At 56.0% G+C, this 56646-nt stretch carries 60 protein-coding genes and 1 tRNA gene (1 of these 61 only partly in view); 11 read left to right on the top strand and 50 right to left on the bottom strand.

Features of this window, described 5'->3' with window-relative positions:
- Positions 1-1954, top strand: partial view of a molybdopterin-dependent oxidoreductase gene (locus K0B93_RS00675; RefSeq protein ID WP_219865353.1) — the 3' portion only. 155 nt of this gene lie to the left of the window's left edge; only the last 1954 of its 2109 coding nucleotides appear in the window; the start codon falls outside the window, past its left edge; the stop codon is at positions 1952-1954.
- On the opposite strand, the gene K0B93_RS00670 is transcribed toward K0B93_RS00675, so the two are convergent.
- Positions 1951-4146 (bottom strand): OsmC domain/YcaO domain-containing protein, encoded by a 2196-nt coding sequence (locus K0B93_RS00670; RefSeq protein WP_219865352.1) that lies wholly within the window; start codon positions 4144-4146, stop codon positions 1951-1953. The genes K0B93_RS00675 and K0B93_RS00670 overlap by 4 nt on opposite strands.
- A gap of 178 nt (positions 4147-4324) precedes the next feature.
- Between K0B93_RS00670 and K0B93_RS00665 the strand changes: the two genes are divergently transcribed.
- Together K0B93_RS00665 and K0B93_RS00660 are read left to right on the top strand one after the other, a co-directional pair.
- The gene (locus K0B93_RS00665; protein WP_219865351.1) at positions 4325-5440 is read left to right on the top strand and encodes a MipA/OmpV family protein; all 1116 of its coding nucleotides are present in this window, start codon (positions 4325-4327) and stop codon (positions 5438-5440) included.
- 290 nt (positions 5441-5730) lie between these two features.
- Complete coding sequence (locus K0B93_RS00660; RefSeq protein ID WP_219865350.1) at positions 5731-6897, top strand: ADP-ribosylglycohydrolase family protein; 1167 nt, start codon at positions 5731-5733, stop codon at positions 6895-6897.
- Between the two features lie 34 nt (positions 6898-6931).
- On the opposite strand, the gene K0B93_RS00655 is transcribed toward K0B93_RS00660, so the two are convergent.
- The 41 genes from K0B93_RS00655 to K0B93_RS00455 all read right to left on the bottom strand — a co-directional run bounded on the left by K0B93_RS00655 (position 6932) and on the right by K0B93_RS00455 (position 37954).
- Positions 6932-8188 carry an MFS transporter gene (locus tag K0B93_RS00655; protein ID WP_219865349.1) on the bottom strand — a complete coding sequence of 419 codons (1257 nt, stop codon included), beginning with the start codon at positions 8186-8188 and terminating at the stop codon, positions 6932-6934.
- A gap of 119 nt (positions 8189-8307) precedes the next feature.
- A complete protein-coding gene (locus tag K0B93_RS00650; protein ID WP_219865348.1) occupies positions 8308-8730 on the bottom strand; it encodes a hypothetical protein in 423 nt (140 codons plus the stop codon).
- A gap of 42 nt (positions 8731-8772) precedes the next feature.
- On the bottom strand, positions 8773-9237 hold the full coding sequence (locus K0B93_RS00645) for a DUF4442 domain-containing protein (protein WP_219865347.1): 465 nt from the start codon (positions 9235-9237) through the stop codon (positions 8773-8775).
- 13 nt (positions 9238-9250) lie between these two features.
- Positions 9251-10225, bottom strand: a complete 975-nt coding sequence (locus K0B93_RS00640) for an NADP-dependent oxidoreductase (RefSeq protein WP_219865346.1) — start codon at positions 10223-10225, stop codon at positions 9251-9253.
- Positions 10226-10277: 52 nt separating this feature from the next.
- Positions 10278-10706, bottom strand: coding sequence for a MarR family winged helix-turn-helix transcriptional regulator (locus K0B93_RS00635; RefSeq protein WP_219865345.1), 429 nt, complete (start codon positions 10704-10706; stop codon positions 10278-10280).
- A gap of 106 nt (positions 10707-10812) precedes the next feature.
- Positions 10813-11181, bottom strand: coding sequence for a VOC family protein (locus K0B93_RS00630; RefSeq protein ID WP_219865344.1), 369 nt, complete (start codon positions 11179-11181; stop codon positions 10813-10815).
- Positions 11182-11215: 34 nt separating this feature from the next.
- Positions 11216-12346: an alcohol dehydrogenase family protein gene (locus tag K0B93_RS00625; RefSeq protein WP_228743143.1), complete on the bottom strand. Its 1131-nt coding sequence runs from the start codon at positions 12344-12346 to the stop codon at positions 11216-11218.
- A gap of 36 nt (positions 12347-12382) precedes the next feature.
- Entirely contained in the window at positions 12383-13126 is a 744-nt protein-coding gene (locus tag K0B93_RS00620) for an ABC transporter permease (RefSeq protein WP_219865343.1), read from the bottom strand.
- Positions 13126-14073, bottom strand: coding sequence for an ABC transporter ATP-binding protein (locus K0B93_RS00615; RefSeq protein WP_219865342.1), 948 nt, complete (start codon positions 14071-14073; stop codon positions 13126-13128). Before K0B93_RS00615 ends, K0B93_RS00620 begins: the two co-directional genes overlap by 1 nt.
- A 20-nt stretch (positions 14074-14093) precedes the next feature.
- Positions 14094-15281 (bottom strand): ABC transporter permease, encoded by a 1188-nt coding sequence (locus K0B93_RS00610; protein WP_228743141.1) that lies wholly within the window; start codon positions 15279-15281, stop codon positions 14094-14096.
- 3 nt (positions 15282-15284) lie between these two features.
- Positions 15285-16208: an ABC transporter substrate-binding protein gene (locus K0B93_RS00605; protein WP_219865341.1), complete on the bottom strand. Its 924-nt coding sequence runs from the start codon at positions 16206-16208 to the stop codon at positions 15285-15287.
- 170 nt (positions 16209-16378) lie between these two features.
- Complete coding sequence (locus tag K0B93_RS00600; RefSeq protein ID WP_219865340.1) at positions 16379-17656, bottom strand: hypothetical protein; 1278 nt, start codon at positions 17654-17656, stop codon at positions 16379-16381.
- Positions 17657-17699: 43 nt separating this feature from the next.
- Positions 17700-18791, bottom strand: a complete 1092-nt coding sequence (locus K0B93_RS00595) for a hypothetical protein (protein WP_219865339.1) — start codon at positions 18789-18791, stop codon at positions 17700-17702.
- 93 nt (positions 18792-18884) lie between these two features.
- The gene (locus tag K0B93_RS00590; RefSeq protein WP_219865338.1) at positions 18885-19427 is read right to left on the bottom strand and encodes a class I SAM-dependent methyltransferase; all 543 of its coding nucleotides are present in this window, start codon (positions 19425-19427) and stop codon (positions 18885-18887) included.
- A gap of 236 nt (positions 19428-19663) precedes the next feature.
- The gene (locus K0B93_RS00585; protein ID WP_228743137.1) at positions 19664-19990 is read right to left on the bottom strand and encodes a DUF2834 domain-containing protein; all 327 of its coding nucleotides are present in this window, start codon (positions 19988-19990) and stop codon (positions 19664-19666) included.
- A gap of 94 nt (positions 19991-20084) precedes the next feature.
- On the bottom strand, positions 20085-21008 hold the full coding sequence (locus tag K0B93_RS00580; protein ID WP_219865337.1) for a M14 family metallopeptidase: 924 nt from the start codon (positions 21006-21008) through the stop codon (positions 20085-20087).
- Positions 21009-21220: 212 nt separating this feature from the next.
- Entirely contained in the window at positions 21221-21610 is a 390-nt protein-coding gene (locus K0B93_RS00575) for a septal ring lytic transglycosylase RlpA family protein (protein ID WP_219865336.1), read from the bottom strand.
- 117 nt (positions 21611-21727) lie between these two features.
- Positions 21728-22609, bottom strand: coding sequence for a sulfurtransferase (locus K0B93_RS00570; RefSeq protein WP_219865335.1), 882 nt, complete (start codon positions 22607-22609; stop codon positions 21728-21730).
- A gap of 50 nt (positions 22610-22659) precedes the next feature.
- Positions 22660-23166 (bottom strand): GNAT family N-acetyltransferase, encoded by a 507-nt coding sequence (locus K0B93_RS00565; protein ID WP_219865334.1) that lies wholly within the window; start codon positions 23164-23166, stop codon positions 22660-22662.
- 44 nt (positions 23167-23210) lie between these two features.
- Positions 23211-23609 carry a GFA family protein gene (locus tag K0B93_RS00560; protein ID WP_219865333.1) on the bottom strand — a complete coding sequence of 133 codons (399 nt, stop codon included), beginning with the start codon at positions 23607-23609 and terminating at the stop codon, positions 23211-23213.
- An 87-nt stretch (positions 23610-23696) separates the two neighbouring features.
- Positions 23697-24071 (bottom strand): hypothetical protein, encoded by a 375-nt coding sequence (locus tag K0B93_RS00555; RefSeq protein WP_219865332.1) that lies wholly within the window; start codon positions 24069-24071, stop codon positions 23697-23699.
- Between the two features lie 741 nt (positions 24072-24812).
- Positions 24813-25439: an FMN-binding negative transcriptional regulator gene (locus K0B93_RS00550; protein ID WP_219865331.1), complete on the bottom strand. Its 627-nt coding sequence runs from the start codon at positions 25437-25439 to the stop codon at positions 24813-24815.
- A gap of 103 nt (positions 25440-25542) precedes the next feature.
- Positions 25543-25818, bottom strand: a complete 276-nt coding sequence (locus K0B93_RS00545) for a cupin domain-containing protein (protein ID WP_228743135.1) — start codon at positions 25816-25818, stop codon at positions 25543-25545.
- Between the two features lie 129 nt (positions 25819-25947).
- The gene (locus K0B93_RS00540; protein ID WP_219865329.1) at positions 25948-26214 is read right to left on the bottom strand and encodes a hypothetical protein; all 267 of its coding nucleotides are present in this window, start codon (positions 26212-26214) and stop codon (positions 25948-25950) included.
- A gap of 107 nt (positions 26215-26321) precedes the next feature.
- On the bottom strand, positions 26322-27269 hold the full coding sequence (locus K0B93_RS00535) for a zinc-dependent alcohol dehydrogenase (protein WP_219865328.1): 948 nt from the start codon (positions 27267-27269) through the stop codon (positions 26322-26324).
- An 84-nt stretch (positions 27270-27353) separates the two neighbouring features.
- Complete coding sequence (locus tag K0B93_RS00530; protein WP_219865327.1) at positions 27354-27770, bottom strand: VOC family protein; 417 nt, start codon at positions 27768-27770, stop codon at positions 27354-27356.
- A gap of 87 nt (positions 27771-27857) precedes the next feature.
- Entirely contained in the window at positions 27858-28241 is a 384-nt protein-coding gene (locus tag K0B93_RS00525) for a hypothetical protein (protein WP_219865326.1), read from the bottom strand.
- 157 nt (positions 28242-28398) lie between these two features.
- Positions 28399-29112 carry a ZIP family metal transporter gene (locus K0B93_RS00520; RefSeq protein WP_219865325.1) on the bottom strand — a complete coding sequence of 238 codons (714 nt, stop codon included), beginning with the start codon at positions 29110-29112 and terminating at the stop codon, positions 28399-28401.
- A gap of 103 nt (positions 29113-29215) precedes the next feature.
- On the bottom strand, positions 29216-29647 hold the full coding sequence (locus tag K0B93_RS00515; RefSeq protein WP_219865324.1) for a DUF4345 domain-containing protein: 432 nt from the start codon (positions 29645-29647) through the stop codon (positions 29216-29218).
- A 98-nt stretch (positions 29648-29745) separates the two neighbouring features.
- Positions 29746-30210 (bottom strand): hypothetical protein, encoded by a 465-nt coding sequence (locus K0B93_RS00510; protein ID WP_219865323.1) that lies wholly within the window; start codon positions 30208-30210, stop codon positions 29746-29748.
- Between the two features lie 87 nt (positions 30211-30297).
- The gene (locus tag K0B93_RS00505; RefSeq protein ID WP_219865322.1) at positions 30298-30714 is read right to left on the bottom strand and encodes a hypothetical protein; all 417 of its coding nucleotides are present in this window, start codon (positions 30712-30714) and stop codon (positions 30298-30300) included.
- 90 nt (positions 30715-30804) lie between these two features.
- Positions 30805-31524 (bottom strand): lysophospholipid acyltransferase family protein, encoded by a 720-nt coding sequence (locus K0B93_RS00500; RefSeq protein WP_219865321.1) that lies wholly within the window; start codon positions 31522-31524, stop codon positions 30805-30807.
- 86 nt (positions 31525-31610) lie between these two features.
- On the bottom strand, positions 31611-32027 hold the full coding sequence (locus K0B93_RS00495; RefSeq protein ID WP_219865320.1) for a GNAT family N-acetyltransferase: 417 nt from the start codon (positions 32025-32027) through the stop codon (positions 31611-31613).
- A 91-nt stretch (positions 32028-32118) separates the two neighbouring features.
- A complete protein-coding gene (locus K0B93_RS00490; protein ID WP_219865319.1) occupies positions 32119-32664 on the bottom strand; it encodes a hypothetical protein in 546 nt (181 codons plus the stop codon).
- Between the two features lie 626 nt (positions 32665-33290).
- Entirely contained in the window at positions 33291-33653 is a 363-nt protein-coding gene (locus tag K0B93_RS00485) for a hypothetical protein (protein WP_219477863.1), read from the bottom strand.
- Between the two features lie 972 nt (positions 33654-34625).
- On the bottom strand, positions 34626-34901 hold the full coding sequence (locus K0B93_RS00480) for a hypothetical protein (protein WP_219865318.1): 276 nt from the start codon (positions 34899-34901) through the stop codon (positions 34626-34628).
- Positions 34902-34987: 86 nt separating this feature from the next.
- Positions 34988-35368 (bottom strand): phosphopantetheine adenylyltransferase, encoded by a 381-nt coding sequence (locus K0B93_RS00475; RefSeq protein ID WP_219865317.1) that lies wholly within the window; start codon positions 35366-35368, stop codon positions 34988-34990.
- A 27-nt stretch (positions 35369-35395) separates the two neighbouring features.
- Entirely contained in the window at positions 35396-35920 is a 525-nt protein-coding gene (locus K0B93_RS00470; RefSeq protein ID WP_219865316.1) for a hypothetical protein, read from the bottom strand.
- A 93-nt stretch (positions 35921-36013) separates the two neighbouring features.
- Entirely contained in the window at positions 36014-36433 is a 420-nt protein-coding gene (locus tag K0B93_RS00465; protein ID WP_219865315.1) for a hypothetical protein, read from the bottom strand.
- Positions 36434-36526: 93 nt separating this feature from the next.
- Positions 36527-36910 carry a DUF7668 domain-containing protein gene (locus K0B93_RS00460; protein ID WP_228743133.1) on the bottom strand — a complete coding sequence of 128 codons (384 nt, stop codon included), beginning with the start codon at positions 36908-36910 and terminating at the stop codon, positions 36527-36529.
- 378 nt (positions 36911-37288) lie between these two features.
- On the bottom strand, positions 37289-37954 hold the full coding sequence (locus K0B93_RS00455; RefSeq protein WP_219865314.1) for a DUF4145 domain-containing protein: 666 nt from the start codon (positions 37952-37954) through the stop codon (positions 37289-37291).
- A gap of 368 nt (positions 37955-38322) precedes the next feature.
- Between K0B93_RS00455 and K0B93_RS00450 the strand changes: the two genes are divergently transcribed.
- On the top strand, positions 38323-38847 hold the full coding sequence (locus K0B93_RS00450) for a phage integrase N-terminal SAM-like domain-containing protein (protein ID WP_228743131.1): 525 nt from the start codon (positions 38323-38325) through the stop codon (positions 38845-38847).
- A gap of 149 nt (positions 38848-38996) precedes the next feature.
- On the opposite strand, the gene K0B93_RS00445 is transcribed toward K0B93_RS00450, so the two are convergent.
- Positions 38997-39344, bottom strand: coding sequence for a 4a-hydroxytetrahydrobiopterin dehydratase (locus K0B93_RS00445; protein ID WP_219865313.1), 348 nt, complete (start codon positions 39342-39344; stop codon positions 38997-38999).
- Between the two features lie 105 nt (positions 39345-39449).
- Complete coding sequence (locus K0B93_RS00440) at positions 39450-41075, bottom strand: winged helix-turn-helix domain-containing tetratricopeptide repeat protein (protein WP_219865312.1); 1626 nt, start codon at positions 41073-41075, stop codon at positions 39450-39452.
- 171 nt (positions 41076-41246) lie between these two features.
- Here K0B93_RS00440 and K0B93_RS00435 point away from each other — a divergent pair, with 171 nt between their 5' ends.
- From K0B93_RS00435 to K0B93_RS00415, 5 genes are all read left to right on the top strand, one after another.
- Positions 41247-42710, top strand: a complete 1464-nt coding sequence (locus K0B93_RS00435; protein ID WP_219865311.1) for a pyridoxal phosphate-dependent decarboxylase family protein — start codon at positions 41247-41249, stop codon at positions 42708-42710.
- 79 nt (positions 42711-42789) lie between these two features.
- Positions 42790-44277, top strand: a complete 1488-nt coding sequence (cysK, locus tag K0B93_RS00430; protein WP_219865310.1) for a cysteine synthase A — start codon at positions 42790-42792, stop codon at positions 44275-44277.
- A gap of 161 nt (positions 44278-44438) precedes the next feature.
- Positions 44439-45128 (top strand): translesion DNA synthesis-associated protein ImuA, encoded by a 690-nt coding sequence (gene imuA, locus K0B93_RS00425; protein ID WP_219865309.1) that lies wholly within the window; start codon positions 44439-44441, stop codon positions 45126-45128.
- Positions 45129-45135: 7 nt separating this feature from the next.
- Positions 45136-46554, top strand: coding sequence for a Y-family DNA polymerase (locus K0B93_RS00420; protein WP_219865308.1), 1419 nt, complete (start codon positions 45136-45138; stop codon positions 46552-46554).
- Complete coding sequence (locus K0B93_RS00415; protein WP_219865307.1) at positions 46554-49673, top strand: error-prone DNA polymerase; 3120 nt, start codon at positions 46554-46556, stop codon at positions 49671-49673. Before K0B93_RS00420 ends, K0B93_RS00415 begins: the two co-directional genes overlap by 1 nt.
- Before the next feature lie 51 nt (positions 49674-49724).
- Here K0B93_RS00415 and K0B93_RS00410 read toward each other — a convergent pair whose 3' ends face one another.
- The 4 genes from K0B93_RS00410 to dbpA form a co-directional block, all read right to left on the bottom strand.
- Positions 49725-51047, bottom strand: a complete 1323-nt coding sequence (locus tag K0B93_RS00410) for a sodium ion-translocating decarboxylase subunit beta (protein ID WP_219865306.1) — start codon at positions 51045-51047, stop codon at positions 49725-49727.
- 13 nt (positions 51048-51060) lie between these two features.
- Positions 51061-52857, bottom strand: a complete 1797-nt coding sequence (oadA, locus tag K0B93_RS00405) for a sodium-extruding oxaloacetate decarboxylase subunit alpha (RefSeq protein ID WP_219865305.1) — start codon at positions 52855-52857, stop codon at positions 51061-51063.
- A 39-nt stretch (positions 52858-52896) separates the two neighbouring features.
- On the bottom strand, positions 52897-53148 hold the full coding sequence (locus tag K0B93_RS00400) for an OadG family protein (RefSeq protein ID WP_219865304.1): 252 nt from the start codon (positions 53146-53148) through the stop codon (positions 52897-52899).
- A gap of 226 nt (positions 53149-53374) precedes the next feature.
- On the bottom strand, positions 53375-54748 hold the full coding sequence (gene dbpA, locus K0B93_RS00395) for an ATP-dependent RNA helicase DbpA (protein WP_219865303.1): 1374 nt from the start codon (positions 54746-54748) through the stop codon (positions 53375-53377).
- Between the two features lie 108 nt (positions 54749-54856).
- On the opposite strand from dbpA, the gene K0B93_RS00390 reads away from it, so the two are divergent.
- Positions 54857-55393, top strand: a complete 537-nt coding sequence (locus K0B93_RS00390) for a DUF2058 domain-containing protein (protein WP_219865302.1) — start codon at positions 54857-54859, stop codon at positions 55391-55393.
- A 78-nt stretch (positions 55394-55471) separates the two neighbouring features.
- On the opposite strand, the gene K0B93_RS00385 is transcribed toward K0B93_RS00390, so the two are convergent.
- Positions 55472-55663: a hypothetical protein gene (locus K0B93_RS00385; protein ID WP_219865301.1), complete on the bottom strand. Its 192-nt coding sequence runs from the start codon at positions 55661-55663 to the stop codon at positions 55472-55474.
- 240 nt (positions 55664-55903) lie between these two features.
- Between K0B93_RS00385 and K0B93_RS00380 the strand changes: the two genes are divergently transcribed.
- Positions 55904-56410: a CHRD domain-containing protein gene (locus K0B93_RS00380; protein WP_219865300.1), complete on the top strand. Its 507-nt coding sequence runs from the start codon at positions 55904-55906 to the stop codon at positions 56408-56410.
- A 56-nt stretch (positions 56411-56466) separates the two neighbouring features.
- On the opposite strand, the gene K0B93_RS00375 is transcribed toward K0B93_RS00380, so the two are convergent.
- A tRNA-Arg gene (locus K0B93_RS00375) sits at positions 56467-56543 on the bottom strand.
- Between the last annotated feature and the right edge of the window lie 103 nt (positions 56544-56646).

Raw genomic sequence — 56646 nt, 5'->3', positions numbered from 1 at the left:
CCAGGATTTCTACAAGGACAAAGACCGCCTGAAAACACCGCTCAGGAAAACCGCCGAAGGCTGGCAGGAAATCTCCTGGGACGAAGCCTTCGAGGAAATCACCACCCGCTTCCGGGATATTCAGCAGGCCCATGGCAAAAACGCGGTGGGCACTTACCTGGGTAACCCCAATGCCCACAACTTCGGCAACGCCGTTACGTTTCCAGGTTTCTTCAAGGCGTTGGGCAGCAACAATCGCTACAGCTCGGCGTCTGCCGATCAGCTTCCCCACCACGTGGCGTCCAATTACATGTTCGGCGCCGGGATGCTGATCCCCATACCCGATATCGACCACACCGATTTCATGCTGATCATCGGCGCCAACCCGATCGTTTCCAACGGCAGTCTGATGACCGCGCCCGGCGTGGGCAAACGGCTCAAGGCCATTCAGCAGCGCGGCGGCAAAGTGGTGGTGATTGACCCGCGACGCACCGAAACCGCCCGGAAATCCGACGAGCACCTGTTCATCCGTCCGGAAACCGACGCCCTGCTCCTGCTCGCCATGGCCCATACGTTGTTTGAGGAAGGGCGAGTCCGGCTTGGCCACCTTGAGCACCTGATCGAAGGCATTGATCAACTCGAAGAGGCCGTCAGGCCTTACCCGCCGGAACGTGTGGCGGATGCCTGCGGAATCGAAGCCGCAACCATTCGCCGGCTGGCCCGGGAGATGGCCGACGCCCCGACTGCAGTGTGTTACAGCCGCATGGGGGCCTCCACCCAGTCTTTCGGTGGCCTGTGCCAGTGGCTGACCAACGTATTGAATCTGCTGACCGGAAATTTCGACAAACGCGGCGGCGCCATGTTCACCCAGCCAGCGTTCGATCTGGTCCGCAGTACCAAGGGCAAACCCAGTTCCTATGGGCGCTACGAATCACGGGTCCGGAAGCTGCCGTTCTACAACGGCGAGTTTCCCGTTGCCACGCTCGCCGACGAAATCCTCACACCCGGTGAGGGGCAGATCAAGGCGATGATGACCATTGCCGGCAACCCCGTGCTTTCAAGCCCTGACGGTGCGCGCCTTGGCGAGGCCTTCGGTTCCCTCGAGTTCATGGTGTCCGTGGACATTTATCTGAATGAAACCACCCGGTACGCCGACATCATTCTGCCGGCCACGACCGGCCTGGAAGTGCCCCACTTCGATGTCTTCTTCAATTCGTTCGCGGTACGCAACACGGCCAAGTTCTCGGAGCCATTGTTCGCCAAGGCACCCGACCAGAAGCACGACTGGGAAATTCTCAAGGAACTGGCGCTGCGCCTGACCGGGCGCGAAGACGATGGCCTGACCCCGGAAATGATGCTGGACGCCGGTCTGAAACACGGCGCTTATGGCGATCAGGGCATGAGTCTGGCAAAGCTGAGGGAAAACCCGCACGGTGTGGATCTCGGGCCGTTGCAACCCTGCCTGGAACAACGTCTGCAGACGGAGGATGGCCGGATTCAAATCGCGCCACAGCTGCATATTGATGACCTGGACCGCCTGGAAACCTCCGGAATCCTCACCGAGGGCGAGGACCCGACCTATCCGTTCTCAATGATCAGCCGCCGACTGGCCCGCAGTCACAACACCTGGACCCAGAATTCCCATCGCCTCGTGAAGGGCAAGAACCCGTGCACACTGCAGATTCATTCGGCAGACGCCCGGAAGCTTGGGCTGGAGGACGGCCAGGCGGCGCTGGTGTCCTCCCCCGTCGGCCGCATAGAGCTTCCGGTAGAGATTGATGACGACATGTTTGAAGGCGTCGTCAGCGTTCCCCAGGGCTGGGGTCATAACCGGAAAAATACCGGCATGACCGTGGCCGAGTCCCAACCGGGCGTCAGCATGAACGATGTCACCGACTCACAGCGCATCGACGCTTTGACCGGGAATGCCGCGTTCAACGGCACCCGGGTTGCGGTGCAGGCGGCGGAAGCCTAATTCACGGCCTGTGCTGCTACGGCGGCACGGGCGGCGTGGAGCTTCTTGTAGCTCTCGATGAGACGCTGGTGCTTCTCCAGACCGTCCAGTTGCAGGTTGGTCGGGGTGAGGCCATGGAAACGCACCGTGCCGTTCACCGAACCCACCACCGCGTCCATGGTGTCATCCCCGAACATGCGCCGGAAGTTGGCAATGTAATCGTCCAGCTCCAGTTCGTCGTCCAGGACCACTTCCAGAACCGCATTCACAGCCCGATAGAACAGGCCGCGCTCGACCGTGTTGTCGTTGAACTGCAGGAACATGTCGACAAACTCGAGCGCCTCCTCGTGCCACTGAAGTGCCAGGCAGATCAGCAGTTTCAGTTCCAGGATCGTCAGCTGTCCCCACACCGTGTTCTCATCGAACTCGATGCCGATCAGGCTGATGATCGTCATATAATTATCAAGCTGGCTGCCCTCCAGCCGTTCCGCCAGATCCGCCAGCTGGTCATCACTCAGGGAGTGAAGGTTGAGTATGTCCTCGCGGTAGTCCAGGGCCATGTTGGTGTTGTCCCAGACCAGGTCCTCAACGGGGTACACTTCCGAGTAACCCGGCACCAGAATTCGGCACACCGGCGCGCCAAGTTCTTCATAGACGGCCGTATACACCTCTTTCCCCATGTTCTCCAGGATATTGAACAGTCGGGTTGTTTCTTGCTCATTGGTGCCCGAGAAATCCCATTCGTTGAACGTGTAATCGGATTTGGCACTGAAGAAACGCCATGAAACCACCCCGGTGGAATCAATGAAATGCTCAACGAAGTTATTCGGCTCAGACACTGCCAGGCTGTTGAACGTGGGCGCCGGCACGTCATTCAGGCCCTCAAAACTGCGGCCCTGCATCAATTCGGTCAGGCTGCGTTCCAACGCCACCTCGAAGCTTGGGTGCGCGCCGAAAGACGCAAACACACCGCCCGTTCTCGGGTTCATCAGAGTGACGCACATCACCGGGAAGCGCCCACCCAGCGAAGCGTCCTTCACCAAAATCGGGAAGCCCTGGGCCTCCAGCGCCTGAATGCCCTCGACAATGTCGGGGTACTTGTTCAGTACCTCCTCGGGCACATCCGGCAACGCAATTTCCTCTTCGATAATCTGTTTCTTGACCGCCCGCTCGAAGATTTCCGACAGGCACTGAACTTCGGCCTCGAACAGGGTATTGCCCGCACTCATGCCGTTGCTGAGAAACAGGTTCTCGATCAGGTTGGAGGGGAAATACACCACTTCGCCATCGGACTTGCGAACAAACGGGAGGGCACAAATGCCGCGGTCTACCCTACCGGAGTTGGTATCGATCAGGTTGGAGCCAACCAACTCGTCGTCCGGGTTATAGATGGCCCAGCAGTGATCATCCAGGATGCCGTCTGGCAGCTCGTCCTCGGGCCCCGGCTTGAACCAGCGTTCGTTCGGGTAATGAACAAAATCGCTATTGGCAATTTCCTCGCCAAAGAACTGATCGTTGTAGAAGAAGTTACAGCTCAGGCGCTCGATGAATTCGCCAAGCGCGGAACACAGCGCGCTTTCCTTGGTGGCGCCCTTGCCGTTGGTAAAACACATTGGCGAGGCCGCGTCGCGAATGTGCAGCGACCAAACGTGGGGCACGATGTTGCGCCAGGAGGCGATCTCGATCTTCATGCCGAGATCCGCCAGGATACCGGTCATGTTGGCAATGGTTTGCTCCAGGGGCAGATCTTTCCCCTCGATAAATGTCCGGTGCTCACTGTCCGGCTCAACCATCAGCAGTGCCTGGGCGTCTTCGTCGAGATTCTCTACGGTCTCAATCTCGAACGTCGGGCCGGTCTGTACCACCTTCTTCACGGTGCAGCGATCAATGGACCGCAAAATGCCCTGCCGGTCCTTGTCGGAGATGTCTTCCGGCAGCTCCACCTGGATCTTGAAGATCTGGTTGTAGCGATTCTCCGGATCAACGATGTTGTTCTGGGACAGACGGATATTGTCGGTGGGAATATCACGCGCCTTGCAGTACACCCTTACGAAATAGGCGGCGCACAGCGCCGAGGATGCCAGAAAGTAGTCGAAGGGGCTGGGCGCAGAACCATCACCCTTGTAGCGAATGGGCTGGTCAGTAACGACGGTGAAATCGTCAAACTTGGCTTCAAGTCTGAGATTGTCGAGGAAGTTGACGTTGATTTCCATTACGTAGGTACCCGGTTTGTAAAATTTGGCGCGCCATGGCCTGAATGGCGGCCATTATCCAGTTTTTGGGGGCCTTCGTCTCGGAGACTCCGTACAATTCGCATGGATCGATGGGGCCATCCGATTATATGTTCCGGTCGTATTTTCACAGACTCATTGATTCTCGGCTTGTTATCTCATGAAAATCCCCCGCGTGGCGTTGTCTTCACTTTTCTTCCTGATGCTGCTGAGTGCAACAGCCCTTCACGCCGCTGACCTTTCAGTGCAGGTCCGGAACCTGCCCGCAGACGGTACGCTGGTTCTTCAGGTATACGACGATCCAGACGCCTTCGGCGACTTTCGCAATCCCAGGCAGGAGGTCCGATACTCCATCCAGCCAGGCGAGAGTTATGTCCTACCCGATGTTCCGACCGGGAAAATCGCCGTCCTCGCCTACCTGGACGAGAACGACAACGGTGCCCTGGACAAGAACTTTATCGGCATCCCCCGCGAGCCGGTGGGCCTGTCAAACAACTATCAGCCCAAGGGCCCGCCCAGCTTCCGGAACGCGGCCTTCACCGTTCGTGAGGAGGAGACTGCCACACTCGACATTGAGCTATACCGGGTTCTCGGCGAATTCGGGCAATGGGGTGTGGGCCTGGGTGTGATTGGTCGCGGCAGCCCGTATGTGGGCTCCGATTCCAACGTGCTTCAACCGATACCAGCCATCACCTACTTCGGGGAGCGCCTTCAATGGGTAGGACCGAACCTTCGTTACGGCATTGTGGGGAGTGAAGAACTGCGCCTCGCGGTAACCGCCTCGTATCGAATTGGCGCCTATGAAGAAGATGACAGCGAATTCCTGAGAGGATTGGGGGACCGCGACAGCACCCTGATGGCCGGTTTGGGTCTCGTTTATGAGGCCCCTTACGGACTGGAGATTGACCTGGGATACGAACACGATGCCCTCGATCAGATTGGTGGCGGCGCCGCGATGGCAAGGGTGTCCAGGGGTTTCCAGTTTGGCAACCTGCGTCTTTCGCCGGAGCTGGGCGTCAACTGGCTAAGCAGCAAACTGGCCAACCACGACTTTGGCGTCCCGACCTCGGCGGCGATTCCCGGCCGACCGGCCTACGACGTTGGCAACACGGTCACTTATGAGGTGGGGGTGGGCGCCTTTTACGAGCTGACTGAGAGCTGGCGCGTGGTTGTCCGCCTCGCCATGGAGGAACTAGGCAGCGATATCACCAACAGCCCGATTGTTGAGGATGAGCGGCTTTTCAAAGGGTTCGGGGCGGTAACCTACTCCTTTTAAGGGCCTGCCAAGCCTCCGGAATCGGCGTCCCCGCCCGCTCCTGTCCAAATTTCGTACAGATTTCAGGGTGAGAACGCGAAAGGTGTACTGTTAAATTCATGCTGGAATATGCCGATGGAGGCCCCGTGACAACGGCCAACGCGACCCTGACTTGTGACAAAGGGAGCCGTGTGGTGGCAGCATTCTGGTCGCTGCCGCCACACTTCAAAGGGCTATCCTGCAACAGATATTGACGAGGATGACTACACTTACCCGCAATAACCCAATCAGCCTCTTCACGCGGGAGCATCATGACCGAGACATTGCCCGGAGACAGACGTAACAGAGTGATTTCAGCGATTGCCGGTGGCTGGGTGGCAGACGCCGCCAGTCTCGGGTTGCACTGGCTCTACAACAGCGACCGAATACTCGAAGTCGGCGGTCAGACCCCGGAATTTCTACCTCCACGAGCGGAATACTTCAAAGGCGTGTTCGGTTTCTTCGCCCATGACGGCAAAAAACCGGGCGATATGAGCCATTACGGCGCCGCAACCAAGGTACTCAGCGACAGCCTTCTTGCCCATCATGGGGAACTGAATATTCGGGATTACCAGCGTCGCTTTGTGAACCATTTCGGTCCCGGTGGCGATTGGCAGGGTTTTATCGATAATCCCACCCGGGGCACCCTGAACAACCTGGTCGCCACCGAACAGAAAGCCATCGAACTGGCCTATTCGGCCATCGATACCGACCTGACGGACAAGCAGAAGCGCATACTCGTGCAGAAAGTGTTGCCCTACACCCGACGGCTGAGTGGCGAGCAGTTGGCGGATCCCGTTCGAAAAGCCATCAACCTCACCTATCAGGAAGCCAGGATTCAGGACGCGGGCGTGTTTCTTGCGGAAACCATTGATCGGCATTTATCACCGGAAAGTGGCGCCGACGACACGCAATTGCCCGCCGTCTCCAAACTTCCGCCCCTGGTCGCCTGTTACTCCGGGCAGGCGGAACTGATGGAACAGGTCGAAGCGGCAGTCCGGGTCACCAATAACAATGATGATGCCGTCGCCTGGGCGCGCTGCGCAGCACGCCTTCTTGAGAGACTCCTCCTGGGCGTTCCCCCGACAAAAGCGCTTGAGGCCGCCATCGAACTGGCCCCGGAGCCAAAGAATCTGGCGATAGCCAGCTCCGGAAACGCCCTCGATCCGGTTCAAGCCGGGGACAGGTTCGGCCGAACCTGCTACCTCCACGAGGCAATGCCCGTCATTTTTCACATTGTCAGTCAGGCTCAATCCTTTACCGAGGCGATCCGGGCGAACATCCACTGCGGAGGCGATTCGTGTGGTCGGGCCTGGATCATCGGGCCAGCCATGGCTGCGATACACGGCGTTGGATACGAGCAAGGGATACCGCTGAGCTGGCTGGCTCGGGTAACGGATGGGGCCGACATCTTTCGGGATCTGGAGAAGCTGGTTTAAAGACACTCATCTCGGCGGACTGTGCACAATCCGTTCAGGATGCGGGCCCGATTGGCTCGCCCTCCTCGTCAAGGAGCTGGTAATTGTACGCCGCCTGAAGGCCTGTCTCCTCCTCCATCTCCGCTTCGGGCGCCTCCTCTTCAATATAACGAGGATAGAGAGGCGACAGCATGGCGACCAGAATGCCAATCGCGGAGAACATGGCGAACGCATCGGAGTAACCGAATTCTTTCACCAGCCAACCGACGGTGGGCGAACCGGTCGCCTGCCCGAGCGAGACAGCCATGAATGGCAGTACCGGTCCCATGGACAACCGGCCCGGTAAAAACCGGATACCCGTCATCAGGTACAAGCCGGTCAGGCTCATGTACGCCAGCCCAAAGACCAGCGCCGAGAATGCTGCGATCGCCAGATTACCCGGGCTGGCGGCGAGCAATGCGAGACTCGCCGACAGCATCATCAGCATCAATGCCTGGGTGATCGGCGGGTTATTCCGATCAGCCAGATCAGCCACCACTGCACCTCCTAGACCAGCAATGCCAACCGCCAGCCATAGCCACCCGGTTGCATCGGAAGCCAGGGAGCCGAGGTTGACGACCAGGTCAGGCGCAAAGATCCAGTATGCGGCGGAGACGAACCCCATCAAGAAGGCGAACATTGATAGCCTCAACAGACGCGACCACTGCAAGGCGCTGATGGGAGGCGGTGGAGCTGCATTAGACGGCACAACCCGAGAAACCGAAGGGATGAAAAACCAGGTGGCAATCACCCCGGCCACTGCCAGTACAGCAAAGGACGCATAGGCATAACGCCAGGCACCGGCCAGGAAAAGAATCGTCGGCACCGAGATGATCACGCCAATGCTGGTGCCCGCATTCATCACAGAGCTAACCCGCCCGTGCAGGGAGCGTTTCACCAGCGCCTGCATGGCGGCGGTCAGAGCCGGCATCATCAGGCCAGTGCAGATGCCACAGGCAAACACACCCACGCCAAGGGATACAGCACCAACCGCCTGGCTTATTAATGCCAGCCCAACGGTTCCAAAAACACCGGACAATAAGGCCGTGTTACGGGCACCGAGACGATCTGCGGATAAAGGGGCTACTAGTGTGGCGAACACAAAACTGATCAGTGGCAGCGCGCCGATGATGCCGATTACGTCCGGCGCCAGTTCCAGTTCGGCCCGGATCGGGGGAACAAACAAGCCGAAAGCAAAGCGCGCGAGCCCGTAACTGATCGCGATCAGTGCCGCCCCCAAGAGCGCAAACCCTGTGCTCGAAGGAAACTTCATGCCGCCATGCCCTCTGCGTGTTTCATCAGTACCAGCCTAGTCAGCAACCAAACCACCGACAAGGTTTGTGCTGATTAAGATCAGGTCATCTGCGTTAGCATCGGGTCGCGCTGGTTTATCTAGTAGATATACGAGACTGCCATAGCCAAATTCAAAACCATCATTATGAAATCGGTAACAAAAATGAATAGCATCAATCCCTTAACCTGCCATACCCCCTCACCCCGGCGGTTTTGAATGGCAACTGGCACATTAAAAACAAACTGTGATCCGTGTGCGACCGCGATAACCCACAGCAATATTGACCTCTGGGCATCACTCGGGAAAACATCGAGGTTGATTAATAGAAGGATATTCAGAAGGGCAAAAGCGAAGTTAAATCCACCGAGAAACCTACCTGATTCGGCAAGCACGTCAAAGACTGGTGTCTGCCGGTGTTCCCTGGGCACCAGAACCTTTGCAAATATCTTATTGCGAATGGAGAACACGTTGAACGCCATTGCAAACCAGATAACATTCAGAACCAATACAGTTTCCAGCATCAGGATTTCTCCAAATCAGGTTGTTGCACAAAAATCCCAAGATCAGGGCGAAGCGAATATACAAAGCGTTTTCAGACAAGAGACGTGAACAACTCCGGCCTGGTCGACCAGCTCAACCTGGTAGGTCCGCTCAACTTTTCGACCTGACGCCAGGCCCAAACGGATAGCGTCGATTTCCGATGGACTGAGCTGGAATTTGGCATAGAGGGTGGTTCTACCGGGCTTCCTGAAATGGATCTCAGCGCATTTATCCACAACACGATGTCGATAGCCCAACAACTTGTAGATCATCACTCCGTAAATCGGGTCCAGGGCGCTATACAGACCCCCTCCCCAGGTCATTCCCATATGATTGCGCGTCTGCCAGTTGCTGGGGATTTTTACGTGTACCTGATAAAAATCAGGTGAAACGTAAGTCACCCGCGCTCCGACACGGCGGTAGGCAGGAAACAGGTTCCCCGCCCACCGCCACAGGCGGGACTCAAACGATTCCTTTGCTCGAATCATCGGAGTCTTTCCCTCAAGATGGCGTCTGGATATCCAGAATAATCTTGCCTCTTGCCCTTTGGCTGCGACTGAGGTCGTGCGCAGCCGCCGTTTCTTCAATGGGAAAAACCCGATCAATCAGGGGAATTACCGCCCCTCGATCGATCAGGTCAGAAACGCTCTGCAAATTTCGCCCACTTGGCTTGACCATCACAACCTCCGCCCTCAAAGCAGTCTTTGAGAACAGCGATCGGACTCGCGTTGCCGCCATCGCTTTCAGGTTTTTAGGGCTGGGAATCGTTGAAATATAATAGCCACCGGGCTTAAGAACAGGGGCGCAGCGTTGCAAATCGTGCCGACCGACAGTGTCCAGGATAATGTCATACCGATCATTTTCCTTTGTGAAATCGGACTGCAAATAATCAATAACCCGGCCGGCGCCAATCCGCTTTACCATTTCAGCATTGGCACCACTACAAACTGCAGTTACGGACGCCCCCAGCACTTTTGCAATTTGAACGGAATAACTGCCAACCCCGCCCGAGGCGCCCACAATCAAAACCTGCTGTCCGGCCTTCAGATTGGCGTGGTCAACAAGCGCCTGCCAGGCCGTCAAACCACACAGGGGAACGCCCGCCGCTTCAACGTACGATAAATTACCGGGGATCAGCGCAAGATTGCGGGCGGGCACAGAGACCTGCTCCGCATAGGTTGCGAGCCCTTCCAAGGGATTTTTCATGCCATAAACCCGGTCCCCGGGCTTGAACCCCTTAACGCGACTGCCCGTTTTAAGGACCTCGCCCGCCAAGTCACTACCGAGTATCAGCGGGAATTTCGGTACGAGAAACTGCAACTGGTATCGACCACTCCGAATCAACAAATCCCTTGGATTGACGCTTGATGCGTAATTCCTGACAAGCACCTGATTCGCGGTAATTTCGGGGGCTTCCTGGTCTCCGTACTGCAAGACATCACTGTTGCCGTAGGCCGTCTGGAATGCTGCTTTCATGATCCTGCTCCTCCGGGTTCTTTTAGTTCGTTACCGAACCAAAAAGATAAAACTAATAGTTGGCCAGCGCTTTATTCAGCAACCTCATCAATTCCCGCTTATCTTCGGCGGTAAATCCTTGATACAGACGGCCGTTCACATTATCGGACAGCTCTTTGAAATCGTCCTTATGGGACAGGCTTTTCTGGGTCAACCGGACCAGCTTTACTCTCTGGTCGTCGCTGGATGCTGTTTTCTCGACATAGCCCAGGCGAATGAGTTTATCGACCAACTCGGTGGTGGAAGACTTCTTCTTGTTGATTCGTATCGACAGGTCTTTCAACGACAGGGCTTTCTCCCGATAGAGCGTGATCAGGATCAGCCCGTGTGATGGAGCCAGGTCATTCAGGCCCAGGCGCCTTAGCTCCCTCGAAACGTGTTCATAGGCATTATCGCGAAGCTCTGCGACCTGAAAAACAATCCCGTTCGTTCTTAGTTTCATCCAGGCAGTCTTCCCTCAATTCACAACGACAATCGATACCGAATATAGTTCGTCAACGAACCATTTTCAACAGTTTTCCGGCATCAGCCAGAACCACATAGCCTGGCTATGTGTCGCTGCTCGATGTCACCAGATGAATGATGTCAGATGGGCTTGATATCCAGAATGCCTTGACCCCGCTCGGAAGAGGCTCGATTTCGTCTCGGCGGGAACACCCCTGCTCCTTGAGATATTCAGCGGCCTTACCGATATCACTGGCAACGACTTCCAGCCAGATCTCAGATTGACTCAAGCCCGGCATGCAATCGAGCCAAAGCACTTTGTCGCCAAATTCAAACCTTGGAGAGTCATCCGTCCCTTCCGATGGTATTTCCTTGAAGCCGAGCACATCCCGATAAAACCGTACCGTGCTCTCATACTCGTGAGCCGGGATCTTCATGGCTATGTTCTTGCCTGGCTGAAATTCTGGATCCATTAGACAGGTCCTTGTATTTCGTCGAGCGACTCTCTTACTGAGGCGGCACCAACACAAAATTTCCTACATGCGTCTTTTTGAGAAACTCCTGCTGCGCCGTCGCAATGTCCTTCAGCTCGAATGATTGTGCCACCAGTGGTCGAATCTCACCCTTTTCGATGTAGCTGATGAGGTTCGGGAAGACCGGTTCATCCCAGGCCGTGCACCCCAACAAGGTCAAATCCTTGAGGTAAAAATCGCGCATATCGATGGTGGTTATCGGCCCCGCAATCGCGCCCGACGAAGCATATCGGCCGCCGCGCGCCATCAATTTCAACAACGCCCCGAACTGATCACCGGCGACGTTGTCGATCACAACGTCCACAGAGGACTCCTGAAGCTCCGCGCTCAAGTCGGAGCCTCGCGGGATTACCTGGTCGGCCCCAAGGCCGGCGACCTGGTCGAGTTTACTGGAACCCGCGATCGCCACAATACAGGCGCCCCGGCGCTTGGCCAGCTGTACCACTGCAGAACCGACGCCGCCGGACGCCCCGGTAACCAGCACCCGGTCGCCCGCTTTCACGTTCGCCCGGTGCAGCATGTTCTCTGCCGTTCCATACGCACAGGGGATGGTCGCGAGTTCCACGTCGCTCCAATCACACTGGATTTCAAAGACCTCGCTCGCAGGCACTTTGACGTACTGGGCGAAGGCACCGTCAAAATCCGAGGCCATCCAGAGGTTGTCCAGCGAATCAAAACCGTTGGTGCGCATACAGGACCTGACGAGAACCCGAGTGCCAACATCAGGCTGAGCCACACCCTCACCCGCGGCGACAACCTCGCCACAGCAATCGGTACCCTGTATAAACGGAAACGGCGTCGACGCGTTCCAGCCACCGTCTTCAATCTCTGACGCGCTGTCGGTTTCGGACAACTGTTCGGTGCCACCCTCTACCGATGACGAGTACCAGCCGAGGCGCGTGTTGATTTCCGTGTTGTTGACCCCGGCCGCCAGGACTCTCAGCAACACCTCCCCCGGGCCGGGAACAGGTATCGGGACATCCCGGTAGTCGAGTTTCTCGTAACCGCCGCTGCCCGTCGTCACGACCGCTTTCATCGTCGGCTCGTCGCCACGCAGTTTGAAACGGTTGGGATCGTTGGTTTGCAGGTAACGCAAATCAGACATGCTCACTCCAAAACAGGGAATTATGAAAAATGCGCATCAAGCCGCCCCTTGCGGCGAGAACCGATGGTCCCAGGTTCGTTCCAGTGCCTCAAACAGGCTGTCTATGGTAAGCGCGAGCAAACCAATCAGGATTGCCCCCTGCAGCACGTAGGCGGTGTTGCCATTCACCAACCCGGCGATTACCGGATCGCCCAGGGTGCGCGCGCCAATGGTTGAGCCAATGGCAGCCGTGGCAATGTTGATCGTTACAGAGGTGCGAATGCCGGCGAGAATTACTCTCCCTGCCAAAGGCAGCTCCACCCGCAGCAACACCTGAAACGGTGACATGCCCATACCCAGCCCGGCCTCCCGCACAGCCGGATTGATGCTTTCCAGGCCCGCCAGGGTGTTTCGCAGGATGGGCAGCAGGCCGTAAAGGATTAACGCCACGAGAATGGGCGCTTCACCAAAACCGAGAACCGGGACCGCAAGCGCAAGGACGGCCACGGGAGGGAATGTCTGCCCGATGGAGGCCACCTGGCTTACCAGGGGCAGGAAATCACGACCTGACGGGCGAGTGGCGAAAACACCGCCAGCGACCGCAGCAATGGTGCCAACAGCCGCAGAAATGACGACTAGCAGCAGGTGGTTCTGCAACAGGAACAGAAAACTGTCCCGCTCGTAAATGACTCGCTGCTTGTCCGGCTGTACCCACTGGAAGAACGGCTCCAGGGCAGGCATACCGGCACTCAGCCCGCACAGAAGAGCGGCCAGCACCAGGGGAGGCAACCAGACGCGCATCAGGCGCCTTCCCGGATGATGCGCTCGCGCGTTATCACACCGGTCTCCTCACCGTGGGCATTAAACACGGAAACCTCCTGCAGGCCTCGCCAGAGCATCACCGACAGCGCCAACCGTATGCTGTCTTCCTCCCTGAGGCCTTCCACGCCGGGATCGGCACGTTTTGGGCCTCTATGGGGGTTCATCAATTCCCGAACCGGCCGCAGACTCATCAGCTTGAGGCCGCGATCCTGCTTGCCTACCAGGTTTTCAACGAATTCCGACGCCGGATGCCGAAGGATGTTCTCAGGCGTGTCATGCTGGATAATGCGGCCCCGGTCCATTACGGCGATGCGAGTCGCCAGCTTCAACGCCTCGTCAATGTCGTGGGTGACGAACACGGTGGTTTTTCGGACCTGTTTCTGGATGCGCAGCATTTCCATCTGGAGGTTTTCCCGGGTAATCGCATCCAGGGCGCCAAATGGTTCATCCATAAGGAGGATGTTGGGGTCCGCCGCCAGTGCCCGCGCAACGCCCACCCGCTGTGCCTGGCCGCCGGACAATTGCTGGGGGTATTTATTTGCGTGGACAGTCGGATCGAGATCCAACAGGGTCATTAACTCGTTAACCCGGGCATCGATCCGATCCCTGGGCCACTTCAACAGCTGAGGCACCATGGCGATATTGCGTGCCACTGTCCAGTGCGGAAACAGCCCGGTTCCCTGAATAACGTATCCCATGTTCAAGCGGAGCTGTTCCGGGTTCATGGCAGCAATGTCCTCGCCATCCACCAGGATGTTGCCGGCGCTGTGAGGCAACAGGCGGTTTATCATCCGCAGCGTAGTGGACTTGCCACAGCCGGAGCTCCCCACCAGAACGCACACCTCACCGGTTTCAATGGTCAGATTGATGTTGTCTACCGCAACCGTGTCACCGAAGCGCCGAGTGACATTTTTCAGTTCGATCATCCGAACAATCCTTTCCCCTATCAGGCCGTTGCCGGGGTCGGCCTGAGGCTCGCCGCCAGCATGGTGAATACGGCATCCGCCATCAGCGCAAGCGCAATTGTAGGTAAGGCACCGAGCAGCACCAGGTCCATCGCCGCCTGCCCCAGCCCCTGGAAAATAAAGGCACCGAAACCGCCAGCGCCGATCAGCGCGGCTACTGCGGTCAGACCGATTGCCTGAATGGTCGTGATGCGTACACCTTCGATAATGACCGGCAGCGCCAGGGGTAATTTGAGCTGGAAGAACAGTTGCCGTTCATTCATGCCCATGCCCCGGCCGGCATCTACCAGATTGTCGGGGACTTCCGTCAGGGCAACGAACGTGTTGCGCAACATGGGCAACAGACTGTAGGCCACCAGTGCCAACATAGCCGGCGCCCAGCCGATACCGCGGATACCAAGCGTTTCGAGAAACGGGAACGCAGCTGCCAGCGCACTGAGCGGCGCAATCAGTAACCCGAAGAGCGCCAGACTGGGGATGGTCTGGAGAAAACTCACGGCGCCAAGGATCGGCCGTTGCCAGCCAGGGCTGCGAATCATTTTCAGTGCCAGAATAAAGGCCACACAAGCGCTGATGGCCACCGCGCCAAAGGCCAGCGCCAGGTGAGTCCAGAGCGCCTGCTCGAATTGGTCCGGCCGGGCGTTGAACTCCCTTACCAGGGACAGACTCTCCAGGCCATCGCCCCGCAACAGCAGCAACCAGCTTCCACCGATCGACACGAGGAGCAGGATCTGCAGCCCTCGCCCGGATCTGAGCCGCCCCAGAATCTCGATCAACACCAACGACAACAGGAACAGCAGGCACCAGAAACCGGCCCCAATTGCGGAGCGCGCATAGGGCGCCCCCTCAGGCAAATGCCGGGCGGCAAACACCTCCAACAACAGAGGCAACATCGCCAGGGAAAGGCCGACCAAGCCAAGGAGAGGCACGTAACGCACGCCCAGCGGCAGAACGGACAGCAGCATCGAAGCCGCAAGAACCAGGGTGACGGCCCCCGCACCGAACCAGCCTGTCGCCGACAGGAGACCGTGCCCGGTGCCAGGAACGATACGGTTCGGCTGAATGGTGCCAAAATCCAGCGACCAGACCACCAACAAAGCGAGCCCCGCCAGGACCGGGATGACCCGATTTGGCGCTATCCGACGTTGAAGTGTCCTGGAAACTGGCAAGCCTCAGTTCCGGCTCAGTGAATCCAGGTACTCCCGAGCCACCTTGTCGGCCGGCACACCGTTCACCGCAACCTGTCCATTCAGACGCTGCAGGGTTTCCAGATCGAGGGACTCGAAAACAGGCTCAAGCACCTCACGGATCTTCGGATAGGTTTGCAGAACATCGGCGCGCACAATCGGCGCAGGCTGATAGACCGGCTGAACGCCCAGCGTGTCCTCCATCACCTTCAGATCAAGCGCGTTCAAGCCACCGTCGGTTCCGTAGGTCATTGCGCCGTTCACGTCGTTGTCGTTTAGTGCAGCCGCCCGGAGCGTCGCTGCGGTGTTGCCGCCCGACAGGATCAGCAGCTGGTCAGCCCTCAACGTAAAGCCGTAGGCCTCCTGGAAAGCAGGCAGCGCACTTGCGGATTCGACGAACTCGGCACTGGCCGCAAACTTGAAGGCGCCGCCGTCATTGATGTACTCCGCGAGATCTTCCAGCGTCTTCAAGTCATTTTCCCGCGCCACATCGCCACGCACACTCATGGCCCAGGTATTGTTGGCTTTCGCCGGTTTCAGCCAGACAATGTTGTGGGCCGACTTATCCAGGCTCGCCGCCTGGTCATACGCCTTTTCGGCATCCTTCCAGAAATCCCGGTCAGCCTGGTCGTGAAAGAAGGCCGCATTACCGGTGTACTCCGGGTAGAGATCGATTTCCCCGGCCTTGATGGCGTTGCGTACAATATTGGTCGCCCCCAACTGCAGCCGGTTTTCGACCGGAATCCCAGCTTCTTCCAGGGTCTGCAGTATCATCTGGCCCAACACGGAGCCTTCCGTATCAATCTTGGAAGACACTACCACCGGATCGGCGGCCATGGCCGACGCCGCGACCAACATAGCAGTCAATGCCGCTGCGCGGCTAAAACGGGAGATAGGAGACACGGCCATTCCTCTTGGTCGTTGGCTGATTATTCTGACCTGCGCAGTGTGAACACCAGAACACGTGCCACAGCCGCCACTTTCAGTCTATAAGACGCCAATACGAAGGCAAGGCCCAATTGCTCTCGTCAGAGGAAAGCGGGAGAGCCAAGCTCTCTCCCGCCCAGGGTTATCGTCGACTAGTAGAGTGACTCGGCCAGAACCTGAGCCACCGTTTTTTGGTCCGCATCCCGGATGCGGGTGTACTTGTTCAGGAAGATGTCCCAGGTTGTTCGGGTATTCACGTCAATGGTGATGTCCCCTATCTGGCCGCCCGTCACCAGCGGCGCCATGCGATTTCCCGTGTCATCCCACTGATGCCCGTTGTGTCGCAGGTTCTCAATCTGGATGAACGGGTAGTGGTGGTTGTAATACGAACCTGGCGCGTCCGCCCACATCGTCACCTTCCCGTCCAGCGTGCGGTTCCAGACGCAGGAATCGTAGCTGTTGGCGTACACGGAACCACAGGAACTGTGCAGTGGCACAACGCTGTCATCATGTCCTTTAATGAACAGGTGCGTGATAAACCCGTAAGGCTCATCACCGGCTGAGGCGACCCGGAGATGGGGTATGCCATCCGGGTTTGAAAGGCCGGTGTTGCGCGCGTTGGCAGGTTGCAAATCGTACAGGACACCCGCCTGAAACTGTTTGCCTGGCGCCAGGTAGTCCACGCCACTGCTACCCAGGAACAGGTTCAGCCATTCATTCGCGTCGTCCACCTCGTCCTGCTTGGAGGAAGACAGAACCGTGCTGGAGGCCAGATCGTCCAGGTAGTTGGCCAGATCATAGAGGATCTTCGCGCCCTCTGTGCCGCCCCGAGCACCGGCGAGATCGATGTAGGTGGTCACGTCAAACGCATTCCGTGCGTTTGCGTTCAGCAGCGACGACTTGTTTGCCTCAACGTATTGCATGACCAGATCGCCCGTGGAGTGGGTGATGACAATGCAGCCGTTGGTGCGGGTGCAGTATGTTGGATCGTCAGCGAACAAGGCATTGAGCTGCTGCGCGATGGTGGCACCAATGCCCTGCCCGTTCGGCTCCTCGATGCGGTATGTCGAGTCGAAATGCAGGATCCTGGCGTTCGGATCGCTGTAATAGACTGGCTGTCTGGACGTATCGTACAGATTGAATTTCGTGCCGCCCGCGTCCTTGAGGAGTGGCAGGTTCTGATCGAGCAGTGTCAGGCCTGTGGGATTGGCGACCTTGATGGCTCCGTTGCCGCCGTTATACAGATCAAACCGGTTCCAGTAGTTGTAGGCGAATCGCTTGCCGTCGTCATGGGTGCGGCCCATGAACACGTGCTGGAGTTGAAACCCCTGCACGAGAATGAGATTTTTACCCGCCAGCTGACCGGCCGTTGCGGTCACCGAGACCGCCCAGACTGTCGCTAATGCGACCAGGTATTTCGTGATTTTCATGCTTATCTCCCGTTCATAGGTTTGTTTTTTTAAACAGGCTGAGTCATGAACCGATACGACGAAGCTCCCTGGCAATCCGGGTGGCTTTCTGATTCACGTAGGGTTTGTCGAGGTAGTCATCAAAACTGTGCCCCCCGACCTGGTAGCGCTCCTGATTTACGCGACCATATTCAGTGATGTATTCCGGGCTGGTAGGCATACGCGTAAAGACCAGATCGCCCAGCGTATAGGGCCCCTCCGAACCCGAGGCTTTCAACGCCCCGATATGGGCTTTCAATACCAGCGAACCGGTGGAATCCACGTTGTCCTCGGCGTTCAGATGCACCAGAGGCTCGCCCGTCGAAGCATCGTAAAGGTTCGCCTGCAGGCGGTGGCGCCCGGGCTTTTCCGTAGACACATGAACCGGAATTTGCAGGTAGTCCGCCTGCACCCGGGACTGAGCCACACCGTCCACACTTCCGATTGTGGATACATACTCCACAGTGGCGCTGCGGAGGTACTGTTCCCCACGGAAACTGAAGGTTGCCTGAACGGTGAGCTCCTCTTTCCAACTCACGTCATCAAATTGCAAGGCGCTGAAATCGAGGTAGTACGAATGAGGCTGGTCCTGAGAAGAGGTAACGGAAGCCTGGGCGACTTCTTCGTCACCACGCAACAACTGCGCAGTCACCGCACTGGATTCTTCCGGGAACAATCCGGAGATGGCCGCGTTGGCGGCGAGCCGATCACCGGGGTAATACCGGAAATGATCCGTGAGAATTGAAATGCTCGGGCTGTTCGGATCCGTCAGATCCGCGGGCAAGTCGCTCGCAACCGGAGTATTGCCGCGGTACTTGCCCTCCAGCTCGTCCGGCGAAATCGGCTGGGATAATGCAGGGAAGCTCGCCTGGGCCTCGTAGGCGTCGCCAATGGCCTGGAGCTTGGATTTCATCTCATCATCAAAATCGAAGCCGGCATCGGTCTCTTTCAAACCGGGAAGGTCAAGCGTCGGCGTTGGTTTGATAGAGGATGCATGGGACGCTGCCACTTCGGGTGTTTGTGAATCATCTGGCTCCGCACTCAAGAAATAAAGCGCGGCACAAAACACCGTCAGCGGTACCGCCGCAATGACCAAATAGGTTGATATCCTGCGCATAGGCGTGCCTTTCTTTTATTCTTATCTTCACGCCAGAATACACTTCGCATTTGCAACTAGTATCCCCCAAATGGGCGAGATACCCGGGATAGATCAAAGAGCGCGGGCACGGCGCAGGCGATACCAGTGCTCGTCGGGACGCAGCACCCATTCAAGGGGGCGTGGCAGCTTGAAATGCGAGGGTTCTACGTCGGTGACCTGCCAACCTGCAAAGGCGGTCTCGATGTCTTCTCGGCTAACGCCCCGGATCAGCGGACGAATTCGCCGCGACCAGCACAATAAGATCACCGTGGCATCCTCCGTGGCCAGGGCGTCCACGCTGCGGGCCATCCGTTGCTGCTGCTCGACGTTGAAATCATGGAATGTCCCGGTATCCAGGATGAGCCGAAATCCGGAACCTACTTCCGCCGCAGAAAGCCGGGTAACGTCCCCCTGCACCAGCTTCATCTCTACGCCGGCAGCCTGAACCCGCTCACGCCCACGGTCGAGGGCCTTGCCCACGACGTCCACACCAGTGACCTCCCAGCCCCGTTTGGCCAACTGAATCCCCCAGATGGCGCTGCCGGTGCCGACATCAAGCGCACGCCCATAGGGTGGCTTACGGCCCTGCTCTTCACGTTCAAGGAGCGATGACAAAGATTGGAAAAACTCCTGATCGGTATCCTCCCACGGGTGAAAGCCTATAGCGTACGAGACTGTCCAGTTCACAGGACTCCCCCTTGGCGCTTGACGATCCGTAGTAGCAGCGGAGCGAAGCATGCCGGATAAGCGGGCCGATTTGTAATAGGTTTGACTCGCGCAGCAGAACGAAGTTTCCGCTTTTATCGCTTGGCACTACGAGCCCGACCAGAGTAGAACGTTTTGGGAAATGCTCACATTTTGCTGGCTTCGGTTTCAGGCTCGCGCCCACCACGCAGCACCAAATACAATAACGGCCCCGCGGATACAAACACCGCAGTCAGAATGAAAAATGGAACGAGATAACCCAGTCCTTTACCTCGACTCTTGGCGTCCTGGTACATCCAGACGCAGGCCAGGCCGGCGAGAATATAGAGGTCGATCACAACCTGAGCGGTATCCGGGCTCGACATAAGCTGGACACCGAAGGCCAATAGTGACTGCTCTGCGCCTGCCATAACCCAGAAAGTGAAGCCCATGAACAGGCAGAGAATAATTAGCGGAATTGTCGAGGCTTTCATGATCGTCCTTGAGTGAGTTTGAAAAATATAACGCCCGGCACCAGTACCTTGTTTAATGGGCTCGAAATCTTTCCCATCTGCTCATTGCCCTTCCCTACCGGTGCGCCAGCGCGAAGTCGATCGCCGCACACACCGCGGCAACCTGCGCGGCATTGCATTGCTCGGCGGTCGCACGGGGGCTGTCGGGATAGACCTCGGTGGTGGTCCTGTAGGGGGCGCTGGTGACACTGGCGCACAGGCCCAGCTGGCTGAGCGGGTACTGGATGACGCCGCGAGCGACCACCGGTGAGCCGAAGATCTCTCCGCTGTCATCGGCCGGAGCGATATGAGTTACCTGCTCAACCGCCTTGATCACCGCCTGCTGGAATTCAGGCTGCGAGTTCTCGCTGTCATCGACCAGATAGAAGCCGTCCGGAATCCCGCCCGGCTCAAACGGCTTGCCGTCGCGGGCAGCCAGCGCGGGGCGAAACTCGGTTTCGTCGGTATCGGTGGTCTCGTGGAGGTCGATATGAATCAGTGCATGATCGCGGACGGGCTCCACCAGGCGCATGAGTGCCGCCGACTCCTCAGCCGGACTGTCATCGCGGAACGAGCGGTTCGGATCAACCGCGTTCGGGTTCCAGCGATGGATGCGCTCGTAAGCCCAGGGACTGACACAGGGCGCGACCAGCAGGTTGACGCGGCCCGTGTAATCGGCGGCATGCTGATCGAGGAACTGCAGCGCGCCGTGGACACCGCTGGTTTCATAGCCGTGTACCCCGCCCGTTACCAGAACGACCGGAAGATCGTCATTCCAGTCACGGCTCCGGAGCGCCATCAACGGATAACTATCGGGGCCATATTCCAGACGGCCATACTCTTTCACGTCGAAGCGCGGGCGCAGGCGCTCGATCACACTCAACACCTCGGTCCCATAGCTGCGTTGACGGGTCTGCCGAGACAACCAATCGGCGCGTTCCGCATCGCCCCAGGGAGCGCCAGGCGTACCGATTGGATAAGGTGCGGAAGCCGTGTTCATATCGCTTTTTCTCCAGTGATGGCCAATGCAGGCAGGCATTCTAGCATCCGCGCCCAAGCTCGCAATCAGACCTGATACCGCCTCAGGACAACGCCCCTAACAGCCGCGGCGCCGCACCGCCTGGCGATTATCCACCATCCTATTAGGCTATTGGTACTGGGCGCCAACGGAGCGCAGCATCGGCGGCATTCCTTTAGCCATCTTGTTAAATGCTACCTCAGCACCTCAATTTTTACGTTGATCAAACCCACAGATGTATTGCCAATACGAGTGAACGCAGATTTTGACAGATCAATGATGCGACCTTTGACGAATGGTCCACGATCATTGATTTCGACAACGACACTTTTGCCATTCTTGGTGTTTGTTACTTTTACCGTTGTACCGAATGGTAGTTTTTTATGTGCAGCTGTATGAAGCTCGTGCTTATAAAGTGCCCCACTGGCTGTCTTTCTGTTCTGAAATTTATCCGCATAATATGACGCTTGCCCGGTTTCAGTGAAACCGACCCAGCTACCTCCGGTTCCAGGCTGAACAGTTGAACATCCAGCTATCAAGCTAAAGAATGCAATTACCAATATATTTCTTAAAATGACCATCATAATCGGTTTCTTTTATTGAATTCACATAACGCCAAAACAGCGGCACGAGCATAAGAGCGCCCGGCGCCCAACCGGGCGCGAACTGGTGCGCCTTGTCAGGCAACGTACTTGTGATCGTCATTCTCCGAGTTCGAGGGGTAAGCTGCGATCTGCCGACCACTCGATGAGCCCCCCGTCGTAAACGGCCACGTTCGGATGTCCCAGCAAGTGGAGGATAAACGCATCGCTCGAAGAGGCAATGCCACCGCCACAGTAGGTAATAACCCGCTCGGCCTCCAACATCGGGCGAAACAGCTCGCGCAGCTCTTCGGCCGGACGATAGCGCATCGTCTTCCGGTCGAGGATTTCCCATGCCGTCACGTTTTTTGCGCCTGGAATATGCCCGCGTCCCCCATATTCTTTACGTTCACCACGATGCTGCCGGCGGCCCAGCGCATTCACGATGCACGTCGTCGGATCCTCAATTGCGGTCAGCACCTCCTCTTTGCCAACGATGAGCTCCGGCCGGACATGCGGGGTGAACCTAGTAGCCGGGTACTCGCAAGGTTTCGAGGAGACCGGACGGTCTTCAAGCCGCCAGGCCTTCCACCCACCGTTAAGGACCGCCGCGTCGTCAAAGCCGAACGTGCGGAGCATCCACCACAATCGCGCGGCCCACATGTTCTCCCGCCCGTCGTAAAGCACGACACGTGTGCCGTTCCCGATGCCAAGTCGGCCCATGTGGTCGGCGAACCGTTCCGCAGTTGGCATCGTGAACGTGTAGGAAGGCCGCTGGGGATCCGATATTTTCAGGAGGTCTGCAAATGTTGCCCCTGGGATGTGGCCTCGCTTAAACCCACGCCTACCGCTCCTGACATGCGGGAATGGCCAGAGCTTCACTTGCACCGTTGCATCCACGATGCGTAGGTCAGGGTCGTCCAGGTGTTTCTCCAGCCACTCTGGTTCGACGAGCGGGTGGAGTGAACCGGTCTCGGGCACATTCATATTGAATTCACTCATGGCAACCCCCTGTGGTTCCGCACCAGTGTCTAAATGCCGCCTAAAACGCCCTAATCAGCCGACGCGTTAGCCGTCGGCTGCATTTGATTGTTAGGGCTTAGATAGCTTTCCATTGAGAAATTCACTAACGAAACCCCGTTTCTTTGCACTTCATTTTTCTTGACCACAGAGAAGCCGCGGTGCTCGAAGAACGGCTTAGCAATGAGTGAAGCCTCAACGTGTAAGCGTTTGATATTTCTGGCCCTTGCCTCCGCAAGTAAATGCTCATACAAGGCAGATGCGACACCTCTTCCCTGAAAATTCGGATGGGTATAAGTACAGTCGATATGACCATTAGCATCCAATTCGATAAAACCAGCTACACAATTTTCAATTAAAGCTATGAACGGTTTTTTCGCTTTCAGTCGCTCAGACCAGTTCTCATAATCCACAGGAGTAGGAGCCCAAGCTTCTTTTTGCTCTGACGTATACAACGAAGGATCAATTGCATGAACAGATTGATGAAACAATTCAGCAACTTCCCTAGCTTTGTCTGCAGAATAAGTTTGTATTTCCATAGTAGCCCTAACGCTGAGCGGAGCGGCGGCTGGTTATCACTGTCTCAGTCATACTCTGCATGCTGAGGCAGATCATCCGTAATCTCGTACCAGGGGGCCTTGCTGGCCACGAATACATGGCGCCCTGCTTTTACTCCCGGATCAGTATTGAGCGTTCCAAGTGGGAAACCATAGATCTTGGGGTTTGCATCAAATTTTGTATAAAGGCTGGAACCACAGTTTGAGCAAAAGCCCTTGTGCTCACCCGGAGACGATTCGTAGAACTTCATCAACTCCTGGCCTTTGACGGTGTGCCAGTCAGAAGACCGCACCTTAGCGCGAGTTCTGAAAGCTGAGGCATGAAGCTTCCGGCACATTGAGCAATGACAGTTCAAAACATCGGTCAGCGGACCATTGATTTCGTACTGAATGCCCCCGCAGAGACAACTACCTGTTTGCTTCATTGATGCAGCTCCTTGTGTGATAACGCTTAGCACACCGGAGCTACGACAGTGGCGTCCGGTCGTGTGACTGGTTAGGGCAGCAAGCTCTCAACTTGAGGAATACCCCATCATCATTTTTCGATAGATTGGGGCCTTGGGCGGCTTTTTGAACTTGGTTCCCAAATAGAGTTCTCGGAAGCATTCGCTCTTCGGCCCCTTCGACGAAGATACCACCTGATCGACAACACCCTCTTCGTTGATCCTCAAGATTTGGGTAATGCCATCGCCTCGGATGCCGTAGCAGCCACCGCGTTCATCAAGTCGAATACTATTCTCATACTGCATCCTTTCCTCTGAATAAGCGGCAACTTCTGGATCACCTTCGATCCACTGCTTTTTAAGCAGCTTTTCCGCTTGCTCAAAATCCAATGCCGCAGAAATTGAGGGAAAGCTCAGTAAAACGATATAAAAAAGTTGTCGCATCCTGTCTGCCTTAACGAAGCCCTAACGTCTGCATAAGGGGGGGGCTGAAAGCCGTCCGGCGGCCGAAGGCCACGTAATGCTGCGACTTGTTAAATGGGCTAAAGGCTGGCGCCGAATGAGCAGCCACCCTATGTGTTTGTTTTATCTCGTGAGCGCAACCATTTGGTGGCTAGGTAACCGATCAATCGGATGAAAGCAAGGTAAGCCAATGCCGCGCCCACAAAGAACCATTGGTTTTCGAATTCCGCCTTCAGCTCATAGTAAAAGGCAGCAAAAGAGAAAATCCCCACCAAATAGACGATGTATTGAATGTCTAAATTTCGCATCGCTTGGCCATCCGTTGGTCAAAGAACGTATAACGCCAATATTCAGCGCGCGGTAGCGCGTCCTGCCCACAGGGCGATGCTGCCCTTGCTTGTTAAATACATTTCAGTTGATGACATAAAACATGACTACGGTGACTAGCATTGATAAGTACCAGAAAACTAGAGCCTTGTAATATTTCCTGCCAACACCTTCAAATTTATGGGGGCAGAAAATACTGATAACAGAAAACGCTTCTAGGACACTGCCTTTATAGTATGCGCTACCAACTCCCGCGATATACAAATAGCTAACTGGTAAGGCAAAGCTCATTACTGTTATGAAGATCTCCATTTCCACCCTGACATTTAACAGATGGACTCAGCGGCCGATTCGGAGGCGCAACGCGCCGGAAAGGCGGTTCGCTGAAGACCCTGGTTAGCTGATGAATTTGGCCATGGCACGGTTCTGCGCTCCTTCTCCAGCTTCCAGACCGGCTTTGACGCCGGCGCGGTTTCCCGCCGGCTGGTTCTGACTTGCTTTCAGCTTACCTGTCAGAGTTTCAACTTTGATCTCTACTCCAACAATAGCCTGCACCAAACGTTCTGTGAAATCCGCTGGCGCATCATCAACTGACCAAGGAGTAACCATTTCCGACTCATGTTGATCTGTTAGATGATGAAGATGATTTTTCAACCAGCTTGGCTCCTGAACAATCCGAGCACTTCCTTGCGCATGGACAGCAAGATAGTTCCATGTTGGGACGACCCTGCCTGTTTCAGCCTTGGTTGGATACCAGGAGGGTGAGATGTAAGCATCGGGCCCCTGAAATATTGCAAGCACCCGAGCTCCGTCCTGTATGCGTTGCCAGACTGGATTATTGCGAGCCAGGTGGCACTGAAGATGTCCAAGTGAATCTTCTGACCGACAGCTCAAGTGAAAGGGGACATGATTAGCCTCAATCCCTTCATCGTCTGAGATGACGAGCAGCCCAAAGCTATAATCGCGAACGTACTGCTTAAGCTTTTTTTGGTTTTCTTCTTTGAAGTGGTTCGGGATATACATGCTTTTAAGTTCCTGAGTAGGGTCGTCCTGGCGCAGCTAACGCTGGAGTTAAGCCGTCGCGCGTAGCGCGGTCGGCTTTAACGAATTGTTGTGTAAATTTTTGCTACTTATAGAAAACAGCAAGCCAGACAGTAATCTCGTCCGGATCTGTCCAGGTAACCTTGTGTTTGAGGTGCGCGGGGATATTTATGTAATCACCAGCCGACAACTCACTTTTTGAACCATCCTCAAACTCTAGTGAGGCCTTACCTTCGACAACCATCACCCATTCGTTCTCATCCTGGTCATACCATCCCTTATCAGGTGAGCTATGACCTTTTGAAACAATGCGCTCAATCCTCACCGTTGACGAATGAACGAGATCTTCAAAAACCTCCAAACTTAGGTCCTTTGGAAGCGAATCAAATATGTTTGTTGGATTCATATTCTTAAATTTACATAACGCGAAGCTTTGCGCCAATTTTGGAGTCGCAAAGCGGTGGAGAAATTGTCCGGCAACTGCGCCTGGTTAGGAAGCAGACTCATGGGATAATGAATTTTTGGAATCCCCAAATAAAGTACCCCAAAAAGAAACGTTAAGTAGCGCCCCAACCCATCGAATCCATTTGTCATTTTCACGAAACGAGTCTCGCTCGAAAAACCAGAGCAGATTAGCGAGGAAGTGCTCTCGTTTTCTTGTTGGTCTGATCCGATGAGCCGCAAACAAATTAAACCAAAAGGTGAGAGCAGCAAATGCCATAAACGAAGCCAGGAAAATCAACTTGCCTGTATCCACTTCGCCCTCCTTAGTTCAAGCCCACGTGGCTGGATATAAAAAGTGCTCGTTTCAACCCTAACCCGGAGCGAAGCGGCGGCTGAAAGCCGTCCGCCTTACGCGGTTGGTTATACTATTTTTCGCGGTCGCAGCGCCGATTTTATCGGCATTAAAGTGCCATCTGCGTAAGCCTTTAGCTCGGCCGCAACCTCATTAAAGCTCAAATTCTTTACCCACTCAGAACTACAGTCATGCGCCAGCTCCATCGCTTTCCCAAACTGCTGCCTAGAAAAAACAAAGGATCCAATAAACGTTATCTGCTCTCGAATCATGCGAGTGAAATCGATATTTAAAGATTGTGAGGCAAAGCCCAGAAAAACGCTTTTTCCATTTTTCTTTGTTTGATTGATGCACTGAGTGCGGGCTAGCTCCGTGCCTACAGTGTCGAACACGATATCGAATTCTCGGCTGAAACTCAGAGCTACCTCCCGGGCGCCAAGTGACAAAGCAGCTTCCAAGCGTTTGGACGATAGGTCTGATACAAAGATTGATTTGCAGCCCTGATCCCGGGCCATTGCTGTTAAGCCCAAACCCAATGAGCCTGCGCCTATCACCAAAACAGAGTCGGTTGACTTTGGTTGAGCGCGCTTCCAAGCATTTACGGCGTTTGCAAAAGGCTCAATAAACGATGCTTGCTCCCAACTTAATGTAGCAGGCATATGGACGAGAGCGCTCTCTGGAACTGATACCTGTTCGGCAAAGCCACCAGGCTTTTGGACACCAATCAGATTCCAGTCGTTGCAAAGCTGGGGCTGACCTTGGTTGCAGTAAAGGCACACCTCACAACCTGATAAAGGAAAGACCGCCACCCGATGACCTGTGCTCGCTAAGCCGCACAAGCCGTGCCCCATTATGTTTGGAAGAGGCCGGAGGCCTGGGCTCTGAAGTGCCGCTACTTCGCTTCCGCCAAGTCCTGTGACCTCTACGTCAACGATCACCTCACCCTGACCTGGCTCCGGTGGAGCAATATTTTCTAGATCTAGTATTTGCGGTCCCTTGAGCAGAAGAGCTCTCATTTAGGTTACACCTCCCTGTATAACGCCTTGAATAAACCGCCGATTTGGAGCGGCAGCAGAAAATAGGTCGGCTTGATTCACTTGTTATGCAGGTTCATCTGAGGGCCCGACCCAAAACAACGGATTGTGCGCTATTTCCCAGAGATAACCGTCTGGATCAGCAAAGTACCCTGCGTATCCACCCCACTCTGTTTTCTGAGCTGGTTTGGTCACAACGGCACCGGCTGATTCAGCCTGGGCCATAACCTGGTCAACCTCCTGCTCAGAGCCCACATTGTGCGCTAGGCTGAACCCTGCGAATCCGCTTGACTCCCCAGAGACTGACGCATCTTCAGCCAAGGCTTCGCGACCGTACAATCCTAGCCAAGTATCATTCAACGTAAAGAACGCCACTTCGGGTGGAGAATCCATTCTCGGAAGCCCGAGACCCTGCTCGTAAAACACTACAGAACGCGGCAGGTCACTTACCCCTAAAGTGATCATGCTAATTCGTGGTTTCATGATTGCTCCCTGCATAACGTCCACGCTGAACCGCTCCTGGAAAGGCAACTGAAATGTGCCCTTCCAGGAGTCGGTTCCGACGTGTTGTTAGGTCCGGGAATGCGTAATAGCCCGGGCCAATGATCGCCTCCAGCGGAACCCAAACACGATCGCTAGAGAGGCAAAAATACCCCCGCCGATCGCACAAGCAACGCTTACCTTCCTTGCCAGCCTCAAACGTTCCCGCCCCTGGCTCAATTTCAGCTCACCTGCATGAAGTCGCTCTTCCCCGGCGTCAACCTTTCCTTGTCCTTCGGCAACCTGTTTTTCTCCCTCGGCGATCTGCTCTCTACCCTCCTTCAGGCCCTTCCCGGCGTTTAGCAGTCTGTCCGCCCACTTCAGGAACAGGTTGTCTTCAGCTTGCGCGTACTCCGCCTTGCCCTCGGACAACTGGCGTCTTCCGGCGAGCAGGTCAACCTTGCCTTCCTCCATCGCAGACTGTCCTTCTTCTAGCCGTCTTTGACCTTCGGCTATTCGGACCTCCCCGGCAGAAATGATTTTAGCGAGAAACAGATAGCCAGCTACCGACGCAATAGCCAATAGAATAAGGATTAGTAGCGTAAGGATCCTACCCATATTGTTATGCCCATCATTTGATCACCATCACCCCAACCATACCAAGCACAAAACCTAGCACCGCGCCCATCGGAGGCGCCCAATGTTTTGCGAGTTTTACTCTTGGGGCGATATCTTGAAATACGGAATACAGAATACCTCCAGAAGCCACAAGCACAATAACAGCAATGGCAATAACTTGGTTTTGCATCCATAAGTAGCTGGACACCCCAAAAATAGGACCCAGAAATGCCATCAAAAAGAAAATGGCCATAATTTTTTTCGGACCAAATTTATAAGATCTGTTCAACTCACGATATGCGTTAAACCCCTCTGGGACGTTTTGCAATACGATTAGCGCCGCAAGCAACACCGCGTCTGTACTTCCGATTGCAAATGCAGTTCCAAGCGCTATTGATTCAGGTATGAAATCAAGAAGCATCGCCACGAGTTGACTGGCCGGCGTCTCCAGCTTTAGAAGATAAATGTCAAGCATCATGAAAATGAGCCCACCAACCAGGAGGCAAGTAGATGCTATCAACGGATCAAGCTTGGCAATACCATAAGGAACTAATACGAGAGCTACCGCAGATAATAGAGCGCCGCCACCAAATGCCATGATGCTGTGACTGAATTCTGCCTCAACCAATCGTGATCTGAATTTTCCGAAGCTGGCCAGAAACGCACCGAGAAGCATCGCCAATCCGGCTGCCAATGTGAGCCCAACAAGGATTACTAAGTTATTCACAATCTTTCCATTTTTAGCGCATAACGCCCCACATCAGCGCCAATTTTGGAGTGAAGCCGGAGGCGTAACGGAAAAATTGTCCCGTGCATGTGATTGTTAGTGCTCATGACTTCCTGCTGCGACTTAGTAAAAACAAAGCAGCTGCTGCTACCCCTATTTCAAGGGCTAAATAGACGTACATGATTGGATTCTCTGAGCCGTCGATAATGAGGCCTACGACACGGCCACAAGCCATGCCGAGCATTAGGAATAAAGTGGCAGCTAACCCAAGCCGGATTGATTCTTGTTTTGAAGCGAGGATGAATAGCACTATGCCAACTGCTATCGACATGCCACCGTAAGTGGCTCTCATATCGGTTAATGCAGCCGCGGTTGTTGGGACAGCGTTTGTAACCAAAAAAGAAAGCTGAGAAGGCGCGAATACGAACCCTAGGCCGTACAAAGCAAAAATTGTGGCAGTGATATTTACTAGGAATTTGTTCATATTCATGTGTTGGATAAAGTCTCGCTTGTGAGCACGAACGCCAAGCATCATGCGAAGCTGCAAGCGGGAGCGAAGCGGACGCTGTAAGCCGTCGCCTGTATGCCTTTGTTAGGCAACTACGGCGCATACAAAGGTTCAAAAAGCGTATCTCAATTCTCAGTTTCTATTCTCAGTTCTGTTTTACTATCTGCATATCCTGCTTTACTCACGAAAATGCTTATGCTTCCGGTTTTAGAGGTCCCGGGAGGTGGCGTTCCACCAATGACCCCAACCTGGAGTACCGTTTGAAACTTCGTGGAATAGAGGCCGTTAGCGCCAGTGACGCCATTGATAGAATGACTGCTTGAGCCTGCCCACATAAATGTTCCAGATATTGGTGTCAACTTTACTTTAGCATTCGGCACAGGCTCATCGTCTTCTCTACGCACCTTCACGAAGAGATCTATGATCTTACCCACTTGCGCGGGTTCTGGTGCATACCAAGCGCTCACTCTAAGCGCCGGAGGGCTGGGTGGTGGGGCATTTAAGATACCTATGACCACCCATCCGATCACCGCCGCGATAACGCTTGCAGCGATTCCCGCCAACCATTTTCCCATTACGGTGACCTCCATTTCTCAAATGCCTAACGCTTGCAGCATGCGCGCCTTTGTAATGGAGCCGAAGGCGCAATGAAAAGGGCGTCGCTGTGCCTGTACTTGTTACACAGCACCGAAATAGCCCCGCAGAATTAGCAAAATAGGCAACAGAAGAACGAATGCAATAAAGAATGCTGGAAAAAATGCCCGGCCCAGAAGTACCAAAAAGGTAGGCCTTGTGTTCAAAACCACACCAGGAAGTTCATCCGAAACCCAAACTTCCATCTTGGCACCAACCACCAATTCTTCGTCGGGCGTGTAAGGTGGAGGAGCGATAAAATGTATTGGGCCCTTCCCCTCAATTCTGATGCCTAGCTGAATCAACTGATCCAGACGAGCACGATGATTCTGCTCGACCAATGCCGAGGCCTGCCTCGCCCGAAATAATGGCTTTAGCTGCGAAAAACGCACCAGTGCGATCAGCAAAAAGATCGCTGATACCGCTATCACATAGTAAACGACGAACTCGGTTGTATTCATGCGGTGTAACGCCGCCAGCATGGGCGAGTGAAACGAGTCCAGCCCACGTTTCTTTGTGGGCGAGCATGACTGGCCTTGTTAGGTGGACGATTAATTGGCTTGTTTACATTGAGCATGTTCAACCTCTGCTACCACTCGAAGCTTCTCTAGCAAAGAATTTCGATCGTCATAGGTGAGCCCCTTCGTTGGAATAGGCTCTAAGTAATGAAGAACAATTGTTCCAGGCCGAATCCTCCATTCACCTACCGGAAGGCAATGCCTAGCACCAGCAATGTAAAGAGGATGAATAAGAGCCTGCGACTCAATCGGCAGAACCGCCGCACCTTTTTTATAAGGCATCAGTTCTCCATCAATACTCCGCATTCCCTCTGCCGATATCAGAATTAAACCACCGTTTTTTGCGTAAAGAGCAGCCTTGCGTAGTTGTCTCTTTGATTGTTTGGGCCATTGCCGAACAATGACCCACCCCATCAAGCTTGTCGCCCAACCTAAGAATGGAATAAGCGCGTATTCGATATTCCAAATACTCATCAGCCGCTTATCACATCTTGAGGAAATAGCCGTTGGGACAATTAAGCTTTGTTGATTGAGGACAACTATAACTCCACCTTCCTCGAGCTGAGACTGACCGTTCTCAAATTTAACTTCGACTACGACCCCAAATATCTTCATCGTTGTTTGACTCCAGCTACGAATAATTCGCCAACTGCGATCTAAGGAAATTGGAGCGACAACTACCGCGGCTCCTAGCATAGGAACCATCAGACTTATCGATAATACATAACGAATTAGTTGATTAATAATATCCATAATTTACCTAACGCCGTTATTCAGCGGCGCCCCGCTAGGGGCGTCAGGTGGAGGGCCATAGGCCCGGAACGAACTGCAATACCTTGTTAATTGCCAATGGTTACTCCGGGCTCCAAAAGCCAGCACCGTTCATTATGCGCGTACCCCAGACGACCATAATAAGTGCTGGCGGCTGGGGCAGCGAGCAGTATGACTTTGCAGTGAGGCCCAAGCTGTGACTGGGTCAATAACTGTAATCGTTTGCCTATCCCTGATCTCTGATAATCCTCGCGGACTGCGAGATCAGACAAGTAGCAGGCATAGTGGAAATCAGTGACGCTGCGGGCAACACCAACCAGCAACGAACCATCCCAAGCGCTAACGATCAGGTTGGAGTTTGCCACCATCCCCTCAAGACATGCGCGATCCTGCATAGGCCGGCGCTCCCCGAGTGTCGAGCTCTCAAGCAGGCCAATGAATTGATCGGCAGTGACGGGATGGTTAACTTTGAACTCGATGGTCATACCTTTCCTTGGCAATTAACGCCCGCAGCATGCGCAGCTTTTTAATGGAGGCGGAGCCGCAATGGAAAAGACGTCGCCATGCCTGCGATTGTTATGTTTTTTTGTAAAAAAGTGACATTTTATTCTTGCAATCTTCAATCATATAAAGTCGCCCCTGAATGTCTTCTACATAAACCATTTCGCCTTCATAGAGCTCCCCATCTATAAAGGCAATCATGTCATTGTAAGAGTTTTCCTCTGATAGTTCGTTTTCAAAAAAATCGCCTTCCTTTAAAGCAACGCAAGTATTATTTTTGGAAAAATCATGCCTTATCGAGTCTAGAACTTTTTTATTATCCCCATCTGGACCGATCTCGTAAATTACGTCAAAGTCTGGATCTTTTGCTGGAATATCAAAGCTCAAACCCTTTGCCTGAATTTTAAAACCTTTAATTATAATTGGTCTTCTACCGACATTAGCCACGGTCACCTTAAATACGTTGAACCTTGTGCCGCTTTCGTCAAAGTTTGAGTGTGATACAACTTCCGCCCAAGCTTTTACTTTGGCCTTATCTCTCTCAATATTGTATGCGGAATATATAAACCCGCATGTCGCGATCAATAGAGAAAACAAAGATAAAATTAACGATGCTTCCATGTGTCACCTAAAAAATAACGCTAAGGTAACCGGCGCCGGAGCGCAGCGGAGGGAACCAAAAGCGCTACGCTTTTGGCGTCCGGTTGACCGCTTGGTTAGACCTACTTCTCTTTCCGAATCCATTTACGAAGTTTGGCACTCATCTCACGCTCCGCGACGCTCATCCTTTCCCTAGTCCTCGAGGTGGTGAAGGCAAACCCAGCTCCCAGAATCGAGCCTAGCAATACGCCAAACAACGAAACCCTAAAAACGACCTCAGTTTTGCCAATAAACACCAGAAGAAGACTGCAAAAAATTACGATCGAGCTAGGCAGAGCAATGTGGCGCTTTTGAATTTTTCGGCCGATTAAAACTAAAACCAGCAGCGCAACTAGTTGAAGAAACGACAGGCCATATATAAAACCGGAAAACCTCCATAAGCCTTCGGCCAGGCCATGCTCGAAGATTAAGACAGCGAGGAGAACTAGTAAAAGCCATGCCCATGACCAATCGAATCTTTTGTACAACGGATCTCCTTCAGTTCACTTCGGTCTAACGCCAGCCAGCAAGCGCGGCTACGGAATGGAGGCGAAGCCACAATGCAGTGGGCGTCGCGTGCCTGGCCTTGTTAGTTTCTTTGCAGATGCTCACTTAATTGCATCACCCGAAACCGACTCAAAGCCTCCCCAGAACCCTTTGTGCGCCCGCACAAAATCTCCTGAAATAAGTTTGAAATTAACGATGTATGTGTCATACGCATAAGGAGAGCTCCCAGTCGAGTGACGAGAACTTTCATCAACAAAACCAAGCCGCAGACGACTTTTTTGAAGATCGTTGTCTAATACTGAGATGTCGAGATCGTAAAACACCAGATCATCCGGAGCGACGTTCGGGTACTCCTTCTGAATATGGACAATTGCGGCAGCTTTGAAGTCATCTACCTTGATTCCCTCGATTGCCTGCACGCCAAACGCCCATACGCATCCCAAAAACAGAACCAAAAACCTCATGACATACTCCTTAAAAACTAACGCTTTGCATAAGCGGCGCCCGACTAGGGCGTCCGGTGGAGGCCCATCGGGCCGGAACAGACTTAATGCACTTGTTCTATTACAAGTACAAATCGTCGTTCGGTTGATACTGAAAAAGCTTATCACCGACATAGACTTGGGAGCATTTTGCGCATTTGTACAGCTGTTTCGGGTCGTTGATCACAAGCAAGTGATAACCCAAAAAAAACAGCATCGCCAAGATGCCCAAAGCATTTTGAAGGACCAAGGCCGCGGCAAAAGCCAACAAGAAACACAAAAGAGATACCTGGCTTTTCGTGCTCCCAGTCCACAGGAATGCCGCTAAAGGATTGCCGACGTAAGGCCCTGCATTCAGCCTCACGTTGCCAACTTTGTCCAATCTGGACTTGCAGACCTTACACTTCAGCATGGTTTGGAATATAACGCTGAGCGAAGCGGCGGCTGAAGGCCGTCCGCCTTACGCAACTTGTTAACTCAGATTTAGATGTACTGTTTCTATTCCGAAGAGAAAGTGATTACGACATTGACCCTCGAAAACCCGGTTTGGATAGATACGGTAATACTCGCTCATTCCCCGAAGATCAGAGTTGTCTGACTCATTTCGCCAGCTTTCAATACACTCCTCGAAAATGAGCCGAAGCTCTTCGGCCATTAGCCTACATATATCAATTCTGGGGAAGAAAATTTCACTTTCCTCAAGATCCTTATGAGCAATAAATTTGTCTCTACAATCTTTCACTTCTTTCCAAAATTCATCGTATTCGCTCTCCTGAAGACAGGCACTTTTTAACAAACGGCTCTTTACAGCGTCTACCGAAAAGCCTTTGCCCGAAGAGAACACGTCAGGCCGGCTAAAAAACTTGGAAAAATGTAGGGCGTCCGGTGTAGGGCCGCCAGGCCCGAAACGTACTACAACTATTTGTTAAAGGCTTTTCAGTCAGCTCTCGGTAGTCACGACAACGCCAAAGATATCGTCTGTAAGACGCTCACAGCTGTCAGGAATCCGCCAATGACGATCAATCTTCTTTGAGAGAGATCGATACCCTGAATCAGAACAAAGGTTCCGACCGCGCCGCTGAAAAAACCTCCGCTGAACTGGGAACCACCAACCGCGTAAACAAATACCAAGTAAACCACTGCCAGAAGATACAGCAATACTCGTAGCGGCTTGACCTCAAAACGCTTGTAGTAAGCTTGGTCTTCTGGGGAAAGATCTTCCTTGCTCACTGCCAACTCCATTGAGCCTTTAACGCCAAGCACAGCGGCGGCTGAAAGCCGTCCGGTGGCCGTAGGCCACGTACTGCTGCGCCTTGTTAAATTTGGTTGCGGGTGACGACATGGATTGCCCCAGCAGCAATGAGCGCGATGGTGGCAATTATGTCTGCGATGACCACCTTGCGAATGGCGTCATTGTACCCGCCAACCGACCACGCAATAGCGATGAAGGACACAACGCTGACAAGGCCCGCAACGATTGCCATTAGTTGTAGCGATGGCTGGAACGCTGCATACACCAAGAACAGACCAAGAAGCCCGAACAGGATGGCCCGGTGACGCATTAGGATTTCAATGTTGGGCTCACCCAGCGAAAGGCCGTATAAGGCAGCAAGGCGCTCAGCACCCAAAACACCGGAAACGGGCAAGAGATGAATGATGCCGACGAGCACCAGCAGGCCTGTGACAACTTTCTCCATGCTTGCCTTTCCTCCCTGAATTTAACGCTAAAGCTCAGCCGCCGCTTCAGCGGTCGGCTGCAGCGCCTTGTTAGCTGATTTGCTGGCTCGAATCACCAAAGGCTTCGATTTTGTAGAAACGCTAAGGCGTACCTCTGGTGTTCCGTGCTCAAAGAGGTTGGAGTATCGGTCCATTGGCAATCTGCAACTCCAAACTTCGCCAGGCCCCAGTACATGTGGCAAATTCTTACCAAAGTGCTCTGTAAAAACCTGCTGAGTCACGCTCATTTGCATGCCGCTCTTATTTTTTGAGTGGGTTGCACGTATTCCCATTACAGTAGTCGGCAACGAACCAGTGTTTACCACCTCAATATGACAGTAGCTTTCGTAAGTGATGGTTTCACCATGTTCCGTCTTCTCTCTCTTTATAACCTCGCCATCATCATAGTGAGTATTCAGGACGATTCGGCTTTTCAAACTAGCGCCTGAATTTAGCCATTTCACGACATCCCAGAGCAGGACCAAGGTGGCGATAACCGCGCCCCACCAAGCTACAACATCTGTACTACCCATGATTCAAGATGTCTCCCTTCATACAGCTAACGCAAAGCACAGCGGCGGCTGGAAGCCGTCCGGTGGCCGCAGGCCACGTACTGATGCGCCTTGTTAATTTGATTCACCCCAATCAACGCCGAAAGCTTGCTTTACAGATTGTGTGCAAAAGTATGCCGTTATCGCTACCGGAATCAGGATTGAGGTGATGAAAGAGATCTGAAACTCTTGATCGGGCGACACACCCAAACCCCAAAGCATGACATCGGATATGTTGTTGAGCCCCAAGAGAACAACGAGAGCTAAGAATACCCAGTAAGCCCATTTCTTGAGGGCTATAGCCGCAAATGACGTTAGAAAAGCAATTACAGAAAAAGCCATCAGCGCAATGGACAGCCCCGAAAAATTGCCGCTCATCAATACACTTACAAAACTAGCACCTGATGAAATCATCAGCCAAATTGCAGCGAGTGCCACGCCTCCAGGGCGCTTCGAGTCGATATTTTCCTGATTGGATACTTCCCGTGCTTCCATTCTGAGAGCTACTCCTTTAGAAATTAACGCTGAGCTTTGCGGCTGACGGTGCCCAGCACCGGCAGTCCGCAACAGTGGCTTGTTAGGCAAAGTTTACGGAACATAAACCAAGCCTACGTGGAACTGTACAATGCCATCGGTTGCTTCCACCTTCCCCGTAAGCACTAAGTCACTGGGACCTTCACCCTCGGTATACAAATCTACCAACACATCCCAGTGAGATCCCATCCACTGTGCGCATGACGTTTCCCAGGTTTCTTCAGGCAGTTCCACGAGAGTCTCGCCATACTCCGCAATGTAATCTTCAATTTGAGTAGCCAACTCAGGGCCAACTGGAGATACCCCGGTGATTGGACGACTCAACCGATAATCACCCTGCACAAATGCAGCAACCACTTTGCAGAGAATTGGTCTCCAAGAAGCTGCGATGGGGTGAGCAGCGCTTTCATCTTTTATTGCGGCCGGTTGATCATGCATTGGTTCTTATTGCCTAACGCCCGGCACATGCGCCGCTTTGGAGCCGCGAAGCGGCGGAAAAGCGGTCGCTGTGATGCCGTTTGTTATGGTTTATCAGATAGTTACCGAAAAATCTCTCTGGCGTAAGCTAAATCACAGGCTATCGTGAATAAAACAAGAGCAAACACCACCAACTGCGCCTGATGCAGTTCGAAGATCCCTCGCCAAGAAACCGCACCATCACTCACGTCCCAAACCAGAACCAAGCAAACAGCGTTAATCAAAAGGATTACGAGATGCGAAGACGATGAAATTCTCTTAAAGCTCATGACTGAGATCTCGTAACACCATAACGCCGAGCGAAGCGGCGCGTCTCACGCGTCCGCCTTACGCGATTTGTTAGCTTGATTTGCGTCTCGATGGCGTAGTTGCCCTCAATGTTGCAGCTGAATGCTCCAAGACATAATTTTGGAGAAGGTTCTCCACAATATCCATCACGTGCTCAACCTCTGCCGCTTTAGGTTCGTGACCTCGGTGGGCGGCAGCATGGCCGATTTCGAGCGCAGCTTCCAAATATTCTCTATTTACCTTGCTAACAAAACCCTGCGCTTCGAGTTGCCCTAGTTTCTGAGCGAACCCCCCAATATCACCAAGCTTCTCCGTCATGTATAAATCTACGAGTGTCCTTGCTCCCATCAGAGCAAGCCGACGACAGTCAGAGCTCAGCGCAATGTAGACCTCCAAGAGTAGGTCTCCCATTTCGTCTGGCAGATGGCTAAGCCAAGCTTTGGGCAGAGGGCGTGAAGTAATTGGAGGATAATAATCGATGGTGGGCTCTGGCCACTCTGAAAATTCAAATACCTTTTGAAAACAGATATTTTCACAACCACAGCACTCGAGCATCGAGTAGGTGGTCCGAGAGCTTATCTCGTGAAAACCGTGAGGATCACTCGGATCAGCCGGCTCACTATCCGATTCCTCTCGCCGCGCGATCACCAAGTGCTTGGTTTCCTGACCGCAAGCATTGCAGTGTGCTCGAGTAATGTCTGGCTCGGTATTCGGCATTGGACTCGACTCTCTTCTACGCTAACAGCGTATTCAACGAACACGTTCGTATAACACGCATTCGTATAATTCCAAAAAAACGAGTTTTCCTGTACGAAAAACCTGTATAAAAACAAAGCATTACAGGAATTCCCACGGCTACCGCCGGAGTTATACCCCCACCCCAGCATGCGTCTTTCCAGCCCCTGGGGGGCGTATAACTCCAAAACAACCCAAACTCTGCTCAACCATATCAGATACTTACACTGCGTTCTCGCACGGTTTCTGGAGTTTTGCGAACGAGTTCGTATAACTCCACCCCGCAGCTTCCGTTGACTGCCAGCGCAAGCTAAATATACTGTATATAAATACAGTTTCGGAGATTTGTGATGGATATGGATGTCCCCTCCCCCTTGCCAGCAGCTCCTGTGAGGTTTCTGGACAAGCTACGCGGCTTCATTCGTATGCGCGGACTTGCCTATAAAACTGAGAAAACCTACCTGTTCTGGATCAAACGATTCATTCGTTTTCATGATCGCAAACACCCGGAGACGATGGGCGCCTCAGAAGTGGAAGCATTCCTCTCGCATCTGGTCCTGCAGGCAAACGCCAGTGTGGGCACTCAGAGAGTGGCGTTGAATGCCCTGGTTTTCCTGTACCGAGAATTTCTCGGCGCCCCGCTCGAAAATCTGAATTATGAGGCCGCGCGCAAGCCACGTAAGCTGCCTACGGTTTTCAGCCCCGAGGAGGCCAGGGCCGCTATTGGCAATATGAAGGATGAATTCCGGCTGATAGCCATGCTGATTTACGGTTCAGGCCTTCGGATCAATGAGGTCTTGCGCCTTCGCGTCAAGGATGTGGATTTTGGGATGCAGCAACTGGTGGCTCGCAGCCCGGTAGACGACGGCTTCTAGCTTTCCCGGTTGCTGGCCGGTATCCGTTTTTACATATCAGCTCTTCGTGGCCCAACCTGAGAGTCAGAGGGCTGTCGGTAGGGTCTTCAACCATGATTCTCCCAGTTGTGGGAGGCAGTGGCGGAAAGTGGATTCCGCCACTGGGTAGGTTATGGCATGTCGTTGAAGGCGGCATCGGTCTTGGCCGCCATGACGAAATCGTTCTTGTGCAAACCGCCGATGGCGTGGGTCCACCAGCTTACGGTTACCTTACCGTATTCCAGAAGAATGGCGGGATGGTGGTCTTCCGCCTCGGCCAGGTCAGCCACTTTGTTGGTAAAGGCCTGGGCCTGGGCAAAGTTCTTGAGCTTGAACACCTTGTGCAACTGCTCCTCGCCATCGATTTCGACGATTTCCCAATCGGGCACTTCCTTTTTCAGGGTTAGCTTTTCACTCTCCGAAACCGTTGGGGTGCCTGCCCGGCAGGCTTCACAGGATTGCTGGGTTAACTCGCTCATCCGTTACCTCCTGAATCTGTTCCATTCGTGTCTACTCTGGGCTTCATGTCTGGCTTTATCAACCGGGGTGCGACGTTGCGTGAGGAAAAACCGGACGGATGCGGGTTAACTGGCAAGCATCGTTGCCGTTTCAGGCACCCCTGCCCGGCGCAACCCTTCCAGGTAACAGTCGATCTGTGCCTGCTCTCTCAGGTAGAACAGCTTTTCCCGGGCAAAGGTTACGGAGAACCCGGGCAATTCCAGCAACAGGCGCGCCGTCGCGTCGTGCGCCGCGGATGTTCGGTTGAGATAGGCCAGGGCCACTGCGCGGTGGGCGCTGGTCCAGTATTGGCAATTCGGGAGGGTCGCGGCCCGGTCCGTCCACTCCAGGGCGGTCTCATAATCACCCTGGAAAATCATGGCGAGGGCACCGTAGGTTAAAAACGCCCACATCTGCGGGTCGTTGGGACTCAGGGCAATGGATCGGCGGAAGTTGGTCAGCGCCTCGTCATAGCGGGCCTCGTAAGCCAGCGAATCACCCAGGCCGCAGTACGCCGCCGCAAAGGTGGGGTTCAGTTCGATGGCGGTCCGGTTTTCGCTGATGGCACTTCGGTACTCGCGCCGGGCCAGTAACACCCGCGCCTTCAGGGCATGAAAGGTGGCATTGTTGGGCACCAGTGACAGCGCCTGGTCGCAGGCGGCCAGTGCCTGGTCCAGGAGGGCTTGTGTGGGCTTGGTGTCCCAGTAGACCATGCCCAGAATCACCGCGTAGGCCCACCAGGCATAGGCTTCCCCAAACAAGGGATCCAGTTCCTGACTTTGGCGCAGCATACGTTGCGCCTCGAGGTTATCCGGGCCGGTGAAGCGATAGAAATGGTAGACCCCGAGATGATAACAGTCCCACGCCTGTAGGTTGGCCGGGCGATTGTGGACCAGCTTGTTGCGTTCGGCGTAGCCGATTTCCGGTTCCAGGCGCGCGGCAATGGTCTCGGTAATGTCGTCCTGGAGTTCGAAGATGTCCGCAATCTGGCGGTCGTAACGGTCGGCCCACTGGGTATGGCCGCAGTGGCAGTCGGTCAGGTGCACATTCACCCGCACCCGGTCGCCGGACCGCTGCACACTGCCTTCAACCACGTAATCCACACCCAGCGTTTCCCCCAGCACCTGCAGGTTGGTGGCCTGTCCCTTGAAGCCAAAGGTGGTGTTACGGGCCACGACATCCAGCCACCTGTGCTTGGACAGGTTGGAAATGATGTCGGTGGTGATGCCGTCGGAGAAATACTCCTGGCCGGGGTCGTTGGTCAGGTTGGTGAACGGCAGAACCGCCACGGCAGGTCTGGCACTGTGGGAGCCGGGCGCGGGGGCCGGATTACCAGGGTCAGGTTCGGCGTTCTCTGGTTCGGGGCCGGGAGCCTCGTTGGCAGTTGGAGTGTCGTCGGCATCCAGTTCCTGAACCGGCGCTACAAACCGGAAGCCTTTCTTGTGTACCGTGCGGATATAGCGCTGGGTGCGGCCATCGTCGTCGAGCAGCTTGCGGGCGATCTTAATGCGGCTGCTGAGCGCGGAATCCGACACAATCCGCCCCCGCCACACGCTCTCGTTGATCTCTTCCTTGCTGAGCATGCGATGGCGATTCCGAACCAGCAGTACAAGCAACTCTATCACCTGCGGTTCGGTTGCCAGGGCAACACCGCCACGGGATAGCTCGAAACGGTCCGTGTCGAGTTCGAAATCGTCAAATTGGTAGCGCATAAGCCAAGCCGGGAAAGCCTGTCCATATCTTTTAAATGGTATGGCAATCTCCACAGTTTCTCCATATTTAAATCGAGTTCCCGCCAAGCTTGGCCGCGGCCAGCAGCCCATAATGGTTACCAATGCAGGAGCATTGCCTGGCTCCTGAGAATTTGTGGAGCGGTCACCATCATGAATGCAGACAGAGCCGAATGCGGCCACCTGACAGAATTCTCCGCACAGCTCGCCCGGCAGCTGGACGAGTTCCTGACCTTTCAGCATCCGGATGCCATGCAGCAGGCGGACGCCTGGCGTCAGGCCTTGGGGCAACCGATACCTGAGAACGGCATCGGCATCGATGCGGTCCTGGCAGAACTGGGCCAATGGGTGATTCCCAATGGTTCCCCCATCCCCAACCCCGGCTGCACCTCGTTCATTACCACCGGTGCCACCACGATTGGTGCCCTGGCGACCCTGGCCGGCTCGGTTGCGGCGCCACAGCGCCTGGGCCTCACCGCCTTCAATTTCCTTGAGGAACTATCTCTGGACTGGATGGCCCGGATGTTCGGGTTGCCGGAGGAGATGAAAGGGCTTTACAGCAGTGGCGGTTCGGTCGCCAACCTGGTGGCGCTGGGCGCAGCCCGGCAGGCAGCCTTTGAAGGTGTGGGCATTGATCCGGCCAGGGATGGGGTCACCCGCCCCTGCCGATTGTACGCCTCCGCCGAATGCCATCACTCGGTTCAGCGGGCCGCTGCCGTGCTGGGCATGGGCCGGCGCTCGCTGTGTGAAATCGACACTGACGAGCAGGGCCGGATGTGCCCTTCGGCGCTGCGCCGACAGTTGATGGCAGATCGGGAGGCGAACCTGTTGCCGGTGGCTGTGATTGCCAACGCCGGCAGTACCAACCGCGGCGCCATTGACCCGCTCCGGGAGCTTGGGAAAATCGCGAGCGCCTACGGCATCTGGTTTCATGTGGACGGCGCCTATGGCCTCCCCGGCATCCTCGATCCCCGGGTTCAGCCCCTGTACGCGGGCCTGGAACTGGCGGATTCCGTCATTGTGGACCCCCATAAGTGGCTGGGTGCCCCGGTCGGCATCGGAGCCACCTACGTGAAAGATCGCGAGTTGCTGAACCGGGCCTTTACCCAGGAGGCGGCCACCTATCTGGAAGGCGCCTGCACCACCGAAGGCGTGGCGCACTCCATGGACAACCTGGGCATACCCTATGCGGACATGGGCGTGGAGCTGTCGGCCCCGTCCCGCGGTGCGGTGGTCTGGGCCCTGATTCGGGAGATCGGCGTAACCGGTTTACGGGAACGGATCGTCCGCCACAACAGCCTGGCCCGGCACGTCGCCGACCGGGCCCGGGCGCACCCGAATCTTGAGGTTGTGTCGGCCCCCACCCTCTCAATCTGCGGTTTTCGCTACCTGAGCGATCGCTGGGGCGACCTGAACGACCTGAACCGGCGCATCCACCGGCGCATGGTGCAGCGCGGGCGGGCTATCCCCAGTACAACCCTGGTGAATGGCACGCTGGCGATCCGGCCCTGTTTTGTGGGTGCCAGAACAACCTTGAAGGAAGCCGATGAACTCGTTGACGAAGTTCTGAGCGTGGGCCAGGAGGTGGCCCAAATGAATGATGAGGCCGCTGGCTGAACTATAATATAAGGATCCCTGGCGTACCCCGAAACGGGTTAGGGCTTCCTTCTCTGGAACGCAGAATAGGAGAAGAATCATGGGTACGCTTTACCACAGCATCCTGGACACCATCGGCCACACTCCGACGGTGCATATCAACAACCTCGGCCCCAAGGGGGTCAATCTCTACGTCAAGATCGAGGCCTTCAACCCCATGGGGTCGGTCAAGGATCGCCTGGCGCTGGGCGTGATCGAAGATGCCGAGCGCCGGGGCGAACTAAAGCCGGGCCAAACCATCGTTGAGGCCACCAGCGGTAACACCGGCATCGGCCTGGCTATGGTCTGCGCCCAGAAGGGCTACCCTCTGGTGGTCACCATGGCCGAAAATTTCAGCGTGGAGCGGCGCAAGCTGATGCGTTTTCTGGGCGCGAAGGTCGTGCTCACCCCGGCCTCACTGAAAGGCTCCGGCATGGTGGCCAAGGCGGAAGAGCTGGCCCGTGAGCACGGCTGGTGGCAACCCCGCCAATTCGAGAACCCGGCTAACGCCGCCGTACACGAACGCACCACCGCTGTTGAAATCCTGGAGGACTTTGAAGGCGTCGGCCTCGATTACTGGGTGACCGGTTTTGGCACCGGCGGCACACTCAACGGGGTTTCCCGGGTGCTGAAACGCAAGAGCCCCAACACCCGCATTGTGGTCTGCGAACCAGACAACTCCGCGATCCTGGCCAGCGGCATTGCCCAGCCCCGGAACGCCAGCGGCGACCACTCGGAAAGCCACCCGATGTTCCGCCCCCACCTGATGCAGGGCTGGTCACCGGATTTTGTGCCCAAACTGGCGGAAGAGGTGATGCAGGCCCACAACATCGATGAATTCATCCCGATTGGTGGTAACGATGCCCTGCAGTGCGCCCGGGACCTGGCCCGCCGGGAAGGCATTTTTGTCGGCATTTCCGCCGGGGCCACCTTCGCGGGAGCCCTCAAGGTGGCCGAGCAGGCTCCGGAAGGGGCCAACATCCTGTGCATGCTGCCAGACACTGGCGAACGCTACCTGACCACCCCGCTGTTTGAGGATGTGCCCATAGAGATGACCCAAGAGGAAATGGCGCTGTCACGCTCCACCCCCAACTACCGGTTCGATATTACCGTGCCCCAGGCGCCGCCTGCTCCGAGCCAGCCGGTCGAACTGGATCCCGAAGCGGTGGAAGAGGTTGAAGCACTGATCAGCGATCCGGACCACCCGGTGATCATGTTCGCGCTGGAATGGTGTGAGTTCTGCTGGTCGGTGCGCAAGGTGTTCCAGAAGTACGGCATCGACTACAAATCGGTCGATCTGGATTCGGTGGCCTACCAACAGGGCAACCGGGGCGGGCAGATTCGCGCGGTACTGAAAGAAAAAACCGGCTGGACCACCCTGCCGCAGATTTTCATCAACGGCGAGTTTGTTGGCGGCTGCACCGATGTCTTTGACCAGATCAAGGACGGCTCCCTGCTCCCCCGTTTGCAGAGCCAGCACATTGGCTTCAACCCGGAAGTTCACGTGGACCCTTACAGCATGCTTCCGGGCTGGCTGCATCCACGTTGATTGCGGGCTATCACCATCGTTCAAAAGGGGGCGCTTCAAGCCCCCTTTTTTTGCTGGCCGACCATGCCTGGTGAAAACCTCAACACTCCCTGCACACCATCCTTGAAATCCAGCCGCTTTCAGAATACTGTATATTTAAACAGTATATTGAGATTTTTCCCATGAGCGAGCTTCTGAAAACGCTGATGCAGGATGCCCGTGTCTGGCAGGGGCACCGGCATGTACAAACCTCCCAGCCGGCGGAACCGACCGGCTATCAGGTCCTGGATAACCAGCTCGGCGGCCTTGGCTGGCCGCGCGGCGCCCTGAGTGAATGTCTGCTGGATAGCCCCGGGATTGGCGAGCTGCATCTTTTGTTGCCACTGATGCAACGGCTGTCCCATAGCGGCAAGACCGTGTTCTGGCTGAATCCGCCACACACGCCCTACGCCCCGGCGCTGGCCCGGGAAGGCGTGAACCTGGATCAGGTGGTCATGATCCACACCGATGACGACGGCGATTTCCTGTGGACCCTGGAAAACTGCCTGCGCTCGCCGGTCACCGGCCTGGTGATGGCCTGGCCGGGCAAACTGGCTTCGCGCGAGGTCCGGCGTTTACAGCTGGCCGCGGAGGCCGGCAGCAACGTGTGCGTGCTCTTCCGTGAGCGCCGCTATGTCGAACAGAATTCCCCGGCCGCCCTGCGGCTCGAGCTGGAACCCGGCGAGCAGCAGGCGCTAAAGCTCAATATCGTGAAGCGCCGTGGCAGTTGGCCCGGCCAACGTTGCGCTCTGGCCATGTCACACCGGGCAGATCTGTCGTTCCGCGAAGCACCCCGCGTGGTTCAGGGCCCCTGGCCTACTTCAACCCGGTAATCACACCATGCTCTGGTTATACCTGCACTTCCCGCACCTGTTGCTGGACCATATTCGCCGGACTCGCGAAGAAGCGGGCGCACTGGTGATTGTCGAAGGCTCCGGACAAAAGGTGATACAGGCCTGCCCCGATGCCCGGGACCAGGGCATACAGGCCGGCATGCGCCTGAAAACTGCCATAAGCCTGGTGCCCGAACTGGGTATGGTGCGGGCAGATCAGCAGCAGGAGGCCCGGATTCTGGAAGACCAGGCCCGTTGGCTATACCGCTATGCCGACCACATTGTGCTGGTGCCACCGGATGGCCTGATGGCGGAAATTGCCAGCCTGCAACGGCTGTATGGCGGCCTGCCTGCGGTCTGGCAGACCGTGGAGCAGGCGCTGGATGAACGTCAGCTGACGGCCTGGCCCGGCATTGGCCACACACCACCGGCGGCCCGGCTGATCGCCCGCACCGGCAAGGGCGAATGCACCGAAGACAGCGGCCATATTCTGCGCACCCTGAGCCAGATGCCGCTGCTGGCAGCGGAGTTTGATGCCCGCACCTGCACCCGCCTGCAGCGACTCGGACTGAACACCCTGGGCGAAGTCTTTGACCTGCCGGCGGCAGAGCTGGCCCGACGGCTGTCCCCCGAAACCCTCGCCTGGGTCCAGAAAATCCAGGGCGCCCGGCCAGACCCGCAATCCCCCTGGCAGCCGCCCCACCACTTCCGGCAGCAGGCGGATTTCGTGCAGGAAATCGAGCAATCCCAGGGCTTGCTGTTTCCGCTGCAGCGCATCCTGTCGGAACTGGAAGAAGACCTGTGCTGGCGCCAGCAGGAAACCGACAGTCTATTGCTGATTCTCCATCACCGGCACGAAGAACCCACCCGACTGCGTATCCGGACCTCCGGCCCGGAGCACCGGGCCGAGGCCTTTCTGAACCTGATTCGCCTGCGCTTCGAGCAGCACCCCCTGAGGGCACCAGTCATCTCACTCCTGTTGTCAGTGCAGCGCTTTCTGGGTCGGGAAGCGCCTACCGGGCAAGACCTGCTGGGCGAAACCCAGGATCTGAACGAAGCCTGGCATACCCTGATGAGCCGGCTACAGGCCCGGCTTGGGGATCATGCCCTCAAGCAGCTTTCACCCCAAGCAGACCATCGTCCGGAACGGGCCTGGAGCGCTTCCGCCGTTCAGCGTAACAACCGGCCGGAGGTAACACCGGCCAGCCATCTGCCCCGCCGCCCTCTGTGGTTACTGCAGGGGCCGCAACCACTCACGGAGGCACCAAGCGCATGGTTTGCCGGGCCCGAACGAATCAGTGGCGGCTGGTGGGACGGCCAGCGGGTGCACCGGGACTATTACATCGCCCAACTCAACAATGGCCAGTTGGCCTGGGTGTTCCGGGATGTCCGGGACGGCTGGTTCGTGCACGGGTGGTTTGGCTGATGTGCGAGCAGTCCTACGCCGAGCTGTTCTGCTTCAGCAACTTTACCTTTCTGACCGGCGCCTCCCACCCCCACGAACTGGCCGAACGGGCCGCCGAGCTGGGCTATACCGCCATCGCCATCACCGACGCCTGCTCGGTGGCCGGCATTCCCCGCGCCTGGGCGGCCCTGAAGGATAGCCCGGTGAAACTGATCACCGGCAGCTGGTTTGAACTTGACGATGCTCCCCCCGGGGCCAGCACCCCCCGATTCATCCTCCTGGCCCGAACCCGCAAGGGCTATGGCCAGCTGTGCCAGTTGATCACCACCGGCCGGCGCCGGGCCGAAAAAGGCCAGTACCAGTTGCTATTCCGGGATCTGGAAACCCACCCGCTGGATGACTGCCTGTGCCTGTGGCTCCCCCCTTCACTGGCGGAAGCCGACGCCGATCAGGCCCTGGCCGGCGGTGAATGGCTGCAACGGCTGTTCGAGCCACGCTTCTGGATTGCCGCTGCCCGCACCCTGGAATCCAGCGAGGAACAGCAACTGGCCCGGGCCCGCTGGCTGTCCGACCAATTGCGCTGCCCAATCACTGCCACCGGCGAGGTGCACATGCACAGCCGGGAACGCCAGCCATTGCAGGACGTACTCACGGCCCTGCGCAACCACACCAGCCTGGAACAGGCCGGCCACTGTCTGTTCCAGAACGGCGAACGCTACCTACGCCCGGTGCCGGTCCTGCAGCGCCTGTTTCCGGAAAACTGGCTCCGGGAAACCCTCCGGATTGCCGGTCAATGCATCTTCGAGCCCGGCAGCCTGCGTTACGAATACCCGCCAGACCTGGTACCGGAGGCAGAAACGCCAGCGACCTACCTGAAACGGCTGACCCGCGAAGGTGAACGCCGCCGCTACCCGGACGGCACACCCCTGACCGTTCAGTCCCTCATCCGCAAGGAGCTGGCGCTGATCTCGGAGATGAAATACGAGCACTATTTCCTCACCATTCACGACATCGTCGCCTTCGCCCGAAGCCGCGGCATTCTCTGCCAGGGCCGGGGCTCGGCCGCCAATTCGGCGGTCTGTTACTGCCTGGGCATCACCGAGGTGAACCCGGCCCGGGTGGAGTTGCTGTTTGAACGCTTCATCTCCAAAGACCGCAATGAGCCCCCGGACATCGATGTGGATTTTGAACACCAGCGGCGGGAAGAGGTCATCCAGTACATTTATCAGCGTTACAGCCGGGAGCGGGCGGCACTGGCGGCCACCGTGATCCGCTACCGCCCCCGCAGTGCCATCCGCGACGTGGGCAAGGCCCTGGGTTTTGACCCGGCGCAGGTGGAGCAATTGCTGGAAGGCATCGACTGGCGCGACAAGGCTACCGGCTGGCGCCAGCAGATACTCGACAAGCGCCTGACCCGAAACCCGAAAGTGGCGGACCAGTTCTTTACCCTGGTCAACACCCTGCTGGGTTTCCCGAGGCATCTGTCCCAGCATGTGGGCGGTTTTGTCATCAGTTCCGGGCCACTGGCCGAACTGGTGCCCGTGGAAAACGCCGCCATGGCCGACCGCACCGTGATCCAGTGGGACAAGGACGATCTGGAAAGCCTGGGCCTGATGAAAGTGGACGTGCTGGCCTTGGGCATGCTCTCGGCCATTCGCCGGGCACTGGAACTGATCAGTGAACAGAAGGGCCAGCCATTCCGGATGCAGGACATTCCTCCGGAAGACCGGGCCACTTACGCCATGCTGCAGAAAGGCGACAGTATCGGTGTGTTCCAGGTGGAATCCCGTGCCCAGATCAATATGCTGCCCCGGCTCAAGCCGGAGACCTATTACGACCTGGTGATCGAGGTGGCGATTGTCCGCCCCGGCCCCATCCAGGGCGACATGGTGCACCCGTACCTGCGACGCAAGCACGGCCTGGAACCCGTGGACTACCCCAACGACGCCATCCGCAAGGTACTCGAGCGCACCCTGGGGGTGCCGATTTTTCAGGAACAGGTGATCAAACTCGCCATGGTGGCGGCAGGCTTTTCCGCTGGTGAGGCGGACCAGCTACGTCGTGCGATGGCCGCCTGGAAGTCCCACGGCGACCTGACCCCGTTCCGGGACAAACTGGTCACCGGCATGCTGGAGCGGGGCCACGACGCCGACTTTGCCGAACGGCTGTACCAGCAGATCTGCGGGTTTGGCGGTTACGGCTTCCCCGAATCCCACGCCGCCAGTTTTGCGCTGCTGGTGTACGTCTCCGCCTGGATCAAGTGCCACCATCCGGCTGCCTTCTACTGCGCCCTGCTCAACAGCCAGCCCATGGGCTTCTACTCGCCGTCACAGCTGGTCCAGGATGCCCGGCGCCACGGGGTTAGTGTATTGCCGGTAGACGTAAATTACAGCCAGTGGGATCACACCCTTGAAGGCCCGGACCAGCACCTCCGCCTAGGCCTCCGGCTCATTCAGGGCCTGTCATCCGCTGGCGCGGAACGGCTATGCCAGCAGCGGCCGGAGCAGGGTTATCGCTCCGCCATCGAACTGCGCAGTCTCGCCGGCCTCCAGCAACGGGACATGGAACTGCTCGCCGGCGCCAACGCCATGCCCGCGTTTACCGCCAACCGCCATCAAGCCTACTGGCAGCTGCTGGGCCACGAACAGCCTACCGAACTGTTCGCCGAAGAAGCTCCGGCCAGCTACCAGCCCGATCATTGCGAACAGCTGCCGGAGCCCAGCGAGGGCCAGAACGTTCTCGCCGACTACGCCAGCCAGGGCCTGAGCCTCCAGCGTCACCCACTGGCCCTGCTCCGGGAACAGGGCCATCTCCGGTTCTGCCTGAGCGCCGAACAGCTGAAAACTACCAAAGCCGGCATCCCCGTTCAGGTCGCCGGCCTCGTCACCGGTCGCCAACGCCCCGGCTCCGCCTCCGGCGTTACCTTCGTGACCCTCGAGGACGAAACCGGCAATGTGAACGTCGTGGTCTGGCTGGAAACCGCCCGTCGACAGCGCAAGCCGCTGCTGACGGCCAGGCTTTTGCTCGTGAAAGGGGTATTGGAGCGGGAGGGTGAGATTGTGCACGTGATGGCCGGCAAGCTGTCCGATCTCAGTCACCTGATCAAGAGTCTGCCGGTGAGCTCGCGAAACTTTCATTAAAAAAACCCCGCCAGGCTCAAGCCGGACGGGGTCTTTTGTCAGTGGCAACGATCAGGTCAGAAGCTTAATCATCACACCGGCTGCAACCGCAGAGCCGATAACACCAGCCACGTTCGGACCCATGGCGTGCATCAGCAGGAAGTTCTGCGGGTTAGCCTCCAGACCAACCTTGTTGGAGACCCGCGCCGCCATTGGCACCGCGGAGACACCGGCTGAACCAATCAGCGGGTTGATCTGTTCCTTGCTGACCTTGTTCATCAGCTTCGCCATCAGAACACCACACGCAGTACCCACGCCGAAGGCGCCGATACCCAGTGCCAGGATACCCAGGGTCTGGGTGTCCAGGAACTTGTCCGCCATCAGCTTGGAGCCAACGGACAGCCCCAGGAAAATGGTCATGATGTTGATAAGTGCGTTCTGTGCAGTGTCGTTGAGGCGCTCGACCACACCACACTCACGCATCAGGTTACCGAAGCAGAACATACCCAGCAGCGGCGCCGCGTCGGGCAGGAACAGTACCACCGCGATCAGCACCACCAGCGGGAAGATGATCTTCTCTTTCTTGCTGACCGGACGCAGCTGGGACATCTTGATCTTGCGCTCTTCCGGCGAAGTCAGCGCCTTCATGATGGGCGGCTGAATCATCGGCACCATCGCCATGTAGGCGTAAGCCGAGACCGCAATCGCGCCCAGCAGGTGCGGTGCCAGAACACTCGATACGTAGATCGAGGTCGGGCCGTCCGCGCCACCGATGATGCCCACCGCAGCGGCTTCCAGAATGGTGAAGTCCAGGATGCCGGCCCAATCCAGCAGCGCCGCACCCAGAACCGTACCAAAGATGCCGAACTGAGCGGCCGCGCCCAGCAGCATGGTCTTCGGGTTGGCCAGCAACGGACCAAAGTCCGTCATCGCGCCCACACCCATGAAGATGATCAGCGGGCCCACGGTACTGCCGATCACCACCAGGTAGAAGTTGTACAGCATGCCGTTACCATAGCCGAAGTCCTGAGCCAGGCCGTTGGCCATGGCCACCTGCGCAGAGGTCGCTTCCTTATAGGCATGCTTGAACGCATCCATGATTTCCGGCGTTACCGCCTGGCCGGCCTGGTAGGACACATCCAGCGCGCTGGCCAGCGCCGCCAGCACTTCCGGCTTGCCGTAGTGGATTGCGTTTTCCGCCGCAGTCAGGGCAAGGCCCGCCTCCGGAATATTCGCCAGAATGCCACCGAAACCAATCGGTACCAGCAGCAGCGGCTCGAAACCCTTGCGAATCGCAAGGTACAGAAGCAGCAGGCCGACGACGATCATAACCGCCTGGCCCGGTGTCATATTGAACAGGCCACTGCCTGTCCAGAGCGTCAGTAATTTTTCCATGGAATGCTGGCCCTTATGCGATTGTCAGCATTTCATCATCAGGGGAGACGGCATCACCGACCTTGATGAAGACTTCACCGATGGTACCGGCCTTCGGTGCGCGAATTTCGGTTTCCATCTTCATGGCTTCCAGGATGATCAGCACGTCGCCTTCTTCCACGGCGTCGCCCGCAGAGACCAGAACCTTGAAGATGTTGCCGCCCAGAGGTGCTACCACGGGCTCACCCTCACCGGCAGCTGGCGCGGGTGCAGACCCAGCTGCAGACGCGGCCGGTGCGGAAGCGGCGCCACCCTCACCCTGAACCTGGGTGATCTCACCGCCCTCGGACACCGCCACAACAAATTTCTTGCCGTTAACTTCAACGGTGTACGTTTCGGGGCCATCGGCTTTCTTGGCGGGCGCCGCGTCGTCTGCGGTCGGCACCGGCTCGAACGCGTCCGGGTTGCCACGGTTTTCCAGGAACTTCAGGCCAATCTGCGGGAACAGCGCATAGGTAAGAACATCATCTACGGTGTTTTCCGCCAGCTTGATGCCCTTCTCGTCCGCCAGTTGCTTCAGCTCGTCGGTCAGCTTGTCCATTTCTGGTTCAAGCACATCCGCTGGACGACAGGTCATCACTTCCTTGCCATCCAGGACACGCTCCTGCAATTCCTTGTTCATCGGCGCCGGTGCAGCACCGTACTCGCCTTTAAGGATTGCAGAGGTTTCTTTAGAGATGGACTTGTAGCGCTCGCCGGTCAGAACGTTCAGTACCGCCTGGGTACCCACGATCTGGGAGGTCGGAGTTACCAGCGGGATGAAGCCCAGGTCTTCGCGGACCTTGGGAATTTCGTCCAGAACCTCGTCAAACTTGTCGCTTGCATTCTGCTCACGCAGCTGGTTTTCCATGTTGGTCAGCATGCCGCCCGGAACCTGAGCAATCAGGATGCGGGAATCGGTGCCACGCAGGCTGCCCTCAAACTTCGCGTACTTCTTACGTACCTGGCGGAAGTAGCTTGCAATCTCTTCAAGCAGGTTCAGGTCCAGGCCGGTGTCACGGTCTGTGCCTTCGAGGATGGCAACCACCGCCTCGGTGGGCGAGTGACCATAGGTCATACTCATTGAAGAGATGGCGGTATCCACGTTATCGATACCGGCTTCCGCGGCTTTGATGGCGGTGGCGGTAGACATCCCGGTAGTGGCGTGGCACTGCATGTGGATGGGGATATCCAGCTCTTTCTTCAGGCGGCTGACCAGATCAAAGGCCACATATGGCTTCAGGATACCCGCCATGTCCTTGATCGCGATGGAGTCCGCGCCCATGTCGGCAACTTCCTTCGCCAGTTCTACCCACATATCAATGGTATGAACCGGGCTGGTGGTGTAGGCGATTGTGCCCTGGGCATGCTTGCCGGTCTTACGAACGGCCTTGATGGCGCGGTCCAGGTTACGAGGATCGTTCATCGCATCGAAAATACGGAATACATCCACGCCATTCTCGGCGGCACGCTCACAGAAACGGTCCACCACATCATCCGCATAATGACGGTAACCCAACAGATTCTGGCCACGCAGAAGCATCTGTTGCTGAGTGTTGGGCATGGCTTTTTTCAGTTCGCGGATGCGCTCCCAGGGGTCTTCGCCCAGGTAACGGATGCAGGAGTCGAAGGTGGCTCCACCCCAGGATTCCAGAGACCAGAAACCGACCTTGTCGAGTTTCTCGGCAATAGGCAGCATGTCATCAAGCCGCATACGGGTGGCAAGCAGGGACTGGTGGGCGTCACGCAGGATAACGTCCGTAATCCCCAGCGGTTTCTTTGTGTCAGTCATCGTGTCAGCCTTCTATTTAAAGGTTCTATCTCTACCGGGTCACTTCTTGTGGCGTGACCGGAATTTAGCAATCGCCTTCTTGATGGCCTCGGCGGTGTCGGGGTCAACCGATGCAGGCGCCTTAGGCTTGGCACGTGGCGTTTTGGCCGGGGTTGCCGGCTCTGGCGGCGCAAACCGTCCTATGAGTTTGGACATGAGCAGTGTCGCGACTACCAGAATAATCAGGAACACGAACACAAACCCCATGCCCGCGATCATCAGATCTACGGCTTGTGACATCAGGTTATTCATATCGAATAGCTACCTGCTTTATTGGTTTGTTGATTTCCCCGATTTGCCTGGCCGGACCACTTTGACTAAAGTCTAAGGTCCCGCTCAAGCAATTCGGGAGGCAAAATCCTGCGTAATTTACCGTTTTAGCCTTCCGTGAGCAACCTAAATGCGAATTGCTATACGGAGTTTCCGAGCTGCACGGCCCACTTTGACAAAACCGGTGCAAAAGCTCCGAAACCCCATGTCACGCGTACCGGACGCGAATTTTCCGGCCCTTGATCCGACCAGACTCCAGACGCTTGAGCGCCTTGGCGGCATGACCTTTGTCAATTGCCACGAAACACTGAAAATCGAAGAGGTCGATTTTTCCGACCGCTGTTCCGGGAATCCCGGCTTCACCCGTAAGCGCCCCCAGCACATCCCCCGGACGGATTTTCTCTTTTCGACCGCCAGCAATGCATAAGGTTTTCATGGCAGGCTCAAGGGGCTTTCTGGGCACCGCCATCAAAGCCTCGGTATCGCCCCAATCCACGGTGCGCCCGCGGTCCGATTCCAGCCGGCTGATCTTGTGCCCCTTTGCCGGCGTGCAAAAAGTAACCGCCAGCCCCTGCTCGCCCGCACGCCCGGTACGCCCCACCCGGTGGGTGTGAACTTCCGGATCTCGCGCGGGCTCAGCATTAATCACCAGCGGCAGGGCCTTGATGTCCAGCCCCCTGGCGGCCACATCCGTCGCCACCAGTACCGAGCAACTCTGGTTACCGAAACGAACCAGCACACTGTCACGCTCGCGCTGCTCAAGGTTGCCGTGCAAAGCCAGGGCGGAAAATCCATTCTGGCGCAGATCGTCCGCCAGCTCATCGCACTGTTGCTTGGTGGTGCAGAATACGATGCACGACGACGGCTGACGCTCGGACAACATCGCCATCACCGCTTCGTGGGCGGCGCCCGGCGCAATTTCATAGAACAGCTCGTGGATATCCGGGTTGCCCTGAGCGGCCTCGGCCCGGACATCCTCCGGCTCACGCTGGTATCGGGTGCTGAGTTTGCGGATGGCGTCGGGCCAGGTCGCCGAAAACATGAGGGTCTGACCTGATTCCGGGGTCTGGCCCAGAATATCCTCAACGGCTTCCTCGAACCCCATATCGAGCATCCGGTCTGCCTCGTCCAACACGACGGTATTCACCCGACCCAAATCGAGCGTGCCTTTTCTGAGATGATCCTGGATCCGGCCCGGCGTGCCCACCACGATGTGGGCACCATGGCTAAGGGACCCGATCTGGGGACCGATTGCCACCCCGCCGCAAAGGGTCAGGATCTTAACGTTGTCCCGGGCTCGGGCCAGCTCCCGAAGCGCCTTGGCCACCTGATCCGCCAACTCTCGCGTCGGACAAAGCACCAGTCCCTGAACCGCAAACAGCCGGGTGTTCAGGTGCTCTATCAGCCCAATCCCGAAGGCCGCCGTCTTGCCACTGCCGGTCTGCGCCATGGCGATCACATCCCGGCGCGCCAGACAATGGGGCAAGGCTTTCGCCTGAATTTCAGTGGGTTGCTCAAACCCCAACTGCTCAAGGTTGGAGGTCATGGCAGGGGAAAGACCAAACGTTTTAAAGGAAGGCATACAAGAAAATCCTGAAATCGGCGAACACGGGTGATGGAGGCAAAATAATGAGGGCGTATACTAGCGCATCAGGATACCAGAGTTTGCCACCAATTAACGGAGTTACTAATGGCGTCCCTACAGGATCAGCTACTGAAAGCCGGTCTGGCTGACGAGAAAAAAGCCAAGGCCATCCGCACTGAAAAGCGAAAAAAGCGCAAATCCCAACCCAAGGGTGTCGTACAGGAAAACGAAGCCGAAGTGCGTGCGCGTCAAGCCCGTGAAGAAAAGGCCGAGCGGGACCGGGAGCTTAATCGCCAGCGTCAGCAAGAAGCCGAGAAAAAAGCGATTCAGGCCCAGATTCGCCAACTGGTCGAAACCAACCGGCTGGATCGGAGCCGGGGCGAGACCTCCTATCAGTTCGTCCATGACAAGAAGATCAAGAAGATTTTTGTCGACGACACCATGGTGGATCAGCTTTCCCGGGGCCGTCTGGCCATCGTGTTTGTGAATGACAGCTATGAGATTCTCGCGGAGGGTGTTGCCAGGAAGATCATGGAACGGGATGAGAATGCCGTCGTGGTCCTTCACGATCGCAAAACCGACGATGCTGGCGAAGACGATCCTTACGCCGGTTACGAGATCCCGGACGACCTCATGTGGTGAGGAGTTATCCCTCAGGCGGGGTGGAACTCTGTTCCACCCCGCCTGACTCTGTACTGAAGAACGCCCCAAACAGCCCACTCAGTGAAGCTTGTGGCGCTCAAAAATTTCCAGAATTTCCTTCTCGGTTTCCGCAGGAACACTCACTTTTACCACCCCGGCTTCCTCATCAATAAAGATATTGTCTCTTGGAATACCGGACGCGATCAGATCATCCCAGGTGTTCTTGGCCTGATCATGATTGTCATAAGCTCCATTGATCGTTTTATTCATAAGACCAACTCCTTTAAACGTACGACCCTCCATTATCAAGAATAGTCACCACCACCAGATATGTTCAATTTTTAACCACACCATACTTGATCCGCGACAAATATCCCGACATCCGGAGAACGCAAGTCTGCCGTCACCCGCTTTATTTCCAGCCAAGTGCAACTATTTCGCGCCTCGAAACGAATTACCTGGGCAATAACTCGCAAAATCTGTGATCACACACTATCTCGGGGAAATACCATGAACCATAAGATCAAGCCGTCATTGTTCGTCGCCGCCATTGTGTCCGCCCTGGGGCTCGCCTCCGCAGCCCATGCAGGACATACCAACCACGTTCTGAGCACACAACTGAGCGCCAAAGCGCTGGTTGATACGAAGGGCGACAGCAACGGCAAGGGCCATGCCCATGTATTTGGCATAGATGGCGATCCCACAACGCTCTGTTACGTCATTCAGGTTGAAGGCATTCAGACTGTTCCGGTGAAAGAAGGCATGGCGGCTCATATCCATGAAGCCGGGAAAGGCATGAATGGCGCCCCCGTGGCTGCCCTGGCCGGACCTGAGGATGGCGATGCCGCGGACTGCCTTACCGAAGGCGAGAAAGGCAAATTCCCGACTGGGGAACAAGGCATCGTGAAGCGGATTCTCGAGAATCCGGCCGATTTCTACATCAACATCCATAACCCCGAGCACCCGGATGGTGCACTTCGTGGCCAACTGATGGGGCCCCATGGCATGAAGCTGTAAGCCGGATCTTCAGGCAATAAAAAACCCCGCTCATTGGCGGGGTTTTTTATTTCGTATGGCGCGGCTGGGAGGATTCGAACCTCCGACCGCCTGGTTCGTAGCCAGGTACTCTATCCAGCTGAGCTACAGCCGCTTGAAACTGGTGCAGGTGTTGAATTAATGGCGCGGCTGGGAGGATTCGAACCTCCGACCGCCTGGTTCGTAGCCAGGTACTCTATCCAGCTGAGCTACAGCCG

This window comes from Marinobacter sp. F4218, from assembly GCF_019443085.1.
In the GTDB taxonomy this organism is placed as follows: Bacteria; Pseudomonadota; Gammaproteobacteria; order Pseudomonadales; family Oleiphilaceae; genus Marinobacter; species Marinobacter albus.
Note: the sequence above shows the minus strand (reverse complement) of the source record. Positions and strands in the feature narration are given on the sequence as shown.

Bases quoted from the DNA above. Each gene is read 5' to 3' on its own strand.
- K0B93_RS00585 (WP_228743137.1), bottom strand. From the start codon at position 19,990: ATGAAAGCCTCGACAATTCCGCTAATTATTCTCTGCCTGTTCATGGGC.
- K0B93_RS00565 (WP_219865334.1), bottom strand. From the start codon at position 23,166: ATGGAAATACAAACTTATTCTGCAGACAAAGCTAGGGAAGTTGCTGAA.
- K0B93_RS00550 (WP_219865331.1), bottom strand. From the start codon at position 25,439: ATGTATATCCCGAACCACTTCAAAGAAGAAAACCAAAAAAAGCTTAAG.
- K0B93_RS00635 (WP_219865345.1), bottom strand. From the start codon at position 10,706: ATGAAACTAAGAACGAACGGGATTGTTTTTCAGGTCGCAGAGCTTCGC.
- K0B93_RS00575 (WP_219865336.1), bottom strand. From the start codon at position 21,610: ATGATGGTCATTTTAAGAAATATATTGGTAATTGCATTCTTTAGCTTG.
- K0B93_RS00455 (WP_219865314.1), bottom strand. From the start codon at position 37,954: ATGCCGAATACCGAGCCAGACATTACTCGAGCACACTGCAATGCTTGC.
- K0B93_RS00490 (WP_219865319.1), bottom strand. From the start codon at position 32,664: ATGGAAGCATCGTTAATTTTATCTTTGTTTTCTCTATTGATCGCGACA.
- oadA (WP_219865305.1), bottom strand. From the start codon at position 52,857: ATGACTGACACAAAGAAACCGCTGGGGATTACGGACGTTATCCTGCGT.
- K0B93_RS00415 (WP_219865307.1), top strand. From the start codon at position 46,554: ATGTGCGAGCAGTCCTACGCCGAGCTGTTCTGCTTCAGCAACTTTACC.
- K0B93_RS00580 (WP_219865337.1), bottom strand. From the start codon at position 21,008: ATGAACACGGCTTCCGCACCTTATCCAATCGGTACGCCTGGCGCTCCC.
- K0B93_RS00655 (WP_219865349.1), bottom strand. From the start codon at position 8,188: ATGAAGTTTCCTTCGAGCACAGGGTTTGCGCTCTTGGGGGCGGCACTG.
- K0B93_RS00670 (WP_219865352.1), bottom strand. From the start codon at position 4,146: ATGGAAATCAACGTCAACTTCCTCGACAATCTCAGACTTGAAGCCAAG.
- K0B93_RS00485 (WP_219477863.1), bottom strand. From the start codon at position 33,653: ATGAGGTTTTTGGTTCTGTTTTTGGGATGCGTATGGGCGTTTGGCGTG.
- K0B93_RS00515 (WP_219865324.1), bottom strand. From the start codon at position 29,647: ATGATGCTTGGCGTTCGTGCTCACAAGCGAGACTTTATCCAACACATG.
- K0B93_RS00510 (WP_219865323.1), bottom strand. From the start codon at position 30,210: ATGGAGGTCACCGTAATGGGAAAATGGTTGGCGGGAATCGCTGCAAGC.
- K0B93_RS00625 (WP_228743143.1), bottom strand. From the start codon at position 12,346: ATGTCTGATTTGCGTTACCTGCAAACCAACGATCCCAACCGTTTCAAA.
- K0B93_RS00475 (WP_219865317.1), bottom strand. From the start codon at position 35,368: ATGGAGAAAGTTGTCACAGGCCTGCTGGTGCTCGTCGGCATCATTCAT.
- K0B93_RS00440 (WP_219865312.1), bottom strand. From the start codon at position 41,075: ATGCGCTACCAATTTGACGATTTCGAACTCGACACGGACCGTTTCGAG.
- K0B93_RS00470 (WP_219865316.1), bottom strand. From the start codon at position 35,920: ATGGGTAGTACAGATGTTGTAGCTTGGTGGGGCGCGGTTATCGCCACC.
- cysK (WP_219865310.1), top strand. From the start codon at position 42,790: ATGGGTACGCTTTACCACAGCATCCTGGACACCATCGGCCACACTCCG.
- K0B93_RS00420 (WP_219865308.1), top strand. From the start codon at position 45,136: ATGCTCTGGTTATACCTGCACTTCCCGCACCTGTTGCTGGACCATATT.
- K0B93_RS00500 (WP_219865321.1), bottom strand. From the start codon at position 31,524: ATGGATATTATTAATCAACTAATTCGTTATGTATTATCGATAAGTCTG.
- K0B93_RS00435 (WP_219865311.1), top strand. From the start codon at position 41,247: ATGAATGCAGACAGAGCCGAATGCGGCCACCTGACAGAATTCTCCGCA.
- K0B93_RS00390 (WP_219865302.1), top strand. From the start codon at position 54,857: ATGGCGTCCCTACAGGATCAGCTACTGAAAGCCGGTCTGGCTGACGAG.
- K0B93_RS00605 (WP_219865341.1), bottom strand. From the start codon at position 16,208: ATGGCCGTGTCTCCTATCTCCCGTTTTAGCCGCGCAGCGGCATTGACT.
- K0B93_RS00640 (WP_219865346.1), bottom strand. From the start codon at position 10,225: ATGAAAGCAGCATTCCAGACGGCCTACGGCAACAGTGATGTCTTGCAG.
- K0B93_RS00600 (WP_219865340.1), bottom strand. From the start codon at position 17,656: ATGAAAATCACGAAATACCTGGTCGCATTAGCGACAGTCTGGGCGGTC.
- K0B93_RS00400 (WP_219865304.1), bottom strand. From the start codon at position 53,148: ATGAATAACCTGATGTCACAAGCCGTAGATCTGATGATCGCGGGCATG.
- K0B93_RS00615 (WP_219865342.1), bottom strand. From the start codon at position 14,073: ATGATCGAACTGAAAAATGTCACTCGGCGCTTCGGTGACACGGTTGCG.
- K0B93_RS00665 (WP_219865351.1), top strand. From the start codon at position 4,325: ATGAAAATCCCCCGCGTGGCGTTGTCTTCACTTTTCTTCCTGATGCTG.
- K0B93_RS00525 (WP_219865326.1), bottom strand. From the start codon at position 28,241: ATGGAGGAAGGCAAGGTTGACCTGCTCGCCGGAAGACGCCAGTTGTCC.
- K0B93_RS00380 (WP_219865300.1), top strand. From the start codon at position 55,904: ATGAACCATAAGATCAAGCCGTCATTGTTCGTCGCCGCCATTGTGTCC.
- K0B93_RS00505 (WP_219865322.1), bottom strand. From the start codon at position 30,714: ATGAATACAACCGAGTTCGTCGTTTACTATGTGATAGCGGTATCAGCG.
- K0B93_RS00410 (WP_219865306.1), bottom strand. From the start codon at position 51,047: ATGGAAAAATTACTGACGCTCTGGACAGGCAGTGGCCTGTTCAATATG.
- K0B93_RS00385 (WP_219865301.1), bottom strand. From the start codon at position 55,663: ATGAATAAAACGATCAATGGAGCTTATGACAATCATGATCAGGCCAAG.
- K0B93_RS00630 (WP_219865344.1), bottom strand. From the start codon at position 11,181: ATGGATCCAGAATTTCAGCCAGGCAAGAACATAGCCATGAAGATCCCG.
- K0B93_RS00620 (WP_219865343.1), bottom strand. From the start codon at position 13,126: ATGCGCGTCTGGTTGCCTCCCCTGGTGCTGGCCGCTCTTCTGTGCGGG.
- K0B93_RS00570 (WP_219865335.1), bottom strand. From the start codon at position 22,609: ATGAGTGAATTCAATATGAATGTGCCCGAGACCGGTTCACTCCACCCG.
- K0B93_RS00560 (WP_219865333.1), bottom strand. From the start codon at position 23,609: ATGAAGCAAACAGGTAGTTGTCTCTGCGGGGGCATTCAGTACGAAATC.
- K0B93_RS00530 (WP_219865327.1), bottom strand. From the start codon at position 27,770: ATGAAACCACGAATTAGCATGATCACTTTAGGGGTAAGTGACCTGCCG.
- K0B93_RS00445 (WP_219865313.1), bottom strand. From the start codon at position 39,344: ATGAGCGAGTTAACCCAGCAATCCTGTGAAGCCTGCCGGGCAGGCACC.
- K0B93_RS00595 (WP_219865339.1), bottom strand. From the start codon at position 18,791: ATGCGCAGGATATCAACCTATTTGGTCATTGCGGCGGTACCGCTGACG.
- K0B93_RS00650 (WP_219865348.1), bottom strand. From the start codon at position 8,730: ATGCTGGAAACTGTATTGGTTCTGAATGTTATCTGGTTTGCAATGGCG.
- K0B93_RS00645 (WP_219865347.1), bottom strand. From the start codon at position 9,237: ATGATTCGAGCAAAGGAATCGTTTGAGTCCCGCCTGTGGCGGTGGGCG.
- K0B93_RS00555 (WP_219865332.1), bottom strand. From the start codon at position 24,071: ATGCGACAACTTTTTTATATCGTTTTACTGAGCTTTCCCTCAATTTCT.
- K0B93_RS00465 (WP_219865315.1), bottom strand. From the start codon at position 36,433: ATGGAAGCACGGGAAGTATCCAATCAGGAAAATATCGACTCGAAGCGC.
- K0B93_RS00450 (WP_228743131.1), top strand. From the start codon at position 38,323: ATGGATATGGATGTCCCCTCCCCCTTGCCAGCAGCTCCTGTGAGGTTT.
- K0B93_RS00460 (WP_228743133.1), bottom strand. From the start codon at position 36,910: ATGCATGATCAACCGGCCGCAATAAAAGATGAAAGCGCTGCTCACCCC.
- imuA (WP_219865309.1), top strand. From the start codon at position 44,439: ATGAGCGAGCTTCTGAAAACGCTGATGCAGGATGCCCGTGTCTGGCAG.
- K0B93_RS00535 (WP_219865328.1), bottom strand. From the start codon at position 27,269: ATGAGAGCTCTTCTGCTCAAGGGACCGCAAATACTAGATCTAGAAAAT.
- dbpA (WP_219865303.1), bottom strand. From the start codon at position 54,748: ATGCCTTCCTTTAAAACGTTTGGTCTTTCCCCTGCCATGACCTCCAAC.
- K0B93_RS00660 (WP_219865350.1), top strand. From the start codon at position 5,731: ATGACCGAGACATTGCCCGGAGACAGACGTAACAGAGTGATTTCAGCG.
- K0B93_RS00495 (WP_219865320.1), bottom strand. From the start codon at position 32,027: ATGACCATCGAGTTCAAAGTTAACCATCCCGTCACTGCCGATCAATTC.